At 68.1% G+C, this 55,875-nt stretch carries 55 protein-coding genes and 1 pseudogene (1 of these 56 cut by a window edge); 20 read left to right on the top strand and 36 right to left on the bottom strand.

Going from position 1 to position 55,875, the window contains the following annotated elements; genetic code table 11:
* From ACFQ9K_RS07420 to speD, 3 genes are all read left to right on the top strand, one after another.
* Nucleotides 1–184, top strand: the 3' portion of a protein-coding gene (locus tag ACFQ9K_RS07420) for a DEAD/DEAH box helicase (protein ID WP_378715056.1). Its footprint begins 2,315 nt before the window's first position; the window shows 184 of its 2,499 coding nt (coding positions 2,316–2,499); the start codon falls outside the window, past its left edge; its stop codon occupies nt 182–184.
* 171 nt (nt 185–355) lie between these two features.
* Nucleotides 356–1,456, top strand: coding sequence for a type III PLP-dependent enzyme (locus ACFQ9K_RS07415; RefSeq protein ID WP_378715058.1), 1,101 nt, complete (start codon nt 356–358; stop codon nt 1,454–1,456).
* Between the two features lie 8 nt (nt 1,457–1,464).
* The gene (gene speD / locus ACFQ9K_RS07410; protein ID WP_378715060.1) at nt 1,465–2,709 is read left to right on the top strand and encodes an adenosylmethionine decarboxylase; all 1,245 of its coding nucleotides are present in this window, start codon (nt 1,465–1,467) and stop codon (nt 2,707–2,709) included.
* Between the two features lie 57 nt (nt 2,710–2,766).
* Here the strand turns inward: speD and ACFQ9K_RS07405 are convergent, their stop codons facing one another.
* The 5 genes from ACFQ9K_RS07405 to ACFQ9K_RS07385 form a co-directional block, all read right to left on the bottom strand.
* Nucleotides 2,767–2,967, bottom strand: a complete 201-nt coding sequence (locus ACFQ9K_RS07405; protein WP_378715062.1) for a 4-oxalocrotonate tautomerase family protein — start codon at nt 2,965–2,967, stop codon at nt 2,767–2,769.
* Entirely contained in the window at nt 2,967–3,701 is a 735-nt protein-coding gene (locus ACFQ9K_RS07400) for an SDR family NAD(P)-dependent oxidoreductase (RefSeq protein ID WP_378715063.1), read from the bottom strand. The genes ACFQ9K_RS07405 and ACFQ9K_RS07400 overlap by 1 nt, the downstream gene beginning before the upstream one ends.
* Before the next feature lie 75 nt (nt 3,702–3,776).
* Complete coding sequence (locus ACFQ9K_RS07395; RefSeq protein ID WP_378715064.1) at nt 3,777–4,325, bottom strand: TetR family transcriptional regulator C-terminal domain-containing protein; 549 nt, start codon at nt 4,323–4,325, stop codon at nt 3,777–3,779.
* A 93-nt stretch (nt 4,326–4,418) separates the two neighbouring features.
* Nucleotides 4,419–4,856, bottom strand: a complete 438-nt coding sequence (locus ACFQ9K_RS07390) for a gamma-glutamylcyclotransferase family protein (RefSeq protein WP_378715066.1) — start codon at nt 4,854–4,856, stop codon at nt 4,419–4,421.
* An 81-nt stretch (nt 4,857–4,937) separates the two neighbouring features.
* Nucleotides 4,938–5,846, bottom strand: coding sequence for a hydrogen peroxide-inducible genes activator (locus ACFQ9K_RS07385; protein WP_378715068.1), 909 nt, complete (start codon nt 5,844–5,846; stop codon nt 4,938–4,940).
* 125 nt (nt 5,847–5,971) lie between these two features.
* Between ACFQ9K_RS07385 and ACFQ9K_RS07380 the strand changes: the two genes are divergently transcribed.
* From ACFQ9K_RS07380 to ACFQ9K_RS07370, 3 genes are all read left to right on the top strand, one after another.
* Nucleotides 5,972–6,559 carry a peroxiredoxin gene (locus ACFQ9K_RS07380; protein WP_014986752.1) on the top strand — a complete coding sequence of 196 codons (588 nt, stop codon included), beginning with the start codon at nt 5,972–5,974 and terminating at the stop codon, nt 6,557–6,559.
* 84 nt (nt 6,560–6,643) lie between these two features.
* Nucleotides 6,644–7,183: a carboxymuconolactone decarboxylase family protein gene (locus ACFQ9K_RS07375; protein WP_378715069.1), complete on the top strand. Its 540-nt coding sequence runs from the start codon at nt 6,644–6,646 to the stop codon at nt 7,181–7,183.
* A gap of 151 nt (nt 7,184–7,334) precedes the next feature.
* On the top strand, nt 7,335–8,009 hold the full coding sequence (locus tag ACFQ9K_RS07370) for a PhzF family phenazine biosynthesis protein (RefSeq protein WP_378715071.1): 675 nt from the start codon (nt 7,335–7,337) through the stop codon (nt 8,007–8,009).
* 31 nt (nt 8,010–8,040) lie between these two features.
* On the opposite strand, the gene ACFQ9K_RS07365 is transcribed toward ACFQ9K_RS07370, so the two are convergent.
* The 4 genes from ACFQ9K_RS07365 to ACFQ9K_RS07350 form a co-directional block, all read right to left on the bottom strand.
* Nucleotides 8,041–8,769, bottom strand: a complete 729-nt coding sequence (locus tag ACFQ9K_RS07365) for an anti-sigma factor domain-containing protein (protein WP_378715073.1) — start codon at nt 8,767–8,769, stop codon at nt 8,041–8,043.
* A complete protein-coding gene (gene sigK / locus ACFQ9K_RS07360; protein WP_378715075.1) occupies nt 8,762–9,442 on the bottom strand; it encodes an ECF RNA polymerase sigma factor SigK in 681 nt (226 codons plus the stop codon). Before sigK ends, ACFQ9K_RS07365 begins: the two co-directional genes overlap by 8 nt.
* A 68-nt stretch (nt 9,443–9,510) precedes the next feature.
* Entirely contained in the window at nt 9,511–10,221 is a 711-nt protein-coding gene (locus ACFQ9K_RS07355) for a DUF5134 domain-containing protein (protein ID WP_378715077.1), read from the bottom strand.
* 95 nt (nt 10,222–10,316) lie between these two features.
* Nucleotides 10,317–11,354: an AraC family transcriptional regulator ligand-binding domain-containing protein gene (locus tag ACFQ9K_RS07350; protein ID WP_378715078.1), complete on the bottom strand. Its 1,038-nt coding sequence runs from the start codon at nt 11,352–11,354 to the stop codon at nt 10,317–10,319.
* Nucleotides 11,355–11,571: 217 nt separating this feature from the next.
* Here ACFQ9K_RS07350 and ACFQ9K_RS07345 point away from each other — a divergent pair, with 217 nt between their 5' ends.
* Nucleotides 11,572–12,300, top strand: a complete 729-nt coding sequence (locus tag ACFQ9K_RS07345; RefSeq protein WP_378982902.1) for an SDR family NAD(P)-dependent oxidoreductase — start codon at nt 11,572–11,574, stop codon at nt 12,298–12,300.
* On the opposite strand, the gene ACFQ9K_RS07340 is transcribed toward ACFQ9K_RS07345, so the two are convergent.
* Nucleotides 12,301–13,932 (bottom strand): acyl-CoA synthetase, encoded by a 1,632-nt coding sequence (locus ACFQ9K_RS07340; RefSeq protein ID WP_378727072.1) that lies wholly within the window; start codon nt 13,930–13,932, stop codon nt 12,301–12,303.
* A 128-nt stretch (nt 13,933–14,060) separates the two neighbouring features.
* On the opposite strand from ACFQ9K_RS07340, the gene ACFQ9K_RS07335 reads away from it, so the two are divergent.
* Nucleotides 14,061–14,585, top strand: a complete 525-nt coding sequence (locus ACFQ9K_RS07335; protein ID WP_378727074.1) for a GNAT family N-acetyltransferase — start codon at nt 14,061–14,063, stop codon at nt 14,583–14,585.
* 88 nt (nt 14,586–14,673) lie between these two features.
* Here ACFQ9K_RS07335 and ACFQ9K_RS07330 read toward each other — a convergent pair whose 3' ends face one another.
* Entirely contained in the window at nt 14,674–15,897 is a 1,224-nt protein-coding gene (locus ACFQ9K_RS07330; RefSeq protein ID WP_378982899.1) for an aspartate aminotransferase family protein, read from the bottom strand.
* A gap of 209 nt (nt 15,898–16,106) precedes the next feature.
* On the bottom strand, nt 16,107–16,733 hold the full coding sequence (locus ACFQ9K_RS07325; RefSeq protein WP_378726053.1) for a Pr6Pr family membrane protein: 627 nt from the start codon (nt 16,731–16,733) through the stop codon (nt 16,107–16,109).
* 127 nt (nt 16,734–16,860) lie between these two features.
* On the opposite strand from ACFQ9K_RS07325, the gene hrpA reads away from it, so the two are divergent.
* Nucleotides 16,861–21,219, top strand: a complete 4,359-nt coding sequence (hrpA, locus tag ACFQ9K_RS07320) for an ATP-dependent RNA helicase HrpA (RefSeq protein ID WP_378726051.1) — start codon at nt 16,861–16,863, stop codon at nt 21,217–21,219.
* Nucleotides 21,220–21,302: 83 nt separating this feature from the next.
* On the opposite strand, the gene nrdR is transcribed toward hrpA, so the two are convergent.
* The 3 genes from nrdR to ACFQ9K_RS07305 all read right to left on the bottom strand — a co-directional run bounded on the left by nrdR (nt 21,303) and on the right by ACFQ9K_RS07305 (nt 24,008).
* Nucleotides 21,303–21,773 carry a transcriptional regulator NrdR gene (gene nrdR / locus ACFQ9K_RS07315; RefSeq protein ID WP_378726049.1) on the bottom strand — a complete coding sequence of 157 codons (471 nt, stop codon included), beginning with the start codon at nt 21,771–21,773 and terminating at the stop codon, nt 21,303–21,305.
* Between the two features lie 229 nt (nt 21,774–22,002).
* On the bottom strand, nt 22,003–23,259 hold the full coding sequence (locus ACFQ9K_RS07310; protein ID WP_378726046.1) for a hypothetical protein: 1,257 nt from the start codon (nt 23,257–23,259) through the stop codon (nt 22,003–22,005).
* Between the two features lie 206 nt (nt 23,260–23,465).
* Nucleotides 23,466–24,008, bottom strand: a complete 543-nt coding sequence (locus ACFQ9K_RS07305) for a hypothetical protein (protein WP_378726044.1) — start codon at nt 24,006–24,008, stop codon at nt 23,466–23,468.
* A 317-nt stretch (nt 24,009–24,325) separates the two neighbouring features.
* Here ACFQ9K_RS07305 and lexA point away from each other — a divergent pair, with 317 nt between their 5' ends.
* The 4 genes from lexA (at nt 24,326) to ACFQ9K_RS07285 (ending at nt 28,464) form a co-directional block, all read left to right on the top strand.
* Nucleotides 24,326–25,057 carry a transcriptional repressor LexA gene (gene lexA / locus ACFQ9K_RS07300; protein ID WP_378726042.1) on the top strand — a complete coding sequence of 244 codons (732 nt, stop codon included), beginning with the start codon at nt 24,326–24,328 and terminating at the stop codon, nt 25,055–25,057.
* Between the two features lie 123 nt (nt 25,058–25,180).
* Complete coding sequence (locus ACFQ9K_RS07295) at nt 25,181–27,220, top strand: ArnT family glycosyltransferase (RefSeq protein WP_378727193.1); 2,040 nt, start codon at nt 25,181–25,183, stop codon at nt 27,218–27,220.
* 198 nt (nt 27,221–27,418) lie between these two features.
* Nucleotides 27,419–27,868, top strand: coding sequence for a pyridoxamine 5'-phosphate oxidase family protein (locus ACFQ9K_RS07290; protein ID WP_378982895.1), 450 nt, complete (start codon nt 27,419–27,421; stop codon nt 27,866–27,868).
* A gap of 197 nt (nt 27,869–28,065) precedes the next feature.
* Nucleotides 28,066–28,464, top strand: a complete 399-nt coding sequence (locus ACFQ9K_RS07285) for a YybH family protein (protein ID WP_378719159.1) — start codon at nt 28,066–28,068, stop codon at nt 28,462–28,464.
* A 3-nt stretch (nt 28,465–28,467) separates the two neighbouring features.
* On the opposite strand, the gene ACFQ9K_RS07280 is transcribed toward ACFQ9K_RS07285, so the two are convergent.
* From ACFQ9K_RS07280 to ACFQ9K_RS07200, 17 genes are all read right to left on the bottom strand, one after another.
* Nucleotides 28,468–29,208 (bottom strand): DUF6390 family protein, encoded by a 741-nt coding sequence (locus ACFQ9K_RS07280; protein WP_378719172.1) that lies wholly within the window; start codon nt 29,206–29,208, stop codon nt 28,468–28,470.
* Between the two features lie 147 nt (nt 29,209–29,355).
* Nucleotides 29,356–30,435, bottom strand: coding sequence for a hydrogenase expression/formation protein HypE (hypE, locus tag ACFQ9K_RS07275; RefSeq protein WP_378719157.1), 1,080 nt, complete (start codon nt 30,433–30,435; stop codon nt 29,356–29,358).
* Nucleotides 30,428–31,540 carry a hydrogenase formation protein HypD gene (gene hypD, locus ACFQ9K_RS07270; protein WP_378719155.1) on the bottom strand — a complete coding sequence of 371 codons (1,113 nt, stop codon included), beginning with the start codon at nt 31,538–31,540 and terminating at the stop codon, nt 30,428–30,430. Before hypD ends, hypE begins: the two co-directional genes overlap by 8 nt.
* Entirely contained in the window at nt 31,537–31,863 is a 327-nt protein-coding gene (locus ACFQ9K_RS07265; RefSeq protein ID WP_378719153.1) for a HypC/HybG/HupF family hydrogenase formation chaperone, read from the bottom strand. The genes hypD and ACFQ9K_RS07265 overlap by 4 nt, the downstream gene beginning before the upstream one ends.
* Before the next feature lie 16 nt (nt 31,864–31,879).
* Entirely contained in the window at nt 31,880–34,405 is a 2,526-nt protein-coding gene (locus tag ACFQ9K_RS07260) for a carbamoyltransferase HypF (RefSeq protein WP_378719151.1), read from the bottom strand.
* Nucleotides 34,402–34,644, bottom strand: coding sequence for a HypC/HybG/HupF family hydrogenase formation chaperone (locus ACFQ9K_RS07255; protein ID WP_378719148.1), 243 nt, complete (start codon nt 34,642–34,644; stop codon nt 34,402–34,404). Before ACFQ9K_RS07255 ends, ACFQ9K_RS07260 begins: the two co-directional genes overlap by 4 nt.
* A 3-nt stretch (nt 34,645–34,647) precedes the next feature.
* Nucleotides 34,648–35,217: a hydrogenase maturation protease gene (locus tag ACFQ9K_RS07250; protein WP_378719146.1), complete on the bottom strand. Its 570-nt coding sequence runs from the start codon at nt 35,215–35,217 to the stop codon at nt 34,648–34,650.
* A 96-nt stretch (nt 35,218–35,313) separates the two neighbouring features.
* Nucleotides 35,314–35,433: a DUF6893 family small protein gene (locus ACFQ9K_RS07245; protein WP_378719143.1), complete on the bottom strand. Its 120-nt coding sequence runs from the start codon at nt 35,431–35,433 to the stop codon at nt 35,314–35,316.
* A 13-nt stretch (nt 35,434–35,446) separates the two neighbouring features.
* Nucleotides 35,447–36,772, bottom strand: coding sequence for a hypothetical protein (locus tag ACFQ9K_RS07240; RefSeq protein WP_378719141.1), 1,326 nt, complete (start codon nt 36,770–36,772; stop codon nt 35,447–35,449).
* Nucleotides 36,769–37,440: a DUF6084 family protein gene (locus tag ACFQ9K_RS07235; RefSeq protein WP_378719139.1), complete on the bottom strand. Its 672-nt coding sequence runs from the start codon at nt 37,438–37,440 to the stop codon at nt 36,769–36,771. The genes ACFQ9K_RS07240 and ACFQ9K_RS07235 overlap by 4 nt, the downstream gene beginning before the upstream one ends.
* Nucleotides 37,437–38,081, bottom strand: coding sequence for a DUF5947 family protein (locus tag ACFQ9K_RS07230; protein WP_378719137.1), 645 nt, complete (start codon nt 38,079–38,081; stop codon nt 37,437–37,439). The genes ACFQ9K_RS07235 and ACFQ9K_RS07230 overlap by 4 nt, the downstream gene beginning before the upstream one ends.
* On the bottom strand, nt 38,078–39,016 hold the full coding sequence (locus tag ACFQ9K_RS07225; RefSeq protein WP_378719135.1) for a NifU family protein: 939 nt from the start codon (nt 39,014–39,016) through the stop codon (nt 38,078–38,080). The genes ACFQ9K_RS07230 and ACFQ9K_RS07225 overlap by 4 nt, the downstream gene beginning before the upstream one ends.
* 28 nt (nt 39,017–39,044) lie before the next feature.
* Nucleotides 39,045–40,841: a nickel-dependent hydrogenase large subunit gene (locus tag ACFQ9K_RS07220; RefSeq protein WP_378719133.1), complete on the bottom strand. Its 1,797-nt coding sequence runs from the start codon at nt 40,839–40,841 to the stop codon at nt 39,045–39,047.
* A gap of 11 nt (nt 40,842–40,852) precedes the next feature.
* Nucleotides 40,853–41,908, bottom strand: coding sequence for a hydrogenase expression protein HypE (locus tag ACFQ9K_RS07215; protein ID WP_378719132.1), 1,056 nt, complete (start codon nt 41,906–41,908; stop codon nt 40,853–40,855).
* An 86-nt stretch (nt 41,909–41,994) separates the two neighbouring features.
* The gene (gene hypB / locus ACFQ9K_RS07210) at nt 41,995–42,837 is read right to left on the bottom strand and encodes a hydrogenase nickel incorporation protein HypB (protein WP_378719130.1); all 843 of its coding nucleotides are present in this window, start codon (nt 42,835–42,837) and stop codon (nt 41,995–41,997) included.
* Complete coding sequence (locus ACFQ9K_RS07205; protein ID WP_378719128.1) at nt 42,795–43,169, bottom strand: hydrogenase maturation nickel metallochaperone HypA; 375 nt, start codon at nt 43,167–43,169, stop codon at nt 42,795–42,797. The genes hypB and ACFQ9K_RS07205 overlap by 43 nt, the downstream gene beginning before the upstream one ends.
* 71 nt (nt 43,170–43,240) lie before the next feature.
* Nucleotides 43,241–43,888: a TetR/AcrR family transcriptional regulator C-terminal domain-containing protein gene (locus ACFQ9K_RS07200; protein WP_378719127.1), complete on the bottom strand. Its 648-nt coding sequence runs from the start codon at nt 43,886–43,888 to the stop codon at nt 43,241–43,243.
* Between the two features lie 93 nt (nt 43,889–43,981).
* Here ACFQ9K_RS07200 and ACFQ9K_RS07195 point away from each other — a divergent pair, with 93 nt between their 5' ends.
* A complete protein-coding gene (locus ACFQ9K_RS07195) occupies nt 43,982–45,460 on the top strand; it encodes an FAD-dependent monooxygenase (protein WP_378719126.1) in 1,479 nt (492 codons plus the stop codon).
* 409 nt (nt 45,461–45,869) lie between these two features.
* On the opposite strand, the gene ACFQ9K_RS07190 is transcribed toward ACFQ9K_RS07195, so the two are convergent.
* Together ACFQ9K_RS07190 and ACFQ9K_RS07185 are read right to left on the bottom strand one after the other, a co-directional pair.
* Nucleotides 45,870–46,052: a YegP family protein gene (locus ACFQ9K_RS07190; protein WP_378719124.1), complete on the bottom strand. Its 183-nt coding sequence runs from the start codon at nt 46,050–46,052 to the stop codon at nt 45,870–45,872.
* 113 nt (nt 46,053–46,165) lie between these two features.
* Nucleotides 46,166–46,537, bottom strand: a complete 372-nt coding sequence (locus ACFQ9K_RS07185) for an ArsR/SmtB family transcription factor (protein ID WP_378719122.1) — start codon at nt 46,535–46,537, stop codon at nt 46,166–46,168.
* Between the two features lie 121 nt (nt 46,538–46,658).
* Between ACFQ9K_RS07185 and ACFQ9K_RS07180 the strand changes: the two are divergent.
* The 5 genes and pseudogenes from ACFQ9K_RS07180 to ACFQ9K_RS07160 form a co-directional block, all read left to right on the top strand.
* Nucleotides 46,659–47,327, top strand: a pseudogene (locus tag ACFQ9K_RS07180) (energy-coupling factor ABC transporter permease); the annotation flags it as partial.
* A gap of 27 nt (nt 47,328–47,354) precedes the next feature.
* Nucleotides 47,355–47,696: a PDGLE domain-containing protein gene (locus ACFQ9K_RS07175; RefSeq protein ID WP_378719169.1), complete on the top strand. Its 342-nt coding sequence runs from the start codon at nt 47,355–47,357 to the stop codon at nt 47,694–47,696.
* Nucleotides 47,697–48,458, top strand: coding sequence for a cobalt ECF transporter T component CbiQ (gene cbiQ / locus ACFQ9K_RS07170; RefSeq protein WP_378719121.1), 762 nt, complete (start codon nt 47,697–47,699; stop codon nt 48,456–48,458).
* Entirely contained in the window at nt 48,443–49,174 is a 732-nt protein-coding gene (locus tag ACFQ9K_RS07165) for an energy-coupling factor ABC transporter ATP-binding protein (protein ID WP_378719119.1), read from the top strand. Before cbiQ ends, ACFQ9K_RS07165 begins: the two co-directional genes overlap by 16 nt.
* A gap of 43 nt (nt 49,175–49,217) precedes the next feature.
* Nucleotides 49,218–49,655 carry a GNAT family N-acetyltransferase gene (locus ACFQ9K_RS07160; RefSeq protein ID WP_378719117.1) on the top strand — a complete coding sequence of 146 codons (438 nt, stop codon included), beginning with the start codon at nt 49,218–49,220 and terminating at the stop codon, nt 49,653–49,655.
* 60 nt (nt 49,656–49,715) lie between these two features.
* Here ACFQ9K_RS07160 and ACFQ9K_RS07155 read toward each other — a convergent pair whose 3' ends face one another.
* Nucleotides 49,716–50,861 (bottom strand): acyl-CoA dehydrogenase family protein, encoded by a 1,146-nt coding sequence (locus ACFQ9K_RS07155; protein ID WP_378719115.1) that lies wholly within the window; start codon nt 50,859–50,861, stop codon nt 49,716–49,718.
* A gap of 256 nt (nt 50,862–51,117) precedes the next feature.
* Between ACFQ9K_RS07155 and ACFQ9K_RS07150 the strand changes: the two genes are divergently transcribed.
* Complete coding sequence (locus ACFQ9K_RS07150) at nt 51,118–53,109, top strand: ArnT family glycosyltransferase (RefSeq protein ID WP_378719113.1); 1,992 nt, start codon at nt 51,118–51,120, stop codon at nt 53,107–53,109.
* Nucleotides 53,110–53,128: 19 nt separating this feature from the next.
* Here ACFQ9K_RS07150 and ACFQ9K_RS07145 read toward each other — a convergent pair whose 3' ends face one another.
* On the bottom strand, nt 53,129–54,034 hold the full coding sequence (locus tag ACFQ9K_RS07145; RefSeq protein ID WP_378719112.1) for a lysophospholipid acyltransferase family protein: 906 nt from the start codon (nt 54,032–54,034) through the stop codon (nt 53,129–53,131).
* Nucleotides 54,035–55,875 lie beyond the last annotated feature (1,841 nt).

Genomic DNA, 55,875 nt, shown 5'->3' with positions numbered 1-55,875 from the left:
CCAGGACGCGCGCGGACCGCAACTGTTCCAGATCGAACGAAGACCCGGTTTCTGGCAGGTGCGTCAGGTCCTCGACGACCCGGCGGGCGACCACGGCTGGTCGATCGTCGGCGTGGTGGACCTGGCCGAGTCCGATGCCGCCGGTGAGGTCGTGTTCGACGAAATCACGGTGTCCGCGGGCTGACCGCACCGCCCGGCCCACCCGAATCACTACGGAATCCATACAGGTCAGCGGCTATCTCCGGCCCGTTAGCGGGTGCTTCGCTGGAGTGCCACCGACCCGAGGTTTGACGGATTCGTTTCTGGGTAGGGCCCGCTGATACTCTCTCCGCTGCTGCCAAGCGAAAGATCAACTATGCCCGAATCACCGTTTCTTGTCATCTATCCCGAGCGAGTGCGTGCGAACTTCCACGCGCTCCATGCCGCCATGCCCGCGGCAAGGATTCGCTTCGCGGTCAAGGCAAGTCCGGTGCCGGAGATCATCCGGGCGCTCGACGAGGAAGGCGCCGAGTTCGATGTCGCCAGCATCGGCGAGATCGAGCTGTGCCTGGCGCTCGGGGTGGAAGCGGACACGCTCTGCTACGGCAACCCGATCAAGAAGGCCGCCGACATCGCCCGCGCCTACGCGCTCGGCGTGCGCCGGTACGCCTTCGACACCGAGGACGACCTGCTGCGCATCGTGGAGCACGCGCCGGGCTCGGAGGTCGAATGCCGGTTCCTCGCTTCGGCTCCCGAGTCGCGCACCCCGTTCGGCACCAAGTTCGGCTGCACGCCGGGCGAGGCGTTCCGGCTGCTGGTGCGGGCGCGTGACCTCGGGTTGATCGTCGGCGGGCCGTACTTCCACGTCGGGTCCCAGCAGCTCGATCCGGACGCCTGGCGGATCGGCATCGAGCAGGCGGGCCGGATCGTGGAGGCGTTGGCGGACAAGGATATTCACGTCCCTTCGGTGAATATCGGTGGCGGACTGCCGATCGCGTACGCCGATCCGGCGCCCGCCCTCGCCGAGATCGCGGCGGTGATCAACGCCGCCGCGACCGAATTCCTGCCCGGGACCGCCGGATTGGTGGTCGAACCCGGCCGCGCGCTGGTCGGTTCCGCGGGCATCATCCACGCCGAAGTCATCGGCGTGCGCATTGCGCCGGACGCCCGGCGCTGGGTGTATCTCGACATCGGCCGCTACAACGGTATGGCCGAGACCGAGAACGAGTACATCGCCTATCGATTCGTCACGGATCGGGACGGTGACCCTGTCGACGAGGCAGTGGTGGCTGGTCCGACCTGCGACGGAGACGATGTACTGTATCAACGCACGCGAGTCCTCCTACCGACCACGTTGCGAGCCGGTGATCGCATCCAGATCCTCGACACCGGCGCCTATACCGCGAGTTATTCGTCGGTGTCCTTCAATGGTTTTCCGCCCTTGACCGTTCATGTCTCGGGCGCTGAGCGAGAGTGAGTTTGCCCATGACGGCGGATTTCACCGGCTGGCACGTGCTGGCCGAGTTCGGTGGTGTCGACGCGACCCTCTGCGACGACCTCGAACGACTCGAATCGGCGTTGCGTGAGTCTTTGATCGCGGCGGGCGTCACCATCTGCGATGTCGTACACAAGAAGTTCGATCCGCAGGGGGTGACTGTCCTCGCGCTGTTGTCGGAGTCTCACGCCTCGATTCACACCTATCCGGAGTCCGGCGACATCTTTGTCGACGTCTTCACCTGCGGCAGTATCGGCGCAGGCGCGTCGAAAGCCGTCGAACTGCTACGAGACAAGTTGTCGCCCAAGGATGTTCAAATGCAGGTCATCCGCCGCGGCCACGGCGCGCAGTATTCACCCACCCCGTCGGCCTCGCCGACCGCCGACCTGCAGCGAATCGAAGAACCCGTAGGCGCGGGCCTGACCCGCATCTGGGACCTGCACGAGGTCATCGTGGACACCCATACTCCGTTCCAGCACATGGTGATCGCGCGCACCGAGCAGGGCATCAGCCTGTTCTCCGACGACGATCGCCAGTCCACGGAGTTCTCCCAGGTGACCTACCACGAGGCGATGATGGTCCCCGCCTTCGCGCTGGCCGAGAAGCTGGAGAAGGTGCTCATCATCGGTTCCGGTGAGGGCGTGGCCAGCCAGATGTCGGTCGAGGCCGGCGCGTCGCTGGTCGATCACGTCGACATCGACCAGCTCGAGGTCGAGCTGTGCGCCGAGCACCTGCCCTACGGCTACACCACCGACGAGCTGACCGCGGCGGTCAAGGGTGAGGGCCCGATCAAGGTGCACTACGCCGACGGCTGGGACTTCCTGGCCGAGGCCGCCGAGGCGGGCACCCGCTACGACGTCATCGTGATCGACCTGCCCGACGAGCGGGTCGAAGACGCGCAGCACAACCGCCTCTACGAGTCGGAGTTCCTGTCCCGATGTCGGGCGCTGCTCGCCCCCGGTGGCGTGCTGAGCGCCCAGGCCGGCTGCGCGACCATGTGGCGCAACGAGACGTTGAAGCGGTCCTGGAATCGCTTCCACGAGCAGTTCGACACCGTCGTGCAGTACGGCAGCGACGAGCACGAGTGGACGTTCCTGTTCGGACGCAACGAGCGGATGGACGACCCGGTGCAGACCATGACCGACCGTCTGGCCACGCTGCCCTACCGTCCGGAAACCGTCGACGCGCGGGCACTCGTCCGTGGCGCGATCGAACCGTACGCCCTGCGCGTATAGCACCAACCACACCGGCCCCCAGGCGCTTTCGCCCGGGGGCCGGTGTGCTTCGCGGGATCAGGGTTGCTTGCGGTACTGCTCGACGTCGAGTCCGCCGACGCCCCAGTTGGCGAGATCGACCTCGTCGATGACCACGTAGGTGGTGGCCGGGTCTTTGCCGAGGACCTCCTGGAGCAGGTCGGTAACGCCTTTGATCAGGCGCGCCTTCTGTTGCCTGGTGACGCCCTCGTCGGTGACCTTGATGTTGACGTAAGGCATCAGGCGGCCCGCCCCGAGATGAACCCGCCGTCGACGGGCAAGATGTGACCGGTGGTGAACTCGGCGTCCGCGAGATACAGGACGGCGGCGGTGGTTTCGGACACCTCGCCGATCCGGTTCAGCAAAGCCATTCGGCCGGAAGCGGTTTCGTCGCCGTCGCCGAACAGCGGCGTGCGGATGATGCCGGGGGCCACGGCGTTGACCCGGATGCCGTCGGCCGCGAGTTCCGCGGCGAGGCTGGTGGTCAGCGCGTGCACGCCGCCCTTGCTGACCAGCGCCGCGGAGGCAGGCAGCCCCGCCAGCGCGTGGTTGATGAGCACCGTGCCGATGTTCACGATGCTGCCGCCGGTGCCCTGCCGCGTCAGCTGCCGTACCACGGCCTGCGTGGTGAAGTAGGTGCCCTTGAGATTGCCGTTCAGGTAGCTGTCGAGGTCCGCCTCGGTGACGTCCACGAACGGCTTGCTGCCGAAGATTCCCGCGTTGTTCACCAGCACGTCCACCCCACCGAACCGCGCGACCGCCGCCTTGACCAGCTCGGAACCCGTTGCGGGAGCGCCGATATCGCCCGCGAACGCAGCGACCCGCGCGGGCGCGTCGAGTCGCGCGGCCACGTCGGCCAGCTTGTCCGCGTCGCGGCCGTTGAGCACCACGTTGTCCCCCCGCTGCACGAACGCGCGGGCGATATCCTGCCCGATCCCGCTGGAGGATCCGGTCACGATCACCGTCTTCGGCATATACTTCTCCTTCTATTGATACGACCGGTCGTCTTGGAATGGTCAAGCAAAGACGACCCGATAGGAATGCCCAGTTCAGGGCAGGAAGTAGTCCCCCAGTAGACGATCCAAACACTTGTTCAGTGGCGTCAGGGTCCGATCGATCTTCATCCGGATCACCGCCCCCTCCCACGACTCGAGCAGCAGGTCCGCCAGGTCGGTCGCGTCGATATCACCGCGAATCATCCCGAGCCCCTGCGCTTCTCGCAGTTGCTCGGCCACCCGGTCCCGCCATGCGCCCCACGCGCTGGACAGCGACTCGCGCAGCAGCTCACTGCCTTCCAGCTCGCCACCCAGATTCGCGATCAAGCATCCGCCGGTGAATTCGGCCTGGACGAACTCGTCCATCAGCCGCCCGAAGAACGCCCGCAACCCGCTCACCGGATCCGGCGCCGCGCCGAACGCCTCGGTCAAATTGCGCTGCACGCACAGCGAATGATGCTCGATCACCGCCCGCCCGAAGCTTTCCTTGCTGTCGAAGTAGTTGTAGAACGACCCCTTGGGCACCCCCACCTTGTCCAGCACCTGCTTGATGCCGGTCCCGTGATACCCACTGGACAGAAACCCCGCAGCCCCCTCCTCCACCAGAAGCTGCCGAGTGTCCCCACTCCGTCGCGGTCGCGCCATAACGCCAATATACGACCGGTCGTCTACAAACGCCAATCCACCCCGGCCCGGCTAGAAACCACGCCGCCATTCGGCGCACTGGGTGACGAAGTCAGGCAGGTGGGTGGCGGTGAAATGTTCCGGGCACCAGTCGTCCTGTGCGACAGCGGCTGTCCAGACGTAGGTCGAGACCCGATCCGCGGCGGCCGCCAAGGAGATTGCGCGGAGATCGTATTGATCGTCCTCGAAGGCGTCGAGGATCTCCCACTCCGCCGCGGTGAGCCCGCTCAGAACGAGTCCGCGGGCACGCGCGTTCAGTTGCGGAACGAGTCCTGGGTACAGGAGACCGGGTAGCGCCGCGACTCGCCAGCCCGATGCCGTAGCGGCGCGGCGTCGCGGCACGCGGTCGATCAGTACCTCGAGTACCTCCGGGAATTGCAGCGTGCCGTAGACGAACAACGAATACCCCTGCGCCGCACACTGTTCCCATCGCCTCGTCGGCGGTTTCATGCGCAGCTCCTCCCGATCCGCGGACACGCGCCGCACCATCATCGCAAGCCGAACGGCGAAACCACCTGGCCCCCAACTCCCTCACATCGGACGCTGGGTCCGAATGATCGCGGCGAGGTACTCGTAGTCTTCCGCACGGGCGGTCGAGGTGCGGTAGGCGAGGCCGATGGTCCGGCCGGGCGCAGGCGTGGCGAAGTGCGCGGTATCCAGTGTGCCCCGGGCGGTTTCGGACGCGACGGCCATCTCCGGGATGAGCGTCACCCCGAGACCGCCCGCGACGCACTGCACCACGGTGGCCAGCGAGGCAGCGCGGGTGTCGCCGACCGCGGCCGGGTGGATCTCGGCGGAGCGGCACAGATCCAGCGCCTGGTCGCGCAGGCAGTGCCCCTCGTCGAGCAGCAGCAGCGGTAGCGAGTCGAGGACGGACGGGGCGAGATCGGTGCGGCCGGCCAGCTCGTGCCCGCGCGGGGTCACCAGCACGAACTCCTCGGTGTAGAGCGGGATCTCGACCAGGCCGGGCACCTCGGTCGGCAACGCCAGCAGCGCCACATCGAGCACGCCGGTCCGCAGCCCGTCCAGCAGACGCGCGGTCTGATCCTCGATCACCTGCGGGTGAAGCGCGGGTAACTTCTTCTGCAATTCGGGAAGAAGACCCGGCAGCACATACGGAGCAACCGTCGGAATGATGCCCATCCGCAACGTGCCGCCGAGACCGTCACCGGTCGCCGACGCCACGAAACGGTCCGCCGCCTCGAGCGTCGCCATCGCCTTCGGCAGCAACCGCATCCCCGCCGCGGTGACGAGCACCCGGCGCGTGCTCCGCTCGATCAGTTGCAGTCCGAGCCCGTGTTCAAGTGCCGCGAGCGCCTGCGATAGCGTGGGCTGACTCACACTGAGCCGCGCTGCGGCAGTGCCGAAGTGGCGGTATTCCGCGACCGCTACGAACGCACGCAGCTGTGACAGGGTCGGCTGATAAGTCTGATCGGTCACGGCTATCAGTGTAGTGCGACTGATCACCTTTACCTTTCAGCAGCCCTTCGGCAAGATCGCAAGTGAGCTTTTCTGCTTTTCTGCACAGTGCTAGCAAACCCATCACAGAACTGAGGAGATTAGGCATGGCCTTGCTGACCATCGGCGACCAATTCCCGGCATACAACCTCACCGCTGTCATCGGTGGTGATCTGTCGAAGGTCGACGCTCAGCAGCCTGACGACTACTTCACCACGATCACCAGCGACGATCACGCGGGCAAGTGGCGGATCGTCTTCTTCTGGCCGAAGGACTTCACCTTCGTGTGCCCGACGGAGATCGCCGCGTTCGGCAAGCTCAACGAGGAATTCGCGGATCGTGACGCGCAGGTGCTCGGCGCCTCGGTCGACAACGAGTTCGTGCACTTCCAGTGGCGCGCCCAGCACGAGGACCTGAAGACCCTGCCGTTCCCCATCCTGTCCGACCTCAAGCGCGAATTGGCCACCGCCACCGGCGTTCTCAACGCCGACGGCGTCGCCGACCGCGCGACCTTCATCGTCGACCCGAATAACGAGGTGCAGTTCGTCTCGGTCACCGCGGGTTCGGTCGGCCGCAATGTCGACGAGGTGCTGCGGGTGCTCGACGCGCTGCAGTCCGACGAGCTGTGCGCCTGCAACTGGAAGAAGGGTGACCCGACCATCAACGCGGGCGAACTGCTCGCCGCGAGCGTCTGAACCCGGAAGCACTGCGCCACTAGATGATCGACCCTGAATTGACTGTTCCCCGCGTCGGCGGGGATGACCCGAGGATAGAGATACATGAGCATTGAGAACCTGAAGAACTCCCTTCCCGAGTACGCCAAGGACCTCAAGCTCAATCTGTCATCGCTCGCGCGCACCACCGTGCTGAACGAACAGCAGCTGTGGGGCACCCTGCTGGCGACGGCGGCCGCGACCCGGTCGGCGACCACGCTGCGCGAGATCGCCGAGGAGGCTGCGGACGTGCTGTCCGAGCAGGCGTACAACGCCGCACTCGGCGCCGCCTCGATCATGGGCATGAACAATGTGTTCTACCGGGGCAAGGCGTTTCTCGGCGGGCGCTACGACGACCTGCGGGCCGGTCTGCGCATGCAGATCATCGGCACCCCGGGGGTCGACAAGGCCGATTTCGAGCTGTGGTCGTTCGCGGTGTCCTCGATCAACGGCTGCGAGCACTGCCTGGAGGCGCACGAGCACACGCTGCGCGAAGCGGGCGTGTCCCGTGAGGTGATCTTCGAGTCGCTGCGCGCGGCCGCGATCGTCGCCGGCGTCGGCCAGGCCGTGCAGTCCACCGAGGCGCTGGCCGCCGCCGCGGTCTGAGCAAACCCGAGCAGAGGCCGTCGCCGGTTCGTCCAACGGACCGGCGGCGGCCTTTGCGGTACCCCGCCCACCAGCGGTTACGCCGCGATCCCCGCGGAGTGTGGGCTACGCGACAGCCTCGTGTCGGACCCGGCTAGTACGCTCGGCAACCATGGGTACACAGGTTGACGTGGTGCGGGTATTCACCGATCCCGCCGGACGTTTCGGCAACGAACTGGGCATCGCGCGGGCCGCGGATGTCCCCGAAACCGAGCACCAAGCACTCGCGGCGAAGGCCGGATACAGCGAGACCGTCGTGGTCGAGGACCCGATCGACGGGGTCGCGCGGGTACGGATCTACACCCCTGCCGTCGAACTGCCGTTCGCCGGGCACCCGTCGGTCGGCACCGCGTGGTGGTTCGCCGAACAGGGCATCCCGGTGCGCAGGCTGACCGTGCCGGCCGGGCCGGTCGCCGTCGAGCTGGCCGAGGGTCTCACCTGGATCACCGCCCGCGGCGAATGGGCGCCCGACTTCACCTTCCACCAGCTCGAAAGCCTGGAGGAACTGGCCGCCCTGCGCCCGGACGACGTCACCGGCGGCCCGCACTACTTCTGGGCCTGGACCGATCAGAACCGCGGCACCCTGCGTTCGCGAATGTTCGCCCCCACGTTGGGCATCGCCGAAGACGAGGCGACCGGCGCGGCGGCCGTCGCCATCACCGCGCTGCTGCGCCGCGGCCTGGTCATCACCCAGGGCGAGGGCTCCCAACTCTTCACCGCCTGGGACTCCGACGGCTGGGTCCGGCTCGGCGGCCGCGTGGTCGCCGACCAGCCGGTGGAGATCTGAGTTCACCGCACCGCCGGTCGCGGTCCGGCGCTCAGGGCAGGAGGACGCCGGCGATCGGTTCGGTCGTCGGCGCCGCGGATCCGCCGGATGGCTCGACCGTGACCGCCAGCGTCTCCCCCGACTCGAACGACATCACGAACGGCCTTGCCACCGAGGGCAATTCGGTGAACACCCCGGCCGACTGCGGCACCGGCTCGGTGCCGGCGGGCACCAGCCAGGCCTGATACACCCGCCCGGACGGCGGCGGGGGTACGCCGTCGAACGCCATCGTCGCCAGCCGCTGCTGCGCCGAGAACTCCACCACCACGCTGCCGCCGCCGACGACCGGCTTGGACAACGTCCGCGCGTCCGGTTGCCGGTGCACCTGCTCGGCCCCCGGCACCGAGGAGGGCTGGGTACCGATCCGGTCAGCGACCAAACCACCGCCGATCACCAGGCAGGCCGCCGCGGCCACCGGCACCACCCACCGCAGCCGCCGCGGCCACGCGGACGGCACACGATCACGACCGTCGTCGGGCAGCGCGGCCAGAATCCGCGCCTCCAGCTCCGGCGGCGGCGCCTGCGCGTCCAGCTCCGTCACCCGGGCCATCACCTCGTGCATCCGCTCGACGGTCTCCGAGAATGCTTGCCGCACAGCCGGATCGGCCTTCGCCAACCGCTCCTCGATATGCCGGCGTTCGATGTCCCCCACGGCGTCGAGCGCGCACGGGTACGCCAGGTCGAGCAGTTCCGCGTCGGATCGCGGGAGTTGGTCAGCCATCGGCGCCTTCCACGGACAAGCACTTCTCCAGTCTCTTCAGCCCATCGCGGATGCGGGTCTTGACGGTCGGCAGCGGCACCGATAGATGGTCTGCGACTTCACGGTACGTCCGCCCGCTGTAGTAGGCGAGTGCGATCGCCTCGCGCTGGGTGGACGTGAGCGCGCCCAGGCAGCCGAGGACCTCCCGCTCCTCCATCCGCTGGGTCACCGATTCGGCGACGACGTCGTGATCGCGGCCGCCGTGCGAGTGGGCGTAGGCCAGGTCGCGGACCGCGGACGCGGCCTCCGCGCGTACCCGGTCGACCGCGCGGCGGTGCGCGAGCATCATCAGCCAGCCGATCGGGCTGGCCAGCGCGGCGTCGTACTGGTCGGCGGTCGACCAGACCTGGAGGTACACCTCCTGGGTGACCTCCTCCGCGGCGGCGTGGCTGCGCAGGATCCGGATGGCGAGCCCGAATACCCGCGAACTGGTGAGGCGATAGAACTCGGTGAACGCGGCACGGTCCGCGGCGCCGGTTTCCGCGAGCAGGACGACGAGCCGGCGGGCGGCGAGGGCGGAGCGGTGTCGATCGAGTTCGCTGGGCAGCGGGCACCGGCGTAAGAGGTCATCGTCCGCCCTGTCGATCGCCGGCTCGCCGGGCCGATGGGCTATCGCGAAACCGTGATCCGTCATCGCCGAATACCTGCGTGCATGACAGGGGTTCGGTATGCGCTACCTCATGGATTGGTCTACGGCACCGGTCAACTCGAAACTGCCGCGATCAACATGTACGCGGTACCCAGGTCCATCACCACGTGCGGCACCATCGCCGTGCGGTGCCGCGGCCAGGTGAGTGCCGCGACACACCCATTGGAGCGCAAGAGAATACCCAGGTAGCCCGGCGTGTCGACGAAGGAGCGCCCGACCGCGAGCGCGACCACCGCGGCATCCACGGCGAACAGCGCGGCGAGCCCGAGCGCCGGAATCGGGGCCGGGCCGCCGGAATGACCGGACATCGCGTGCCCGGACATCGCGTACAGCATGGCCGCGGCGGTTACCGCGTGGTAGCCCAGCGGCACCAGCCGCTCCGCCGACGGCCGATCGGGCGCGCTGCGCCACTCCAGGATTCGACTCATCAGCAAGGCCGCGAAGACCACGACCATCGCGGTGAGCACGCCGCGCACGGCCAGCGGGCTCGCGGCCGCCGGAAAGATCAGCATCGCGAGCATCACCAAACACATGATCAGGTGCGCGGCGTCGGATTCGTGATACCCGGCGACCGGCCGCAGCCTATCGGAAGTCGAATCTCCTTGCTGCCGAGTCCGATCCACCGAACCGGAACCTATCGATTCGGCGCCGCGCACCCCTCGAGCGGGCACCGCCAGTCGCCCGAGCACGATCGCCCCCGCGATCAGGAACGCCGCCACCGCCGACCACCGCAATGCGGGGTACTCCTGCACGAACTGCGCCACCCCCCACCACCTCTCCTCGCGGCGACCGTGGACCTGCCCGTTCTATGCTCGCACCCGATAACGGCGGGGGTGCCCTTTTCGCCGGGCCCGCACGCTCAGTGCGGCACCGTCTGCCGGTAGCGATCGACGGCCGAGCGGGCGAATCGCCCTGGCGACACGCCGCGCCACTGCTTGAACGCGTTCGAAAAGCTCGGCGCGCCCGAATATCCCATGCGGTAGGCGACATCCTCGACGGTGAGTCCGGTGGCGAGCAGTTCCTCCGCGAGGGTGCCGAAGGTCTCCGCGCAGAGCTGGCGGTAGGACGTGCCCTCCTCGGCCAGCCGGCGGCGCATGGTGCGCAGGCTCATGTGCAACCCGGCCGCGACGTCTTCCTGACTGAGCCTGCCGTTCATCTGATGCATCAGCATCGCCCGCACCGAGCCGGCCACGCCTTGGCGCAGGCCGCGCCGTTGCAGCAGATCGTCGCACTGCTCCTCGAACAGCTGCGCGGTCAGCGGACTCGCCTGCGGCATCGGCTCGTCGATGCCGGTGGCGTCGAAGATCGCGGTCTGCAACTCCGCGGAATCGCTGCTCGGGATCTCGAACTGGTCGAAAATCGGTACCAGCCTGGGCAACAGCCCGCCGGCCACCTCGACGCGCACCACCGGCGGCGGCACGCCGAACACCAGGAACCAGTTCGTCAGCAACGCGGAGACATCGCGTTCGGCGAGAAAGCCGCGCAGGTCTTCGGGCAGCTCGCGGTCGTCGCCGTAGAGCCAGATCTCCTCGCCCCGATAGACGTGCCAGGCGCGGGAGAACGAGGTCATCAGGCTGAAGTAGCGCATGGCGACATCGATTGCCTGCCGCATCGTCGGGCTGCTGAGCACGGCCAGCGCGAACACGCCCAGGGTGGTGATGTGCGTGCGCGAGCCGGCCTCCAGGCCCAAGCCCGGCTTGTCGTCGAGCAGTGTGACGAGGTTGCGGACGATGCCGAGTTCCTGCGCGGCGGTGATCTCCGCCCCGGGGGTCTTCAGCACGCGTGGGTCCAGCTCTGTGCCACGCAGGCACTGGGTTTGCGTGAGCCCGTGATCCTCTCCCAGCTCGACAAGGATCACCGCGTGTGTCACCGACCGCCGCCACTCCCATGAGGCCACGCGTCCATCGTTGCTTGCTATGGCCGATATGCGCAAGGTTTCTGGCCGGAGATCGTAAGTTCCGCTCTCCCAACGGGTTCGGCGGGCGGATAAAACCGTCCGACCGGTTCTATATGCACGGCTTGGCCGGATTGCGCAAAGTCATGACCCGATATCGCATGGAGAGCCGTCCAGCGACAATCTAGCGTTTGAACGAGACAAAGGCAGGCGAAAACATATGGCTCGGAAGGCACTCGCTGGCAAACGGGTCGCGATCACCGGGGGTGCGCACGGCATCGGACGCGAGACCGCGCTGGCGTTCCTGGCGGAGGGGGCCGATGTCGTCCTCGGCGACGTGGACGTGGGCGCGGTCCGCACGGCCGCCGACCAACTCACCAGATCCCCCGGCGGCACGGTGATCGGGCTGGCGCTCGACGTCACCGACGGCGCGCGCTTCGGCAGCTTTCTGACCTGCGCCGAGCGCAGACTCGGCGGCCTGGATGTGGTGGTGAACGCCGCCGATGTCCTGCCGTCGGGCCCGTTCCTCGCGGAATCGGAGGCCGAGCCGGATCTCCGGATCGACGTCAATCTGCGGGCCGTGATCATCGGAACCCGGGTGGCCACGCAACGATTCGTCAGCCAGGGACACGGGCAGGTCGTGAACATCGGCACCGCCGCCGGGGTGCCCGCGGCGCTCGGCGCGGCGGTGTACTGCGCGACCGAACACGGCGTGGCCGGCCTGGGTACCGCGCTCGACCGGGAACGGTCGGGCACGCGGGTGATCGTGAGCACCGTGGCGCCGGGCTCGCGCGCGGATCAGGAGACCATCGTCGACGCGGTCGTCGATTGCGTCATGCACCGGCGCGGCGGCCTGATCAGCGTGGCGCCGCCCGGCGGCCTGCAGGCGGCGCTGCGGCCGCCGGGCGGGTTCCTGCGGCACCTGTTCGCTCGCAACGGGCAGCGCTGATCACAGCTCGCGCAGCACGCGTTTGAGCACCTTCCCGGTCGGGTTGCGCGGCAGTTCATCGATGAACAACACATCGCGCGGCACCTTGAACCGCGCCAGATGCGCCTTGACGTGCTCACGCACCTCCTCCTCGGCGAGCGAATGTCCTTCCCGCACAACGACCACCGCGCGCAGCCGCTGCCCGTAGCGCTCATCGGGCACGCCGAAGGCGCTCACCTCCTCGACCGCCGGATGCGCGGCGAGCAGTTCCTCGACCTCGCCGGGGAAGACGTTCTCGCCGCCGGAGACGATCATGTCGTCGTCGCGTCCGTCGATGAAAAGCCTTCCCGCACTGTCGAAGTGACCGACGTCGCCGGTCGACATCAGATCGCCGACGCGGACCTTGTCGCCGCCGCCGGTATAGCCCTCGAACTGGAAGTTGTTGCCGACGAAGATCCGTCCGGTCCGGCCCGCGGGCAGCTCCGCCCCGTTCTCGTCGAGGATCTTCACCGTCGCGCTCGGCACCGGACCACCCACGCAGCCCGGCTCGACGGCCAGGTCGGCGGGGGTGGCGATGGTCGCGTAGGCCACCTCGGTGGAGCCGTAGAGGTTGTAGACCACGGGACCGAACGCCTCGGTCACCCTGGTGCACAGCTCGGCCCCGAGCTGCGATCCGGCGACGAAGATGATCCGCAGCGCGGAGAAGTCATGTCCCGCACGGGCTTGCGGCCCCAGATCGAGCATCCGCCGCAACATCACCGGCACCGCGACCAAGGCGGTGACCCGATTGCGATCCAGGCTGTCCAGCACGGCCTGCGGGTCGAAGCGGCGGCGGATCACCAGCGTCGAACCGAAGCCCAGTGCGATGAACACATGCGCGAAGCCGAGCGTATGGAACAGCGGCGCCGGGCATTCGGTGATCTCGCGGGCCCGGAACGGCACCTTGTCGAGGATCGCGCCGAGCGGCGCCAGTGAGGTCGGCTCGCGCCGGGGCGCGCCCTTCGGGGTGCCGGTCGTGCCGCTGGTCAGCAGGACCACCTTCGCGGTGGTGGTGGCCCGCCGCGGGGTCGTGCGGGCCGCGCCGGCGATCAGATTGTCCAGCGTGTCGACACCGGGCTGCTCGGCCCAGGCGCGATAGCGGCCGCGCGGCGGGGTGAGGTCGCCGAGCACGTCGGCGTACTCCTCGTCGAACACCAGCAGATCGGCCCCCTCCCTGGCCACCACCTCGCGCAGTTGCGGGCCGGCGAAATCGGTGTTGAGCAGCACGATTCGCGCCCCGCACTTGGCCGCGCCGAAGACCGCGTAGTGGAAGCCGCGATGATTGCGGGCCAGGATCGCCACGACCTCGCCGTCGCGCAGGCCGCGCGCCCGCCAGGCGTTCGCCAGCGCGCTGGTGCGGTCGTCCAGCTCGCGGAAGGTGAGCGAGCCCAGTTCGTCGATGATCGCCGTGCGGTCACGGTAGCGCTGGGCGGCGAGCGCGGTGATCGCGCCGAGCATGCCGAATCGATAGGCCGCCGCGCCGATCTTGACCAGCCGGTCCGGCCGCTCCGGGGTCACCAGCCCCGCGCGCACCGCCAGTGCGGCGTAATAGGTTTCGTCGGCGGCGCGGCGAGCGGCGCCCGCCGCCAGCGTGGTGACCCTGGCGAGCTTCATGATTCATACCCCCTGGCCGGACAGCGGTGTCCGCCGAGCAAGTGCGGGCAAGTGCCCTCTCAGTAAAGCCTGTTCGATCGGGGTCCGTCGAGTGCGCGCGCTGCCGTGGCGGGATGCATCATGGACCAATGCTGAGAAATACCGACCAGTCCGCTACCGCGGACGCCCCGGTCACCGGCTCGCACTCGGCGCTGGACCTGCGCATCGTCGTCGACGACCTCTCCGGACCGGAGATCGCCGCCCTGCTCGCCGAACACGTCGCCGAACTGGCCACGCACTCCCCCGCCGACAGCATGCACGCGCTCGACCTCGACGCGCTGCGCCGTCCGGAGATCACTTTCTGGAGCGGGTGGGACGGGGACACCCTGGCCGGCTGCGCCGCGCTCAAGCGGCTCGACGACGAGCACGCCGAAATCAAGTCCATGCGCACCGCCCCGACGCACAAACGCCGCGGCGTCGCCTCGATCCTGTTGCGCCACTTGCTCACCGAGGCGACCGCACGCGGCTACCGCCGGGTCAGCCTGGAAACCGGAACCCCCGACTTCTTCATCCCCGCCCAAAAGCTCTACGCCGCAAACGGTTTCGAGCCCTGCGCCCCCTTCGCCGACTACACCCCCGACCCATACAGCCACTTCATGACGCGCACCCTCTAACCCCGAACGCCCCGCCGCACCACTTCTGATTTCCCGCACCGAAATTCGCATGCGATTCCAGGTGCGGGAAATCAAGAGCCGTGCGGGATCAGCCGAGCGCGCGGGTGAAGCCTTCGACCAGTTCGTCGACCTGCTCGTCGGTCATCACGAAGGACGGGGAGATCTGCATCGCGCCCTGGCCTGCGGCGCGACTCGAAACACCGTGGGCGCGCAGGGTTTTCACCATCGGCAGGCCCTCGGCGGGATCGACCAGCTGAACCGCGGCGACCGCGCCGAGGCCGCTGCGCACCTCGGCGACGCGCGGGTGCTCGGCCAGCGGGGCGAGCTTGGCGTGCAGGGTGGCTTCCAGCCGCGCCGACTCGTCCAGCAGGTTCTCCCGCTCGACGATGTCGAGGTTGGCCAGCGCGGCCGCGGCGGCGCCCGCGTGCCCGCCGTAGGTGTAGCCGTGCCGCCACCAGACGCCGCCGGCGAAGAACGGTTCGGCGATGTGCGGCGCGATGAACACCGCACCCATCGGCACGTAACCGGAGGTGAGGCCCTTGGCCGTGGTCATAAGGTCCGGCGCCAGGTCGAAGCGGGACGAGGCGAACCACGAACCGCCGATCCGGCCGAAGCCGGTGACGACCTCGTCGACCACGAACAGGATCTCGTGCTCGCGGCAGATGCGGCGCACCTCGGCGAGGTAGCCCTCGGGCGGCAGGTAGATGCCGCCCGCGCCGATGATCGGCTCGCAGAAGAAGGCGGCGATGCGGTCGGCGCCGACCTCCTCGATCAGGGCGAGCAGCGACTTGGGGTCGTCCCATTCGATGGTGCGCGCGTCGGCCATGAACTCGCCGTAGCCCTCGCGGTTGACCGGGATCCCGGCCAGCGCGGTGCCCGCGACGTGCATGCCGTGGTAGGCCTTCTGCCGGCCGACCACGATGGTCTTGTCCGGCTTGCCGAGCTCGTGCCAGTAGCGGCGGGCCAGCTTGGCGGCGGTGTCCACCGAGTCCGAGCCGCCGGAGGTGAAGAAGATCTTGCTGCCCGGCACCGGCGCCATCGCCGATAGTCGCTCGGCGAGCTGCTGGGTGGCCGGTCCGGCAAAGTCGCCGAAGTTGGAGTAGTGCGCGATCCGGCGCAGCTGCGCGGCGACCGCGTCGGCGATCTCGCCGCGGCCGTGGCCGACGTTGGTGAACCAGAGCCCGGCCGTCGCGTCCAGGTAGCGGTTGTCGTCGGCATCGTAGATGTAGGCGCCCTCGCCCCGGGCGACGACGAACGCGCCGTCCCGCTCGACCGCACCCATGTCGGCAAATCCATGCCATAGCGAGTTCATGTGTCCACCTTTACCGGAGGAAGGTGTCGCCCTCCGAATCGCGCCGACGGGTTGTCTGCTCACCGATCCCCGCAAAACCCACTTCACCAGGCCGAATGCCCTCGTGGCCGATGACCCGTATGGCCATCACCACGTCTCCGCGAGCAACGAACGGGACCTGGCCGCGGCAAACATCGAGACGCGCCTCGGCGAGGTCCCGTTCGGCGACCTCATGGCGTGCGGCGGCGGGCCAGGCCACCGACGGCGGCTATGGCCACGGCCAGCAGGGTGAAGACGGCGGTGAGGACGATCAAGCCGATGGCCAGCGAGACGTAACCCTGCTGCCGCGGATCCAGGAACGGATACGGATACCAGTCGACGATCGGGCCGCGCACGAGGCTGTAGATGCCGTAGATCAGCGGATAGATCAGCCACAGCCCGACCAGGCGTGGCGAGAGGGCCAGCCGCTGCCGGGCGGGCACCAGCACCCAGTCCGCGACCAGCACGATCGGCAGCACCCGGTGCAGGATGTCGTTGATCCAGCGATCGGTGAGCATCACATCGATGTGGGCCAGCAGCACGGCGTAGACCACGCCGGTGATGAGCAGATACAGCGCGCTCGCGCCGCGCACCACTTCCCAGCGACGGCTGTCCGGGTCGCGCAGACCGCCGATCAGCAGTACCAGCACGGCGAACACGTTCGATTGAATGGTGAAGTAGCTGAAGTAGTTTCCCGTGGAGAACGCCGTCTCGTGCAGATTGCGCAGCGGTATCCACGCCAGCGCCACGACGCCGAGCACGCCGAAGGCGATCCGCAGACCGCGATACACCCAAGCCGTGCCCGAATCGGCGTCCATCGCCCGATCCTCGCATATCAACCCCGGTTAACCCGGGAAATCCGGACAGTCCGCACACTGCCCGCAACCCGGTCTGGTCGCCTGACGGAAATTCCGGTTGCCGCCCTTCGCTACGCTTATGAGTGCAATGACCAGGACAGCTGACACCGGACCCCGCGAGCTCCGCACCCGCCTGGCGAATCTCTCCCTCCGCGACGAATACCGGCTGCGCCGCCGGCTCGATCGGGCGCGTGGTGGCGACCTCGGCGAGGTCGAGGCGGAGATCGCCGCGGCCGAGCTCCGCATCGACGCGCGCCGGGCCGCCGTGCCGGAGATCCGCTACCCCGAGCAGCTGCCGGTCACCCAGCGCCGCGAGGACATCGCCGCCGCCATCGCCGAGCATCAGGTGGTGATCGTGGCCGGCGAGACCGGCTCCGGCAAGACCACCCAGATCCCGAAGATCTGCCTGGAACTCGGGCGCGGCATCCGCGGCACCATCGGCCACACCCAGCCGCGCCGCCTGGCCGCGCGCACCGTGGCCGAGCGGATCGCCGAGGAACTCGGCACCGAGCTGGGCGACATCGTCGGCTACACGGTCCGGTTCACCGATCACGCCTCCGACCGCACGCTGATCAAGCTGATGACCGACGGCATCCTGCTCGCCGAGATCCAGCGTGACCGGCTGCTGCGCCGCTACGACACGATCATCATCGACGAGGCGCACGAACGCAGCCTCAATATCGACTTCCTGCTCGGCTATCTCAAACAGCTGCTGCCGCGCCGGCCCGACCTCAAGGTGATCATCACCTCGGCGACCATCGACCCGGAGCTGTTCGCCCGCCACTTCGCCGACGAGAACGGCACTCCCGCACCGATTGTCGAGGTGTCCGGCCGGTCCTATCCGGTGGAGTTGCGCTACCGGCCGCTGGCACTGGAACTACCCGGCGCCGACGACGAAGACGACGAGGACACCCGGGTGGTCGACCGCGACCCGGTGGACGCCATCGGCGACGCGGTCGCCGAGCTGTTCGACGAGGGCGACGGGGACGTGCTCGTGTTCCTGTCCGGCGAACGCGAAATCCGCGACACCGCCGATGCTCTGCGCGATCTGAAGCTGCCGCGCACCGAGATCGTGCCGCTCTACGCGCGGCTGTCCACCGCCGAGCAGCACCGGGTGTTCGCCCCGCACACCGGCCGGCGGGTGGTGCTGGCCACCAACGTCGCGGAGACCTCGCTGACCGTGCCGGGCATCCGGTACGTGGTCGACCCTGGGACAGCACGCATTTCGCGCTATTCGATGCGCACCAAGGTGCAGCGGCTGCCGATCGAACCGGTCTCCCAGGCCTCGGCGCGGCAGCGCGCCGGACGTTGTGGCCGGGTGGCCGACGGCATCTGCATCCGGCTCTACTCCGAGGACGACTTCGACTCCCGGCCCGCGTTCACCGAACCGGAGATCCTGCGCACCAACCTGGCCGCCGTCATCTTGCAGATGACCTCGCTCGGGCTGGGCGATATCGAGAACTTCCCGTTCGTGGAGGCGCCGGACAAACGGGCGATCCGCGACGGCATCGCGCTGCTGGAAGAGCTCGGCGCGCTGGGCCGCCGGACGGGCGACGCCCCCGAATCCGACGCCGGGCTCACGCTCACCCCGATCGGGCGCGACATGGCGCAGCTTCCGGTCGATCCGCGGATGGCCCGCATGCTGGTCGAGGCGCACGGCAGCGGAAACCTGGCCGAGGTGCTGATCATCGTCGCGGCGCTGTCGATTCAGGACGTGCGCGAACGGCCCGCCGACAACCAGCAGGCCGCCGACACCAAGCACGCCCGGTTCATCGTCGAGGGTTCGGACTTCCTGGCCTACCTGCGGCTGTGGGAGTACCTGAACGAGCAGCGGAAGTCGTTGTCGTCCAACCAGTTCCGCCGGATGTGCCGCGAGGAATTCCTGCACTACCTGCGCATCCGGGAATGGCAGGACCTGCACGGCCAGCTGCGCACCATCACCAGGGGACTCGGCTGGTCGGCGGATGGCGGACCGGATCGCGCCGACGAGGCGGACGACTCGGCGCGCACCTCGGAGCGGCCGGGCCGCGGTTCGCGCCGGGGCCGGGGACGCGGCACCAACGCGCCGGCCGGACAGCCGGGTTCACGGCAAGCCGCCGACGATGGTTCGCGCCGTGCACAAGCCCGAGGCGTGAGCGACGACGACCGATCTCTCGGGCAGCGCGGCGCGCAGGCGAATCCCGAAGGAGGTTCGCGCCGTGCGCAGTCGAGGGACAAGGCCTCGACGTTGTCCGCCGAAGCTAGCCAAGCTGGCGACGGCACCCGAGGCGGAGCTTCGGCAGGAAGAACCGACCGGCAGGAAGCCAACGCGGCGCGCGGCGACCGGGCGGGCGGCTCGAAGCGCGGCCGTGGGCAGGCAGCGGGCGGCTCGGCGCTCGAATCCGACGACCTGCCTTGGGATTCCGTCGGCATTCACCAGGCGCTCCTGGCCGGCATGCTCTCCCATATCGGGCTGCGCGAGGCGGAGTCGCGGGAGTTCCTCGGTGCCCGCAACGCGAAGTTCATGATCTTCCCCGGTTCGTCGCTGGCGAAGAAGCCGCCGCGCTGGGTGATGGCCGCCGAGCTGGTCGAGACCTCGCGGCTGTGGGGGCGGATCGCGGCGAAGGTGGAGCCGGAGTGGGCCGAGCGGCTCGCCGGCGATCTGGTGAAACGCACCTACTCCGAACCCCATTGGTCGGCGAAGCGCGGCGCGGCGAGCGCCTACGAGCGGGTCACCCTGTACGGCATCCCGCTGGTGACCGGCAGGCAGGTGGACTACGGCCGGATCGATCCCGAGCTGTCGCGCGAACTGTTCATCAGACACGCGCTGGTGCAGGGCGAATGGCAGACCCGCCACGACTTCTTCCACCGCAACCGCGAATTGATCGACGACGTGGCCGATCTGGAGCACCGCGCCCGCCGCCGCGACATCCTGGTCGACGACGAGGTGCTGTTCGAGTTCTACGACCAGCGCCTGCCCGCCGACATCGTGTCCGTGCGGCATTTCGACAGCTGGTGGAAGGGCGCGCGCCGCAAGGACCCGGCCCTGCTGGACTTCTCCACCTCGACGGTGGTCAACGCGGGCACCGCGGCGCTGGATCCGGCCGCCTTCCCCGACGCCTGGCGGCAGGGCGAGCTCAGCTTCCCGCTCACCTATCAATTCGAGCCTGGCAACGAGGAAGACGGCGTCACCGTCCGCATCCCGGTCGAGCAGCTGGCCCACGTGCGGGCCGTCGGCTTCGACTGGCTGGTGCCGGGCATGCGCGACGAGCTGGCCGCGGCGTTGATCAAGACATTGCCGAAGGCGTTGCGGCGCAGCGTCGTTCCCGCCCCGGACTTCGCGGCGGCCGCGCTGGCCGCGCTCACCCCGCGCGCCGAGCCGTTGCGGATCGGGCTGGCCAGGGAACTGTCCCGGCTGGGTTCGATCACCATCGACCCGACCGACCTGGACACCGCCGCGCTACCGGATCACCTGCGGATGACCTTCGCCGCCGTCGACACCGCGGGCCAGGTACTGGCCAGGGGCAAGAGCCTCCCGACGCTGAAAACCCAACTGGCCGAACAGGTTGCCGCGTCGGTCGCGCGCGCCACCGCGAGTGCCGAGCGAGCGCCGGCCGTGGCCTGGACCTCGGAGTCGCTCGGCACGGTGGAGCCGACGGTCCGCCGCGAGGTCGCCGGACAGACCGTCACCGGTTATCCCGCACTCGTCCCCGAGGGCGACGGCGTGGCCGTCCGAGTGCTCAGTTCCCCTGCCGCACAGGCCGCCGCGATGCGGGCGGGCACCCGCACCCTCGTGCTGAACGCGCTGCCTACCTCGGTCCGCGCGGTCACGTCGAGCCTGCGCCCCACCGATCGCCTTGCGCTGACCCAGAATCCGTACGGCTCACTGGACGCGCTGATCGAGGACTGCCGCGCCGCGGCCGCCGACGAGCTCATCGCCGCCGCGGGCGGCCCGGTGCACAACCCGGACGACTTCGCCGCGCTGGTCGCCAGGATCCGCCCCGATTTCGTCTCCGCGGTGGCTCAGCTGGTCCGGCTTGTGGTGCCGATTCTCGCCGAGGCGCACCGGGTCTCGGCCGCGCTGGCCGAAACCTCCGAACGCGACATCGCCGAGGACGTGCGCGATCAACTGGACAACCTCGTCTTCCGCGGCTTCGTCTCCGAATGGGGCAGCACCCGCCTGCGCGAACTCCCCCGCTACCTCCAGGCCGCCGTGGTCCGGCTGGCGGCGCTGCCCGCCTCCGCCGTCCGCGACCGGCAGGGCATGATCGAACTCGACCGCGTCCTCACCGCCTACGACCGGCTGGTCAACTCGCTGCCGGAGAACCGTCGCCAGGCCCCGGCGGTCACCGAGATCTGGTGGATGATCGAGGAATTCCGGATCAGCCTGTTCGCCCAGAAGCTAGGCACCCCATACCCCGTGTCCGCCAAGCGAATCGAGCGCGCGATCGCGGCGATCCGCAGGTAGCCACCCGCACCACTGCTGATGTCCCGCACCTGAATTTGCCTGCAATTCCAGGTGCGACACCGCAGAAGTGGTGCGGCGGTGGGCTATTCGACCGGGACCGCCGCCGCCTCGCGCGCGCTGCGCATCTCCTGGATCTCGCGTTCGAAATCCGCCGCGGAGGTGAACGACCGGTAGACGGAGGCGAACCGGAGGTAGGCGACCTCGTCGAGATCGCGCAGTGGGCCGAGGATGGCCAGGCCGACCTCGTGGCTGGGCACCTCGGGAGAACCCTTGGCGCGCACCGCGTCTTCCACCTTCTGCGCGAGCAGGTTCAGTGCGTCGTCGTCGACCTCGCGGCCCTGACAGGCGCGGCGCACGCCGCGGATGACCTTTTCCCGGCTGAACGGCTCGGTGACGCCGCTGCGTTTGACCACGGACAGGATCGCGGTTTCCACCGTGCTGAACCGCCGCCCACAGTGCGGGCACGCGCGGCGGCGGCGGATGGCCGCACCTTCGTCGGCCTCGCGCGAGTCCACCACCCGGGAGTCGGGGTGTCGGCAGTACGGGCAATGCATCCGGGGGATCCTTCGTCGATGCGCGCGCTCGCGGCCGGCCCGGCAACCGATCGGGGTGACCGTCCCGGCGAGCACGTGTACAGGGGCCTAGACCCCGACACCAGGTAAACCTCAGGCGATATGCGGAATACCTGCATAGCACTTCGAGGATACCCGTCCGGGTACTCCGGTTGTCCCACTCACCCTTTACCGGGCGGCGATACCCCCGCAATCGCCGCCTGCGGCCGGGCTATTCGACGACCTGCCACTGCGCGGTCAGGTCCGCGATGAGCTCGGGCAGGCGCGGGATCAGGCGGCCACGGGCGAGTTTGTTCCAGAACGACTCGCCGAGCACGGCGGGCGCGAGCGCGGGATTCAGCTCCATATCGATATGGCGCGGGACCAGGTCGCCGGTGATGTAGGTCCAGCGGGTGTCGCGGTCGGCCCAGTTGAAGCCGGGCAGCGGGGTGCGCAGGGCAAGAGTGCGGCCGCCGAGGTCGGCGCGGACCGTCGACGGGGCGAACACGCCAGGGGCGCGGACGCCGGGCACGGCGGGTTTGCCTGCGATGGTGCTCACATAGGTGAGGACGCGGCCGATCGGAGCGCGCCCGGACGAGGTCGCGTCCCACTGGTCGGCGATCACCCGGTTCTGCTCGCGGTCGGTCATCCGGATCAGCGCGTCGATATTGCCCGCGCGGGTGCCCGCGGCGATCGACTGCCACGCGGTGTGGATGTCGGCGTCGAGCACGCCCGCGTCGTACAGCTCATCGATGCCGCGCATACCCAGCGCGACGTACGCCTCGTGCATCGGGACCAGGTCGGTGAAGATGTGCTTCTGCATGATCATCAGCCGGGTCTGGTACCAGGCGAGGTCCTCGGCGGTGAGCCGCGAGCCCTCGGCGGCCAGCAGGCGGATGTCGGCGGGCAGTTCGCGCACCAGTTCCGGCGGGGTGCCGCGCAACAGGTCGGCCACCGCGTCGCCGAGTTGATGGATGCCCGGCACGTCGAGCACCACGCCGACGTCGCTCATGTCGAAGAATCCGGAGGCGAACGAGCCGCCCGCGATGCCGGCCAGCCCGGCCCAGTAGAACTCCGGGTGCTGGGTGGTGAGTCGCAGGTAGTTGACGTACACCTGGTTGAACGTGCGCTCGTTGGCATGCACGCCGCGCACCGGATCCCAGGCCGCGAGGTCGATGCCCGCGTTGCGAGTCGCGACCACCAGCCAGTACTGATGCAGCAGGGTGGCGTAGCGGCGGGGTGGCACCCCGTCGGCGCGGGCCTCGCCGAGGGCCGCGGCCAGGGTCGATTCGTCCAGCGGGAGAGCCGGATTCAGGCCGCCGCCACCCGCACCGTCACCGTTGACGGACGGCAGGTCCAGATACTCCGCGTAGGCGGGCGCCGCCTGAGCGGCCGGGATCGAAGCGAACCCGAAAACCAGGCACAGGGCGAGCCCGACGATTCGGGCGAGCGATCGGATAGGGCGTGCGGCGGTGCCGAGGTGCGTCATTGCTAGCTGTCCCGAACTCGTCGATGGGCCAAGGCCATGTCTGGCAAAGGCCCTTGCCAGATCATGTTTTCAGCACACTAGCAACATGTTCTAGTCAGCGATCAACAAATTCGGCCACTTCGCGACCGGGGCGGCACAGTCGGCCGCCAAGCCCGCTACTCGGCAGGATTCATGGGGCAAACGGAGTTCACGAGCGGACCCGGCGATCAGCGCGGCGCGATATCACCTTGCGGCAGCACACTTCCGGGCACGGCGTCCACCGGCGCCGACCGGCCGTCCACCACCGCGGGCACCGTGCTCGTCGAGGTGTCGCCACCCCAGTCCCCCGCCCGCAGATGCGCCAGCGTGATGAGCGCGACCACCACGAACGCGCTCAGCAGCGCGGCCACCGCCAGCACGGCGAAACCGACCTGCGCCTGCTCGACCAGCTCACCCGGATGCACACCGCTGGGCTTGCGGACGGTCGAAGTGCGTGTGCCACGGTCGTATACGACCACCCCGCCGCCGGGCCGCGCGTGGCGTGGACGGCGGTCGACAACGGATCGGTGGGTGGCATCCAGGGTCCGCGTGCGCAAGGTGCCCCGATGCACCCGCGGGACGGTTTCGAAGGCGAGATCTATCTCCGCCGCGCCGATCTCGCGCGGGTCGACCACGCGAGTATCGATCGCACGGGCGTCGTCGACCCGGGGCGCGAGCGCCTTCCCGGTCGCGCCGATCTCCGTGTTGATGTCGCTGATCGCAGTGCTCATCGGACAAACCTCCGTGGTGGGTGCTCCGTCTGTGTTCGAGCTGGGGTGTTCGAGCCGGGCGGACCGGTCGGGCTGGTCGGTGCCGCTGTTCAGTGCCGCTTTTCGATGCATTGTTCGCTCAGGTGTTCGAAGAACTGATGTTCGATTTCTACCACGTGCCACCGACAATGTCAGTAGGAAACGCCCGACACTCTCGAACAGATGTTTGAAACATCGGCCCGACCGGACTAGATTCGAAAGACGAAATTCAGGACAGGCCATGCAGAGATATGCCGGGCGGCGGATCAGCCCGGACACAGCAAGGAAGGGCGGTTGCGGTGAGGCACACAGACGACACGGACATAGAGAGCGAAGGCGGCGTCGACACGGCGGTTACCGAAGCGGATCTCACCGTGCGTCAACGCAAAGTGCTGGACGTGATCCGCACTTCGGTGAGCGAGCGCGGGTACCCGCCGAGCATCCGGGAGATCGGCGACGCCGTCGGCCTGACGTCCACCTCCTCGGTAGCGCATCAGCTGCGCGCGCTGGAGCGCAAGGGCTTTCTGCGGCGCGACCCGAATCGTCCACGCGCCGTGGACGTTCGCGGCCTCGACGAGGTGGGCCGCGCGGTCACCAGCCTGCACGCCGCCGCGGTCGACGAATCCGACGGCGCCGCAGCCGATCCGGGCCGGCCGACGCCGACCTTCGTGCCGGTCCTCGGCCGGATCGCCGCCGGTGGCCCGATCCTGGCCGAGCAGGCGGTGGAGGACGTGTTCCCGCTGCCGCGGGAGCTGGTCGGCGAGGGCTCGCTGTTCCTGCTGAAGGTCGTCGGTCAGTCGATGATCGACGCGGCGATCTGCGACGGCGACTGGGTGGTGGTGCGGCAGCAGAACGTCGCCGACAACGGGGACATCGTCGCCGCCATGATCGACGGCGAGGCCACGGTGAAGACGTTCAAGCGCACCGGCAAGGACGTCTGGCTGATGCCGCACAACCCGGTGTTCGAACCGATTCCCGGCAATGACGCGCAGGTACTCGGCAAGGTCGTCACGGTGATCCGCAAGGTCTAGCCGAGCTCGACAGGCGAACGGCCGCACGGTGATCCGTGCGGCCGTTCGCGCGTCCGCGGCGTTCACAGCACATTGCCAGCGAGCGCCCAGCGCCTTCACCGCTGCGCCGGTCATGCTCCTGCGGTGACCACGATCAGCGCCGACCCGGCCCTGCCCGATGCGACCGACACCGCGGACCCGCCCGAGCCGGACGGCCTGCCGCCGGCCCACCGCTGGGAACGGGCGGGACTCGCCGCGCTCCTGATCGGCACCGGCGTCGCCTATCTATGGCACATCACCGTCAACGGCATGGGCAACAACTTCTACGCCGCCGCCACGTGGGCGGGCTCGCGCGACGGGAAGGCGCTGCTGTTCGGCTCGCTCGATCCCGGCAACTTCATCACCGTCGACAAGCCGCCGGTCTCCCAGTGGGTCATGGGGCTGTCCGGTCAGCTGTTCGGCTTCAGCAGCGCGAGCATGCTGATCCCGCAGGCGTTGATGGCGGTCGCCGCCGTCGCGTTGACCTATGCCGCGCTCACGCGCGCGACCGGCAGTCGCGGCGCCGGGCTGCTCGCCGGGGCGGTGCTGGCGGTTACCCCGGTGGTGGCGTTGATGTTCCGGTTCAACAATCCCGACGCGGTGATGGTGCTGCTCATGACCGCCGGGGCATACTGCACGATTCGAGCGCTGACGCACGCGAGTCCGCGCTGGTTGATGGCGGCCGGGGTGGCGCTCGGCTTCGCGTTCCTGGCCAAGATGCTCGAGGGGTTGATGGTGCTGCCCGCGTTGGGCATCGCCTATCTCATCGTCGCGCCGACATCCCTGCGGAATCGCTTGTGGCACTTGGCCGGTGCCGCCGTCGCGTTGGTCGTCTCGTCGGGTTGGTATGTACTGCTCACCATGCTGTGGCCCGCGTCCTCGCGACCATATCTGGCCGGTTCGACGAACAACACTTTTATGGATCTCGTGCTGGGCTACAACGGTTTCGCGCGATTCCTCGGGCAGAATCACCGAGGCGGCGGCAACCGGTTCGCATTGCCGCCCGGCTATGAGATGCCGCACGACCTCGGGGGCGGCGGATTCGGTGGGTTCGGTGGATCGGGGCCGTGGAAGCTGTTCACCGGCGAGATCGGCTTCGAGATCTCCTGGCTGCTGCCCGCGGCGTTGCTGGCGTTCGCGGTGGTGCTGATATCGCGGTGGCGCGCACCGCGTACTGATCGAATACGCGGCGCGGCATTGGTTTTCGGTCTGTGGCTGATCATCGACGGGATCGCGTTCACCACGATGAAGGGCGGCATGCACGCCTACTACACGCTGGCCATCGGACCGGCGGTGGCGGCCACGTTCGCCCTCGGCGTGCACGAGGTATGGCGCCGGCGTGCCGAGACGTTCGGCCGAATCGGCTCCGCCGCAATGATTCTCGCTACCGGCGTCTGGGCCTTCGTACTGCTGACCCGAAACGCCGACTGGCTGCCGTGGTTGCGCTGGACCTTGCTCGCGGTGTCGGCGCTCGCCGCTCTCGGGCTGCTGGCCACCGCGTTCCCCACCGGGTCCCCGCGCGTGCGCGCCCGCGCCGCCTCGGTGCTGGTGATCGCGGGCCTGCTGGCCGGACTCGGCGGAACCACCGCCTACGCGGCCGCCACGCTGCCCAGAGAACACACCGGCGGCAGTCCGTCCGTAGGCCCGGCGAAACCCGAAAAGCCCGGCCCCGCAAACCAAATGCGCCGCGCCGTCACCGCGTTCCTCGACGGCTCGACCGAACCCAGAGTCGTCGAACTGCTCCGCAACACGACAACCACCTGGTCCGCCGCCGTCGACCGCTCCGCCACCGCCGCGGGTCTGGAACTCGACAGCCGCACCGCCGTCATCGCCATCGGCGGCTTCACCTCCGACGACCCGGTCCCCACCCTCCCCGACTTCGAACACCTGGTCGCCACCCACCAGGTGACCTACTATCTCGCCCAGGAAGTGCAACTCCCGGACTCCTGGAAAGTCCCCGACCAACCGGGCATCATCCCCGACCCCGGACAACAGACCGCCGCACCGGGCCGGCCACCGACCGAGCCCGGCCTGTGGCGCCCCTCCGGCAACAAGGAGATCGCCGACTGGGTCGCCGCCCACTACACCCCGGTCCACATCGGCAACGTCGCGGTGTACGACCTCACCACCCCCACCCACCCGTGACCACACTTACAATCAGTACTGCCTGAGCCATTGCGGGCGCGGTTCGCCGGAGTAAGCACGGATCTCCGCACGCTGATGCCCACGGTGTCACCCGTGGCGGTGTCCCTGGACGTGCCGGCGCGCACTCGCACGCCGCCGCCGCACCGCCCGTTGATCAGCGACCGGAATTCTGTCGGTGGGCGGTGCGATAGTGGATCCGTGGCAAGTTGGCGCGATTTCGAGGACGAGGCTCCGAAGCTGGCGGCGGCGGTGAAGCGGCGGTTCGAGCTACACGAGAGTCATGTGCTGGCAACGATCCGGCGCGACGGATCACCGCGGGTCAGCGGTTCGGAGGTCGCGTTCCACGGCGCCGACCTGGTCTTCGGATCCATGCCCAACGCACGGAAGGTACGAGACCTCCAGCGGGACGGCCGCTGTGCGATTCACGCGCATCCGGCCGACGGCGACGCCAAGGTATCCGGCGTCGCCGTGGAACTGACCGACCCGGCCGAGCGCGCGGCGGCCGGCGCCGACCCCACCGGCGAAGACCACGCCTTCCGGCTCGACCTCACCGCCGCCGTCCTCACCACCGTGGACCAGGAACAACAACTACTGGTCGTCGAGGTATGGCACCCCGGCCGAGGCGTCCACACCACCAAACGTCACTGACCAAACGGGACCCGGTGGCGGCGCCATGCCAGAAAGCCACCATAATGTCCCGCCCGGCGACAGTGTTCACGGTCAACGGGACGTGGTCGCGGAAAGGTGTGAGTGGAGGCTCCACCGTGTCCCGTTGGTGGGTGCGTGACTGACGCCAATGGAATGGCTGTGGTGTGGATCTCGGGGCGTGGATACGCTGGGTGAACATGACGACTGATCACGATGCGGGGCCTACGCACGCCGACCTGACCGAGCACGTCGCACGCTGGGTCGAGTTGTTCAATGCGCGGGACATCGCCGCACTCGACGGGCTCTACGATCCCGACGCTGTCGTGGTCCCCCAGCCCGGGCATCCGGTCGCCGGCGACGCCCGATCCGCCGCCCTGGCCGACTTCATGGGCTTGGGCGTACCCATGAAAGCCGCACTGCGCCAGGCGTATATCGCGAACGATATCGCGCTGCTCGTGATCGAATGGTCGTTGACCGGCGCTGGCCCCGACGGACGCGAGATCGATATGGGCGGCACCGCGACCGATGTCGTCCGGCGCGGCGCCGACGGGCAGTGGCGCTTCGTCATCGACAATCCCTCGGGTACCGCGACCTGACGATCAGTGCCGTCCGGCTAACCGCGCGTTGGTCACCTGAAGCTGGCGGGCGGTGCTCGCCTCGAGGTTGCGGAGCCGGCCGGGGTCAAGGCGGCCGCACAGGCGACCCCAGTGCACGGCGACTCGGTCGCCGCGGGTCACGTCGGGGACGGCCGAGTAGCCGTCGGTCCAGATTCCGGCGTGCCGGGGTCTGGGTTCCGACAGGCTCAATGCGCTTCCGTCCCAGACCAATTCGCGGCGACTGAGCGTGATGCCGGTTTCCGCGCAGTCGAGTACGGTGCCCCAGGAGATGCGGCAGCCGTCGAGCACCCGGACCGGGTGGTCGCTCTTCCCCTTGCCGAGCAGGCGGGTCCAGGGGTATACGCCGAATACGTGGAAGCAGTGGTTGGCGGCCGCTTCGCCGGCGAGGTCAGCGGTCAGATGGGTCCAGTAGTGACCGGCCAACGGCCCGATGAGGGCGAGCAGCTCGGCGGTGAAGGCTTCGGGGTCGAGGTCCGCGCCGATACCGCCGCCCAGCCAATACGATTCGACCAGGCGGTGGTCGAGTGGGTCGGCGATGCCGGTCAGTCTGGACATCACCTGTAGGTAGGGCCACGCACCGGAAAACTGCTTGGCCACCGCACGCACATCGGCCTCGGTCCCGGCGCGTAGCGCGACGGCCTCCGCCGGTCCGCAGAACCCGAGTCGATTCGGCGCGTAGGCGTACCTGGCGAAGATCTCCGTGCCACGCTCAACCCGCTCGATAGCGGACTCCTCTCACGATCCGTTCGATTCCCTGCTGTCTCAACAGGTCCGGAGGCACCTCCCCTGCGGGGTGGTCGTCAGCGCGAGCGCCGCCGAGACAACACTCGCCCCGGCTGTCGCTGCCACGCGCGGGTAAACGACCCTGGCTCAACAGATTCGGGGCAACTGCTCCCCCGCCGGGAGATCGACCACGCGGGTGCCGCCCAGTGCGGTCCGCGCGACCACCATGCCGGGGTGTTCCTCGACGCAGACGCCGATGGCCGCGGCGCGGGAGCCGAGCGGATGCTCGCGCATCGCGGCCAGCACCATGTCCGCGTCCTCCGGTGCGACGAAGGCGACCAGCTTGCCCTCGTTGGCGACGTACATCGGGTCGAGCCCGAGCAAACCGCACGCGTCGCGTACGGCGGCGGGCACCGGCAGCCTCCGTTCATCCAGTGACACACCGACCTTCGCGGCGCGCGCGATCTCGTTGAGCGTGGCCGACACGCCACCCCGGGTCGGGTCACGCAGGACGTGCAGGTCCGCGCCCGTGGCGAGCATCGCGGCGACCAGGCCGTTGAGCGGCGCGGTGTCGCTGCACACGGTGGTGCCGAATTCGAGCCCTTCGCGACAGCTCATCACCGCGATGCCGTGCACCCCGATGTCGCCGCTGACGATCACCACGTCACCGGGCCGCGCCCGCTGCGGCCGGATGTCGACGCCGTCGTCCACGAGCCCGATGCCGGCCGTATTGATGAAAATGCCGTCACCGTGCCCGGAGTCGACCACCTTGGTGTCGCCGGTGACCAGGGTGACCCCGGCCGCGAGCGCCGCCGTGCCGACTGCCTTGGCGACCTGGGCGATCTCGGCGAGCGCGGTGCCCTCCTCCAGGATGAACGCGGTGGACAGCACCATCGGGCGCGCGCCGGACATCGCGAGGTCGTTGACCGTGCCGTTGACCGCGAGGTCACCGATCGAGCCGCCGGGGAAGATCAGCGGCTTCACCACGAACGAGTCGGTGGAGAACGCGAGCCGCACACCGCCGAGGGTGACCACCGCGGAGTCGCCGAGCCCCGCGTCCGCGGCCGCACCGAAGGCGGGCAGGAAGAGGTGTTCGATCAGCTCGCCCGACATCGCGCCGCCACCGCCGTGCCCCATCACGATGTTGGGCGAATCCCGCAGCGGCATCGGGCAGACCCAGCTCTCCATGTCTATGGTCGCCCCCGCGACGACCGTTTCGTCAGGCATGAGCCACCTCCGCGGGCAGATCCAGACGCCGGTACAGGTAGTAGGCCGCGCACGCGCCCTCGGACGAGACCATGGTGGCGCCCAGCGGGTTTCGCGGCGTGCACTGCTTGCCGAACGCGGCGCACTCGTGCGGTTTGATCAGGCCCTGCAGCACCTCGCCGGAGCGGCAGATCGACGACTCGTCGGTGTGCATGTCGCTGACGGCGTACCGCAGCTCGGCGTCATAGTCCTGATAACGCTCGGACAACTTCCATCCGCTGCGCGGAATCATGCCGATGCCGCGCCAGGCCCGGTCGGTCACGTCGAACACGTCGCGCAGCATGGCCCGCGCGGCCGGGTTGCCCGCCGTCCGCACCGCGCGCGGATAGGCGTTCTCCAGCTCGTATCTGCCTGCCTCGAGCTGGATCACCGTGCGGCGGATGCCCTCCAGGATGTCGAGCGGCTCGAAACCGGTAACCACCATCGGCACTTTGTATTTCGCGGCCAGCGGCGGGTACTCCTCGGTGCCCATCACGCTGCACACATGCCCGGCCGCGAGGAACGCCTGCACCCGGCAGCTCGGCGACTCCATGATCGCGGCGATCGCCGGCGGCACCAGCACGTGTGAGACGAGCAGCGAGAAGTTCTCGATGCCAAGGCGTTTGGCTTGGTACACGGTCATCGCGTTGGCCGGCGCGGTGGTCTCGAAGCCGATGCCGAAGAACACCACCTGACGGTCGGGGTTGTCCCTGGCGATGTTCAGCGCGTCCAGCGGCGAGTAGACCACGCGCACGTCGCCGCCCTCGCTCTTCACGTGGAACAGGTCCTTCGAACTGCCCGGCACGCGCAGCATGTCGCCGAACGAGCAGAAGATCACGCCGGGGCGGGCGGCGATCGCCAGCGCCTTGTCGATCACCTCCAGCGGGGTGACGCACACCGGGCAGCCGGGGCCGTGGATCATCTCGATCTCGTTCGGCAGCAGCTGGTCGATGCCGTGCCGGATGATCGAATGCGTCTGCCCGCCACAGACTTCCATGATCGCCCAGCGCCGCGTGGTCACCGCGCGAATCTTGTCGAGCAGCTTCGCGGCCAGATCCGGATTGCTGAACTCGTCGAGATACTTCATGACGTCACCTCTGTCTCTGGTTGGGCTGGTGCGGCGGTCGGATCGGCGAGGCCCGCCTGTTTCGCCGCGAGCGCGAAGCCGTCGCCGAATTCCTCGTTGAGCACGCCGAGACGTTCGAACTCGGCCAGCGTCGCCAGCGCCGATTCCTCGTCCAGGCGCTGGATGGCGAAGCCGACGTGGACCACCACGTAATCGCCGACCGCGGCGTCCGGGATGTATTCCAGGCACACGTCTTTGTGCACGCCGCCGAAGTCGACCACCGACATCAGGGTGCCGTCGCGTTCCTGCAGGTCGAGCACTTTTCCTGGTACGGCCAGGCACATAGTCGCACTCCTTTCCTCATCCCGCGCCGACCGCGAGTAGTTGCCCGAACGCCAGGCCGCCGTCGTTGGGCGGCAGCCTGCGCTGGGAGATGACCGCAAAGCCGTTGTCCTGCAACAGTCCGCGGGTGCGGGCGAGCAGCAGGGCATTCTGGAAGACGCCGCCGGAGAGGGCGACCGGGGTCGACGGGGTCGAATAGGCCACCGCCAGTTCGAGAATCAGGTGCGCCACCGCGTCGTGGAAGCGGGCGCCGATCACGGCGGCCGGAATGCCCTGTGCCGCATCCGCTACCACCGCGGCCAGGACCGGAGCCGGGTCGAGCAGCGCGGGCTCGTCGGTGGATATCTCGAATCGATACCCGGCATCGTCCGACACCCCCCGCGCCAACCCTTCGAGTTCGATCGCCGCCTGCGCCTCGTAATCCACCACGTGCCGGACCCCGGCCAGTGACGACACCGCGTCGAACAATCGGCCCATGCTGGAGGTCGGCACGCACCCGAGGCCGGTCTCGAATTGATGTCTCAGCACGCCACGTTCGCCGGCCGGGCAGGCTCGCACCGACGGAATCGACGCCGACCATTCGATGCCCGCCGCCCACAGGTGAGCCAGCGCCATCCGGTACGGGCGGTGCACGCTCACGTCGCCACCCGCCAGCGGCGCGTACTTCAGGTGGGCCAGTCGCCGGAATCCCTTGTAGCCGGCCGCGAGCACCTCACCGCCCCACACCGCGCCATCCGGCCCGAACCCGGTGCCGTCGAACGCGATCCCGAGAACCGTTGCCGCCGCGCCCAATCCGTGCTCCCCCATGACGGATGCGATATGCGCGTGATGGTGCTGCACCAGCCGCACCGGGCGGTCCCCCGCATGCCGCCGCGCCCACGCGGTGGACCGGTAGCCGGGGTGCGCGTCGGCGACGATCTGGATCGGCTCGACGCCGGTCAGCTGTTCGAGGTGATGTTCAGCGTCATCGAACGCACGCAGCGTGGCGAGGTCGTCCATGTCCCCGATGTGCTGGCTCAGCCACGCATACCGCCCATCCGCCACCGCGCACGTGTTCTTCAAATCGGCACCCACCGCCAGCGTCGGCGGCATCGGAATCGGCAGCGCCAGCGGCAACGGCGCATAGCCCCGCGAGCGGCGCACGGGCAGCTCGATCCCGTCCACCAGCCGGACCACCGAGTCGTCGCACGGGACGAGAATGCGCCGATTGTGCGACAGCCAGCCGTCCGCAAGACCGGTAAGCCGGGCCCGCGCATCCTCGTCGTCATAGCAAATCGGTTCCCCACCAAGGTTTCCCGAAGTCATGACCAGCACCCGCGGCCCCGGCGGATCCCCGGGCAGCCCGAACAGCAGCAGGTGCAACGGCGCGTAAGCAATCATCACCCCCAGATCAGGGTTGCCCGGCGCCACAGACGCCGCCGGAGCCACCTCGTTGACCGCGTCCGGGCGGCCGGCGCTGCCGATCCGGATATCGGGCCGACCGGGCACAGGCCGGTCGGCCTCGGCCACGCCGACGGACACAGCCGATTCCAGCCGTGCCGACTGCTCGATGGATTCGGCACCTGGCCGCACCGGCGGGGGCGCCGTCGCACCGAGTTCCGTCGGCACCCGGCCTGCCGTGGAGCGGGCGTCTACCGCCCGCCGGGCACCTGCCGCCCGCGAATCATCTACCGCCGGAGCGGAGCTCAAGCCCCCACAGCGAGCCAGCAGCACGATCGGCCGCGCCGGGCTCGTGAGCAGGGCGGCAGCCGCGGCGTCGACCTCGACAATCGCGCGGGCGGTGTCCAAGTCCGGCACCATGATGGCGAATGGCTTGTCGCCGCGGCACTTTCGCCTGCGTAGTTCGGCGACCGCGGATTCGTTGGTGGCGTCGCAGGCGAGGTGGTAGCCGCCGATGCCTTTGACGGCGAGGATGCCGCCGTCGCGCAACAGGTGTCGAGCGGCGGTCAGCGGGTCGCCGGGGGCGGTGTAGGCAAGCGTGGGGCCACAGTCGGGGCAGGCGATGGGCTGGGCGTGGAAGCGGCGGTTGGCGGGGTCGGCGTATTCGGCGGCGCAGCGGGCGCACATCGGGAAGTCGGCCATCGAGGTGTGCGGGCGGTCGTAGGGCAGGCTCGCGATGATGGTGAAGCGGGGGCCGCAGTTGGTGCAGTTGATGAACGGGTGGCGGTAGCGGCGGTCGGCCGGATCGGCGAGTTCGCGGGCGCACTCCGCGCAGAGGGCGACGTCCGGCGAGGCCAGGGTGCGGCCCACACCGTCGCGGGTGGTGTCGGCGATGTGGAAGCCGGTGCCGCCGCGCAGCGGAATGGTCTCCTGCTCGACCGATTCGACCACGGCCAGCGGCGGCGGGTGCACCCGCACCCGGCGCACGAACTCGTCCAGATCAGCTGGTGCGCCCTCGATTTCGACCAGCACGCCGGAGCTGTCGTTCGAAACCCGCCCGGACAACGCCAGTTCCGCGGCGGTGGTGTAGACGAAGGGCCGGAAGCCGACCCCCTGCACCACGCCGCGCACCACCACCTTGCGCCGCGACCGGTGCGCGGTCATGGTTCGTCACCGCTCCCGAGCAGGCGCAACCCGGACAGCGCCGCCGCCGCGCCCGCCTCGTCGGTCTTCTCCACCACGAAGCCCATATGGATGATCACCCAGTCGGCGGGCCGCACCGGATCGCCGTCCAACAGCCCGATATTCACCTTCCGCTGCTCACCCTGGACATCGACCAGCGCGATCTGATCGTGGTATCCGTCGAGGATCTCGACGACCTGGCCGGGAATGCCGAGGCACATGGCTCATTTCTCCTCTCGACCGGCCGATGGCCGGTCAGTGCGCGACGACACCGCGGATTCGGTGGTCGAGTCCGGCGACAAACCCGCGAGGACCTCGACGACCGCCGAGATCGCCGTATCCACCGCGGCGGCAACGGGTGCGGACAGGCCCATGCCCGCTTCGACGTTCTCGACCTGGCAACCGACCACGTACGTCGGCGGCAGCGTGCCGCCCAGAGCCCGAACACCGGCGAACACCGCTTCCGGATTCATCGCGTGCGCATCGAGATTCGCGGCGCCGGCGCCCTCCGGCTCGGCCTGGAATACCCGGACACTGCCCGGCGCACCGCGATTCGGCACCGCGTCGATCAGCACCAGCGCGTCCCACCCGTCGAGCAGGTCATACGCCAGATGCATCCCGCGAATCCCGTAATCGACCACACGCACGGCGGGATCGGGGTGGTGGGGCAACCGCCGCACCACCTCCGGCCCGAATCCGTCGTCGCCGAGGAAAATATTGCCGATCCCCGCGACCAGCACCGTCGTCGTCAGATCACCCCTGATCCTCGGTCGGCGCGGTCGCCCCGCCGACATCCGCGCCGCCGACTTCGCCGGTGGCGATCTCGTCCGGAGCGGTCGCGCGACCCCCGTACGGTGAAATCGGCGTCGGTCATGACGTTGTCCTCGGCACTACATATGCCGAATCTTCAGGTACCGCCGCAAATCCGGTATCGAGCGAATGCCGATGTACGCGGCGCCGACGACGACCACCGCGACGACTGCGGTCGCGATGATTCCGACGATCTCCATATCGGGCCTCCTTCTACTTTTCTGGGCTGGCGAGTGGTTCGATTTCATCCGGCGCGAAATACAGGTAGCGCCCGTACCATTCGTGCAGATCCGCCGCCGGGTCGTCCTCGATGACGACCCCGACGTGCGCGTGGCCGTCCACGTCCTCGTGCACCGAGGTGACGCGGGCGAGCTTGCCGTCGAAGAACAGGTCCTGCGCATCGGCCCGCCGAGAGGGATGCAACCGCACCAGGCTGCCCTTGCGCACCCGCACCCCGGCGATCGACACCGCATCGGACTCCGGTCGAACGGCGTTGTCGGCCAGCGGATCCCACCAGTCGACGCCCTCGGGAATCTCCGGAATCAGCCGGGCCTGACCGAGATACGGATCGCGCAGCACGCCGTGCAGCTGCTGCATCGACTCCGGTGTCATGGCGTCGCAGCGGTCGATGATCTGGGCCGCCCGCGCATCGGTGGCACGGGCCTGCGCCTTCTCCTCGTCGGTCATGGTCATCACCCGCAGCGTGAGGATCTCGTCGATCTCGGTGGAGTCGAACAGCGGACCCTCGCTCTGCTCGGCGATCTCCGGGTGGTCGTAGAGGATGATCGGCGAGATCAGCAGCAGGCTGTGGTCGCCCGGCGGTCCGGCGAGCACCGGAAAGCAACGGTCGCGCCCACAGCGGGCGGCGGCCGCGGCCGCGTCGTCCGGCGGTTCGAGCAACGAAATGAACTGCCCGCCGGTGACTTCGGCGATGATGTGGGCGCCGATCAGCGAGCGGGCGATGGCATCGCGCTGGTCCGTCGCGGGCGGGCCGATATTGCGGAGCAGCACCGAGAGCCGCGTATAGCCGGCGTCCCGGTCGACGGAGAGTTCGAGTTCCGCGTCGAGGGCGAGGCGGGTACGCACCAATCGGCCGGCCAGCCTGCCCTTCGAGTTCGTGATGTCTTCGATGTCGGTGCCGCCACTCACCCGCACCGGCCACGTCCCCGCGACGAGCGGCAGCGGGCCGACCACGACTTCGCGTTCGGCGGCCTCGTCCCAGGCGATCCAGGACTGGGCATCGACGGTCAGCTCCGGGGTCCGCACCCCGTCTCGGTCCTCGACCGCGCGCCGCTGCAATTGCAGGAACCGGACCGCCAGGGTGATCGCCGTGTCGGGGAGCGCGTCGATCAGGCACTGTGCCGAGATACTCGATTCCTCGCCGCACCCGGCCGCGGCGGCGCCCTGCGGGCCGAGCACGCCGAACTGCCAGCGCGACTGGTTCTTTCGCGAACTCGCCCGATAGGGATAGAGCAGGTAGCCCTCGTACAGCACCGCGTCGGCGACGGCGCGGGCCCTGGCTCTGGTCTCGTCGGTCATGGCTGTGCCTCGCCACCGTTGGACGTCTGCTCGGTACATCGCGCCAGCAGCTGGGACACCGCGTCGTCGAAACCGAGCATGCCGTGTCCGGACTTGTACGCGGCCAGCGCATCCAGGGTCTCCCTGCGCAAGCGCACCCAGCCGGTGTTCGGATAGTGCGCGGCCATCACGTCGTGCCACACCGAGACCGGCATGTCGAACTTGTCCTCGCGATCCCACGGAATCTGCTGAATGCCGAAACCCGTTGTCCTGCGCAGAAATACCGTTCCGCTGAACAGAAAGAGCAACGGCACGCTGCCTTCTCGCAGCGCGTGCAGATACTTGGACCCGGTCACCTCGAAGTCGTAGGTGACCGGCATCGGCAGATCCACCTCGGACCCGCCGTGGAACCCGCGAATCATGGTGGCGCAGTGCATCCAGAGAAAGGTCCGCTGGGTGTCCCGCCAGCGCTCCCGCGGACCGAACAGGTCGGCCAGGCCCGCGCCCTCCTCCTCGGTGTAGCGGCGGCGATGCGGTTCGATGCGCACCTGCGCGCGCAACGCGATGGCGTGCACGGGTTCCTCGGCGAGCGAGGCGATGCCGATGCGCGCGGTCAGATTCGGGCTCACGGCAAAGGGTTCCGGCTTGACGTCGAGCACCGCGAAGGTCATCGAGTTGACCGGGCTCATCGCGCACCGCCCGGAGGCGCGGGCCGCGCCCGCGCCGACACCGCGGCGAAGAACCGATCGAGGTAGTCGCGCACGTCCCGGCCACCGTCGAAGCCCTGCCACAGCGTGCGCATGCGGCCGACGAACTCGTAACAGGCGTCGATCGGCAGCAGCAGACACGTCGCGTCACCGGTGCCGCGTTCGGGCACCCGGATGAGCAGCGCCTCGACATCCGCTGCCAGCACGGACAATTCGGGATGCCGGTCCAGCACCGCCTGCCATTCGGCCAGCGGCAGTTCGGATTCGGTCGCACCGGCCGGTCCCGGATAGAACGCGACGGTCCGGTCCAGCGCGGAGTTGTGGAAGAAGAACGCGAGTCCCACCGGGATCTCCAGCGCGTCCCACTCCCCCTGGCTGATGTCGAAGCCGGGGAACCGCAGGTAGCGGTCCGGCACCGCGCGATAGCGCAGCCGGGCGCCCTGATCGGTGAAGAGCAGATAGCACCCGCGACAGGTGCACATCAGTTGCCGGCCTTCGACATTCACCACGTGCTGGTGCTCGTCGGTGATCGGCTCGGCGCACATCTCGCACCGCTCCCCGGCCGGGGTCGCCGGTGGGCGAGCGGCGGTGATGCGCTGCAGGACACGAAACGGTGAGCTCATCCGCGCACCCCCAGCGGCACGGCCACCGACAGCTCCCCGGCCCGCACCAGCACGGGCAGCGGCTCGAGATGTCCGTCGCCGTCCACCCGCGCACCGGCCCGCACGGCATCGAAATGCGCGAGACAGTGCGGACAGCGCAGCACCGCGTCGCCGACCGGATAGCCGACCCGCCGATGCAGCGCGGCACCCGCCATGGAGTGGTCGCAGCTCGGGCAGTGATCCCGGTAGACGAACAGGTTGTCGCCCACCCGGCAGGCCAGCACGACCAGGCCGGCGATCGCGAACCCGCCCACCTCGCCGGGTCGAAGTTCCCCGAGTTCCGGTACGGGAACCCAGTTTCCGGCGGGGCGGTCGGACTGCTGAGCACCGGCGTGCACCCGGGAGAACAACGAGTCGGCCGAGATCACGCCCGATGCGGCCGGCGGCTGCGCCACTTCGATGGACACGATCTCGGGCGCGGCCGCGCGCACCGCGTCCTCGACCGCCAATTCCAAGGTCACCGATGACGACGGGCAGGTCTTGCAGCTGCCAGACAGCTCGAGCCGGACCACCCCGTCCTCGACGCCGAGCAGGGCCACGTCGCCGCCGTGCGACCCGAGGTAGGGCCGCACGGTATCGAGCGCCGTCCGGATCCGGGTGTGCACGTCGTGCGGGTGCAGTCCGTGCACGAGGAGCAGGCTGGCGACCAGATCGTCGCGCACGAGCCGCTCGATCGCGCCGGTGTCGTCGCCGAGCAGCCGCAGCACGCGCCGCAACCCCGCGCCGTACAGATCCGCGACCTCGCGCACCAGATTCTCCGCCCGCTCACGCGCCATGGCACCACCGGCCGAACTCGCGTCCAGCAGGGTCTCGATCCGTTCACCCGCTGTCCGCCAACGGGTTTCGTCATCGAGCGCGGTGTCTGGTTGGTCTCCCGGACGATCGTCCACGGTCATCTCTTCCGACCCTCCGCTCGACCGGGCCTCACTCCGCGGTCAGCGTTTGCGTCGGTGAGTGCAGTTTCTCCAGCGTCTTGCCGTCGCCGAGGTACATGTGCACGCCGCAGGGCAGGCAGGGATCGAAGCTGCGCACGGTGCGCATGATGTCGATGCCCTTGAAGTGCTCGCGGTCGTTCTCCTCGAAGATCGGCTGGCCCTGCACCGCGTCCTCGTACGGGCCCGGCGTGCCGTAGCTGTCGCGCGGATTGGCGTTCCACGGCGTCGGCGGGTACGGGTGGTAGTTCGCGATCTTGCCGTCCCGGATCACCATGTGGTGCGACAGCACGCCGCGCACCGCCTCGGTGAAGCCGCAGCCGATGCCCTCGTCGGGCACCTCGAACTTCTCCCAGGTCTTGGTGTGGCCGGCCCGGATCTCCGCGAGCGCCTTCTCCGCGAAGTGCAGTGCGCACGCGGCGGCATAGGCCTGGAAGTAGGTGCGGGCCCGGTTGCGTTCGATCGTGTTGCTGCCGTGCACGGGGATGTGCCATTCGAAGCTGACCGGCCCCTTCAGCGCGGTCTTCGGCAGGTTGATCTGCACGCTGTGCCCGGTCGACTTCACATAACCGATGTCGACCAGCCCGGCCAGCGCGGTCGGCCACAGCCGGGCGAGCGGCCCGCCGCCGGTGTCGAGCGCGAGATGGTCCGTGCCGTCGTACCAGCGCGGCGACATGACCCAGCTGTACTTGTCGTCCATGTCGCGCTTCTGCGGCCTGGGGTTCGTGTGCTGGTTCCAGGGATGCCTGCGGTCCACCGGATTGCCCAGCGGATCGGCCTTGACGAACATCTCCTGATCGGTCCAGTCGTCGTAATACGAACTGCCCAAAAGGATTCGGATGCCGAGGTTGATGTCGACCAGCGACGTGGTGACCAGTCTGCCGTCGACGACGACACCAGGGGTGACGAACATCTTGCGGCCCCACTCGGCCATGTCCTTATAGGCGAAGTTGCACACGTCGGGGTCCTGGAACGAGCCCCAGCAGCCGAGCAGGGTGCGGCGCAGGCCGACCTGTTCGTACCCGGGCAGCGCCTCGTAGAAGAAGTCGAACAGGTCGTCGTGCATCGGCACGACCTTCTTCATGAACTCGACATAGCGCATCAGCCGGGACATGTAGTCGGTCATCAGCTGGATCGTCGCGACCGTGCCGACGCCACCGGGATACAGCGTGGACGGATGCACGTGCCTGCCTTCCATCAGGCAGAACATCTCGCGCGTATACCGGCTGACCTGCAACGCTTCTCGATAGAACTCGCCGGTGAACGGGTTGAGCGCCCGCATGATGTCGGCGATGGTCCGGTAGCCGTGGTCGTTGGAGTGCGGCGAGAGGGTCTGCTCGGCCATGGCCAGCACGCCGGGATTGGTCTCGGCGACCATGCGCTCGCAGAAGTCCACGCCGACCAGGTTCTCCTGGAAGATGTTGTGGTCGAACATGTACTCGGCGGCCTCGCCGAGATTGACGATCCACTCGCCCAGGGCCGGCGGCTTCACCCCGTACGCCATGTTCTGGCAATAGCAGGAGCACGTCGCGTGGTTGTCACCGCAGATGCCGCAGATGCGACTGGTGATGAAGTGCGCGTCGCGCGGATCCTTGCCCTTCATGAAGATCGAGTAGCCGCGGAAGATCGACGAAGTGCTGTGGCACTCGACGACTTCCCGGTTCTCGAAGTCGATCTTGGTATAGATACCCAGGCTGCCGACGATGCGCGTGATCGGATCCCAGGCCATCTCGACGAGGCTGTTGGGTTCGATCTTCTTGTGCGACGGCTCGGGAACGATGGCAGTCATCGAAGATCCTCCTACCAGGTGCGAGTCGCGCCAGTGGTCAGCTTCTCGCCCTTGTGCCGCCAGCGCGGCTCTTGGTCGACCGTGCGGCCGGTGATGTGTCGGAGGCTGCGGATCACCGATCCGTAGAGTCCGGATGCGGCGGAGGAGAGCTTCCCGCCGGGTGGTTCGTCCATGAACGGCATGAACTTGTCCGGGAAGCCGGGCATGGTGCAGCCGATGCAGATGCCGCCCACATTCGGGCAACCGCCGACGCCGTTGATCCAACCGCGCTTGGGCACATTGCATTTGACGACCGGGCCCCAACAGCCCAGTTTGACAATGCATTTCGGCGAGCCGTACTCGGTCGCGAAATCGCCCTGCTCGTAATAGCCTGCGCGGTCGCAACCTTCGTGCACGGTCGCGCCGAACAGCCACTTGGGGCGTAGCGCCTCGTCGAGCGGGATCATCGGCGCCTGGCCGGTGGCCATGTAGAGCAGGTAGGTGAGCGTCTCGGACAGGTTGTCCGGCTGAATCGGGCAGCCGGGCACGCACACGATCGGGATGCCTGCCTTGCTCTGCCAATCCCAGCCGAGATAATCGGGCACGCCCATGGCACCGGTGGGGTTGCCCGCCATCGCGTGGATGCCGCCGTAGGTGGCGCAGGTGCCGACCGCGACGACCGCGGTCGCCTTGGGCGCCAAGCGATCCAGCCACTCGCTGGTGGTCATCGGCTGGCCCGTCGCGGGGTTATTGCCGAAACCACACCAGTACCCTTCGTCGTGCAAATTTTCGTTGGGTATCGAACCCTCTACGACCAGCACAAAGGGTTCCAGTTCGCCTCTATCGGCTTTGAAAAACCACTCCAGGAAGTCGTCGGCCCCACCGTTCGGGCCGCACTCGAAATCGATCAGCGGCCAATGCACCGCGATTTTGGGGAGCCCGGGTAGGGCGCCAAGGGCGATCTCTTCGATACTTGGCTGGGTGGCGGCGGTTAGTGCTACCGAGTCTCCATCGCAACTCAGACCCGCGTTGATCCAGAGCACATGGATCAGAGTCTCTTCGGCACGCACTGCTTCTTGAGTTGGCATCTAGCTGCCACCTTCCACAGCGGATCATCGGATTCGCGGTCTCTCTAGGCTTGAAGACACATCAACCGAATGTGATCCTGATCACGTTATATTAATCCCGGCTTGACAACATCCTCAAGACCGCTCGATTTCAGAGGACGGTGTTGCTCCAAAAGCCAGGAGTACCAGCGATCCATGCCGTGACCTGTGGTAACCGACAGCGGCAGGATCTCGACACCCGGATGCACCGCCCTGGCAAACTCGCCGCACTTGTCCAGATCGAAGTCGACATAAGGCAGCAGATCGATCTTGTTGATCAGCACCAACTCGGCCGCGGCGAACATGTGCGGATACTTCAACGGTTTGTCCGTGCCCTCGGTCACCGAGATAACCACGACCTTGCTGCGTTCCCCGAGATCGAACAGCGCCGGGCAGACCAGATTCCCGACGTTTTCGATGAACAACACGGTGCCGCGCGCGGGATCAAGGGTTTCCAGCGCCTGGCGCAACATCTGCGCGTCCAGGTGGCAACCGGCGCCGGTGTTGATCTGCACGACCGCGCAGCCGGTCGCCTGGATGCGCTCGGCGTCCAGCAGGGTCGCCTGATCGCCCTCGATCACCGCCACCGGCAGGTCGCCGAGCTCGCGGATGGTCCGCTCGAGCAGGGTGGTCTTGCCCGCGCCCGGCGAGCTCATCATGTTCATCGCGAGGATGTCGCGCTCGGCCAGCCACTCCCGATTATGTTGTGCCAGTTCGTCGTTCTTGGCGAGCACCTTCAGTTCCAGGCTGACCGTCTCGGTGCGGGGCAGGTGTACGTGATCGGCGCCGGGGCCGTGGTGATGATCATGGCCGGGCTCGTGGTCGTGCCCATGATCGCCGTGCTGGTGGTGTTCGTGCGGGACACGGATCACGGCTGCCGCGTCGTCGCCACATCCACAGGTTGCGCACATGCTTCGCTCACTTCCATCGACCGGATGCGGAGCTCGCGTCCGGAAAGGATCTCGACGTCAGCGCTCCCGCATCGACACAGCACAATCGGATCGGCCAAGCCGAATTCGGCGCCGCACGACCGGCACTCGCCGGTGCCGAGTATTTGCTCGATGACGAGTCGCGCCCCCTCCGCGACCGTCCCCTCGGCGGCGAGTTCGAAACAGAATTGCATCGCGTCGGGTACTACCGCACATAACGCGCCGACCTCGACGGTGACGCTGTGTACGGTCCGGCCTGCCGCGTGCTCACACACAGCATCGATGACGCTCTGGGTGATGGCCATTTCGTGCATCGCGGTTCTCGGATCATCGAGTAGGAACCCCTTTCGAGGCTACCTCCGCGCCCGCGGCCCCCGGGGCCGAATCAGTTCGCTCGTTCGGTTCGGGTGGCCACGATTCCGGCGAGAATGACGCACAGGCCGTGGTCGAACTCGGCATCGAAGTCCGCCGTGAAAAGGTCGCCCACCATTGCGGCGGTCAGCGGGAAACGGCCAGCGTCGAGGACCGTTTCGATTCGGTCGGGCCGGTAGGGATTGCTGTCGTACTCCGCGCCACCGCGGGCCTGCTCCTCGATCACGAAGCCGACCGTGTAATGCAGCAGGATCGGAAATACGCGGGCCGCCTCGGGCAGGGTGAAGCCGGCGTCCTCGAGCGTGCGTAACGTCAATTCCACTGTGCGCCACATTGCTTCGTCGTCGACGTAGGTGCCGGCCAGGACGTTCGCGCCGTCGCGATAGCGCAGCATCGAACGGCGCAGCCGGGCGGCGAGCGCGATCGTCCAGTCCTGCCAGGTCTCGTCGCGCCGCGGCGCCTCGACGCCGTCGATGGCGTCGACGAAGACGGTGCGGGCCATCGCGTCGAGCAGTTCACGCTTGTTCTTGACGTGCCAGTAGAGCGCGGGGGCTTGCACGTCGAGCGCGGCGGCGACCTTGCGCATGGTCAGGCCGTCGAGGCCGACCTCGTCGAGCAGGTCGAGCGCCGCCTGGGCGATGACCTGGGTATCGAGCTTCACTCGCCGCCTCCTGTCGGGGATCTCTTGACAGTTTAACAACGTTCACTTCTACTTAACATCGTTAAGTGGTTTAACATTGTCAAGGAGAGCGTCATGGAGACCACCGAGGTTGTCATCGCAGGTGGCGGGCCTACCGGGCTGATGCTGGCCGCTGAACTGCGGCTCGCCGGAGTCGACGTTGTGCTGCTCGACGGACTGCCTGCGCGCACCGGCGAATCGCGCGCGGGCGGCATCCACGCCCGCACCATGGAGATCTTCGACCAGCGTGGACTACTCGACGATCTGCTAGCGCAGGGGCGAGCGCTACCCGGCGGGCATTTCGGTGCGTTGCACCTGGATTTCGGTGACTTCCACACTCGATACCCGTTCATGCTGGCCGTGCTGCAGTCGGTGGTCGAGCGCGAACTCGACCGGCGCGCAACCGAATTGGGTGCGCCAGTGCGATGGGGATCGCCGGTGACCGGGTTCCGGCAGGACGCGGCGGGGATCGACGTCGAGGTCGGCGGACCGGACCGGACCCACACGATTCGCGCCGCCTACCTGGTGGGGTGCGACGGCGGGCGCAGTGCGGTGCGCAAACTCGCCGGCATCGCCTTCCCCGGAACCGAGGCGACCGCGACCGGGATGCTGGCCGACGTCGAACTGGCCACTCCGCCGGAGACCCAGTTCTTCGGCCGGCGGCGTGGCGCCGGCGACTACTCGGTCGTGCAGTTCGAACCCGGCTGGTATCGACTGGTCGTACAGCGGCACGACCTGGTCATGCCGCGCGGATCGACGCTGACGTTCGAGGAGTTCCGGGCCAACTACGCCGAGATCGCGGGCACCGATTTCGGCATGCACAGCCCGCGCTGGGTGACGCACTACGGGGACGCGGCGCGGCAGGCCGAGCACTACCGGAACGGCCGGGTGTTTCTCGCCGGAGACGCCGCGCACATCCACTACCCCGCGGGCGGGCAGGGGCAGAATCTGTCCGTGCAGGACGCGGTCAATCTCGGCTGGAAGTTGGCAATCGCCTTGCGCACCAATTCATCCGAGGTGCTCGATACCTACGAGTCCGAACGGCATCCGGTCGGTACGCGGGTGCTGAACAACACGCGAGCGCAGACAGCGTTGCAGCGACCCGGTGCGCACATGGAGGCGCTGCGCGAGGTCATGGGCGATCTGATCGAGATGGACGCGGTGCGGCGGCGACTCGGGCTGATGATCACCGGTCTGGATATCCGCTATGACACCAAGGGCGATCACCCGCTGGCCGGACGGCGGGTGCCCGACGGAGATCTCAGCACCGACGAGGGCGACACCCGGGTCTTCGAACTGCTTCGACTGGCCCATCCGATTCTGTTGCGCCTCAACGGAAACCAAGTTCCGTTGCCCAGCGGATGGCAGGACCGCATCGATGTGATCGACGCCCGCAGCCGCGACGACCACTGGGCCGTGCCCGCCGTAGGCGACATCGCGGTCCCCGCCGCCATCCTCATCCGCCCCGACGGTTACACCGCCTGGGTCACCGACGAGCCCGGCGACGAAGGCCTGACCGAGGCACTGACCACCTGGTTCGGCCCGGCATCCTGACCTGACTCACCGATGTCGGGTTGGTGGCGTCCTCGGGCGAGCATGCGGCGGAGGTTGTCCGCGGCCGTCGCCCACCGATGTGGAGCTCGCGCGGCTGCTGGTGATGTTGCAGCAACAGCTGCGGATTGGGACGACCGTCAGCATTGGACACGGTCGCGACGCGAACTCGGTCGCTGCGGCGCAGGCTTTTGCTTCGGCGTGGCGCGAGCGTGGGCACCGCGTGTCGGCGGTGGTGGACCGGCGGGAGGACACGGCCTCGTGACTGCGGCGGGCGCGGCGGCGCACGGCCGGGGAGCCCGACGCGTGGGTGATCGCCGACCCCGAAGTCCTGGACGGACCGCAGGGCGCGACCGGCGAGGGTGGGAGCTGGGCAATGTCCGGCAACGAGGTAGTCCTCGGCGCCGGCCGGCTATCCGGTCTGGTCGACGATCGTCGCCACGGCGGCATTCTTCTGCACCGACTCGATGCCGTTCTTGGCCGCGGCCTTGCTCTCATACGCCTGGCTCGCGGCGATGACCTCACCGTTCGGCGCTTTGAGCCGCCACCGGGTCTTCGCGGCCTTGTCCGTGTACAGCTCGAATTTCGCGGCCATCACTAACCTCGTCCTTCGTTCGACCGGATAACACCTGTCGCGATAGGAGTAACCCGTTCTGGCGCGGCTCAATCGTGCGGCGATCGATCAGCAACATCGGCCGGGCCGGACGGTCAGGTGCTGCCGACCGCCTCGTGTCCCCTCGATTCCTCGGCGTGGGTGGCGCCGATCCAGTGCAGCAGGTCGTGGATCGTGTCGTCGGCGAGGCGATAGCGGACGATGCGGCCGTGCTTCGAGCTGGCCACCCACCCCTGATGCCGGAGCAGGCGCAGCGCGTGCGAGACGGCGGTCCCGGACATGCCGACCGCCGCCGCGAGGTCGCTGACGCTGATGTCGGGCGCGTGGTGCAGGCACACCAGAAGCCGGAGCCGGTTGGCGTCGGAGAGCAGTTCGAACCGACCGGCCCAGTGCTCGATGCCGCCGATGTCCAAACCCGACGCGGCCCGGCCTGCGTGATCGGGATCCAGCGGAATGCTCACTGCCACACGTCCACTCTGCCGTTCCCGGGCGATAACGACCAGCCCTTGCCGATATCAGAACATCTGTTCAACTGATCAGGTATCGCGCGTATCGTCTTCAGGAGTGAGCAGCAGCACCACCCAGGCCATGCACATGAGCGACGGCATCGTGAACGCGCCGACCTCGTTGATCTTCGCGGTGATCGCGGTCGCGGGCCTGGGGTTCGCGGGCTGGCGGGCGCGCGCCGAACTGGACGAGCGGGCCGCGCCGATGGCCGGACTGGTGGCCGCGTTCATCTTCGCGGTGCAGATGGTGAACTTTCCGATCATGCCGGGGGTGAGCGGGCACCTGCTGGGCGGTGCGCTCGCCGCGATCCTGGTCGGGCCGTATGTCGGCGCGTTGTGCGTGGCGATCGTGCTTGTCGTGCAGGCGCTTCTGTTCGCCGACGGCGGGTTGACCGCGCTGGGGACGAACATCACCAACATGTCGTTGATCGGCGTGACCATCGGCTACACGGTCGCTCGCCTTGTCCTGCCGGTGCTTTCGCGGCGACGGGCCGACGCGGGGATCGGGATCGTCGGATTCGTCGCCGCCTTCGTCGGGACTGTCGGCGCCGCACTCGGTTTCGTGATCGAGTACGCGATCGGCGGCGCGGCGGGTTCGACGGTCGGCGCGGTCGCGGGGTACATGCTGGTCACGCACGCGTTGATCGGTGTCGGCGAAGGGATCATCACCGCGATCACGCTCATCGCCGTGGTCAATGCGCGCCCGGATCTCGTCTATCTACTGCGGGTCACCGGTCAGCGCCGGACGGCCGCGGCACCGCTGCGCCCCAGATTGTCGATGACCGGGTTCTTGTTCGCCTTCGCCGCGGTGGCCGTGCTCGTCGCGGGACTGCTGTCGTACGTGGCGAGTTCGCAGCCGGACGGGCTCGACGCCACCACGCAGCGCGGCTGCACGACGGTTCAGGTGGACGGCGCCGAACAGCTCGCGGGCGATTGCATCGCCAAGAACGCCACGGAGCACCACCTCGCGAAATCGCCGCTGGCCGGGTACACCATCGACGGCGACGACACACTCACCGGCGTGGCAGGCGTTCTGGGGGTGGCCGCCGCGTTCGCGGTGCTGTTCGCGGTGGTGAACCTGATCCGAACGGGACGGCGCAAGCAGTCGGAGACGACCTAAGTGACCGTGACCACCCACCGGCTGTATCTGCCGGGAAACTCACCGGCGCATCGGGTTCCGGCCGAGGTGAAGATCGTCTGCGCGGTGCTCGCGGTCGGCGCCGTCGTGGCGACGCCGCGAGAGTTGTTCTGGCCGTTCGCCGGTTACGCGCTCGGGTTGGTCGCACTGTGGCGGTGGGCGGGCATTCCGCTGCGCTGGATCGGGCCGCGGCTGCTCATCGAGCTGCCGTTTGTGGTGCTGGCGGTGCTGCTGCCGTTCGCGGCGGGCGCGCCGCGGACAACGATTCTCGGGCTGTCGCTGTCGACCACCGGGCTGTATGCGGCATGGGGCATTGTCGCGAAAGGGACGATCGGCGTGGGGGTTTCGTTGACCTTGGCGGCCACGACCAGCGTGCGCGAGCTGCCGGGCGGACTGACCAGACTGCGGGTTCCCGGCCTGATCGTCACGATTGTCGTGCTGATGCTGCGTTACGTGGACGTGCTGCTGGAGGAGGCGGCGCGGATGCGGCTGGCGCGGATCTCCCGTGGCGACGATCCGCGAACGCTGCGCCAGGTGGGCGCGACCGCGCGGGGAGCGGGCGCGCTGTTCCTGCGTTCCTACGAGCGCGGCGAGCGAGTTCATCTGGCGATGCTGTCGCGCGGGTTCGACGGCGCCGTACCGGATTTCGGCACGCTGCCCGCGACCCGTAAACAATGGTTGCTCGGCTGCGTACCCGCTGCCGCCGCCCTCGGCGTCTGCCTGACCGCATGGGTGCTCCGATGACCGATCTCGCCACGCCCGCGGTACGTTTGGTGGATCTGACCTTCGCCTACCCCGACGGAACCGGCGCGCTGCACGGCGTCGATCTCGACATCCACCCCGGTGAACGCGTCGCCGTCCTCGGTCCCAACGGCGCCGGGAAGTCCACCCTCATGCTGCATTTGAACGGGGTGCTCACCGCGGCATCCGGCGAGGTGCACATCGGCGGAACCCGGTTGGACCGCAGTACCGTTCGCGCCATCCGGCAACGGGTCGGCCTCGTCTTCCAAGACCCTGACGACCAGCTGTTCATGCCGACCGTCGAGCAGGACGTCGCCTTCGGACCGGCCAATTTCGGTGTCCGCGGCGATCGGCTCGCCGAGCACGTCCGCGCCGCGCTCGCCGCGGTCGGCATGTCCGACCGGGCCGACCGGTCCCCCACTCAACTGTCCGTCGGCGAACGCCGCCGCGCCGCGCTGGCCACCGTCCTGGCCTGCCGCCCAGAGGTACTCGTCCTGGACGAGCCGGCCGCCAACCTCGACCCGGTGGCGCGCCGCGAACTCGCCGACGTCCTGACCGCCCTTCCGACCACGATCCTGATGGTCACCCACGATCTGCCCTACGCCCAGCGCATCTGCGGCCGGGTCGTGATCCTCGACGCGGGCCGCATCGTCGCCGACGGGCCGACCGGTGAAATCCTGGACGACACAGCGCTTCTCGCCGAACACCGGTTGAGCTGACCGCGAGCGATCGGTCCTCCGGGCCGTCGATTACGTTGACCGCATGAGTGATATCCAGATCTCCACCGCACTCCAGGCCACGGCCGAGCTCGCGCACGAGCTGAACGCGCTGGTCCGCCAGCTGTCGAAGACGGCCGCGCCGCTCACCGTCGAAGCGCTCGCCGACCTCATCGAATCCGACTCCGCGACACTGCTGATCGCCGAATCCGACGCGGGCGTCGTCGGCACGCTCACGCTGATCACCTATGCCATTCCGACCGGCATCCGCGCCCGAATCGAAGACGTGGTCGTCGACGAATCCGCCCGCGGCAAGGGCGTCGCGCTCGAACTCACCAACACCGCGGTCGAACTCGCGCGCAAGGCCGGTGCGCGCACGGTCGATCTGACGTCGCGACCGTCGCGCGAGGCGGCGAACCGTCTCTACCAGCGAGCGGGATTCACGCCCCGCGACTCCCTCACCTACCGGCTGCCCCTCGGATGAGCAGAGGTCGCGCGGGCCGTGGCCGGCCGCACGCCACCTCGTCCTCGAAACGGCTTGCGGTCAGGACAGTTTCAGCGAACGCCCGATGATTTCCTTCATGATCTCGGTGGTGCCGCCGTAGATCGTCTGGACGCGAGCGTCCATGTACGCCTTGGCGATCGGGTATTCCTTCATGTAGCCGTAGCCGCCGTGCAGCTGGAGGCAGCGATCGATGAGCTCGACCTGCTCCTCGGTGCTCCACCACTTGGCCATGGCGGCGTCCTCGACGGAGAGCTTGCCGCGGTTGAGGTCCTCGATGAAGCGGTCGACCAGGACGCGGACGGCGGTGGTCTTGGTGGCGAGTTCGGCGAGCACGAAGCGGGTGTTCTGGAAGGTGCCGATCGGCTTGCCGAACGCCTTGCGGTCGCGCACGTACTGGACCGTCATGTCCAGGCATGCCTCCATGGCCGCGGCGGCCATCACGGCGATGGACAGGCGCTCCTGCGGGAGGTTCTGCATCAGGTGGATGAAGCCCGATCCCTCCTGGCCGAGCAGGTTGGCGGCGGGCACCCGGACGTCGGTGAAGCTGAGTTCGGCGGTGTCCTGCGCCTTGAGGCCGAGCTTGTCCAGGTTGCGGCCGCGCTCGAAGCCGGGCATGCCGCGCTCGACGACGAGCAGGCTGAAGCCCATCGCACCCTTGTCGGGGTCGGTCTGCGCGACCACGATGACGATGTCGGAGTTGATGCCGTTGGTGATGAAGGTCTTGGAGCCGTTGAGCACCCAGTCGTCACCGTCGCGGACCGCGCGGGTCTTGATGCCCTGGAGGTCGGAGCCGGTGCCGGGCTCGGTCATGGCGATCGCGGTGATGATCTCGCCGGAACAGAAGCCGGGCAGCCAGCGCCGCTTCTGCTCCTCGTTGGCCAGCTCGGACAGGTACGGGGCGATCACATCGTTGTGCAGGGCGAACCCGAGTCCGGAGTACTGGCCGCGCACCGATTCCTCGGCCACGATCGCGTTGTAGCGGAAGTCCTTGACCCCGCCGCCGCCATACTCCTCCGGCATGGCCATACCGAGGAAGCCCTGCTTGCCCGCCTCCAGCCAGACCTCGCGGTCGACAATTCCCTGCTCTTCCCACTTCGCGTGGTTCGGCGCGACGTGCTGATCGAGAAACTTGCGGAACGACTCCCGGAACAGATCATGCTCGGGTTCGAACAGTGTGCGCTCCACACCAACCTCCTAGTGACCACACCGGCCGGTCCACACCGACCCGTCGTTGTCTCATACGGTACCCGGAATGAGAATCGCAGTTCACTTCTGGGGCGTAATCGTCTGCTAACCAGGCCCTGCGGCGGGTCGGGCGGAAGAAGACCGAGATTCTCGACAAACCGTTGCGGAGCCTGCCGTGTCCTCGACCACACAATTCCGACGCCGTGTTAACCCGCTGTCCAACTTTTGGTGAACATCAGCGTGCGACCGTTGGGCCATGGCGGCGACCCTCATCGCGACGGCTCCGACCGGTTCCGTTGCCCCCTCCCCCAGTCCGACAGCTCTGCCACCGGCGCGTCCGGCGGAACGCGCCGGGCTGGCCGTGCTGTTGCTCGGAACCGCGATCGCGTACCTGTGGCACATCACGGTGAACGGCATGGGCAACAACTTCTACGCGGGAGCGGCCTGGGCGGGGTCACGGGACTGGAAGGCGTTGCTGTTCGGGTCGCTGGATCCGAGCAACTTCATCACGGTGGACAAGCCGCCGGTCTCGCAGTGGGTGATGGGGCTGTCCGGGCAGCTGTTCGGGTTCAGCAGTGCGAGCATGCTGGTTCCGCAGGCGTTGATGGCGGTGGGGGCGGTGGGGTTGACGTATGCGGCGGTGACGCGCGCGACGCTCAGCCGGGGGGCCGGATTGCTGGCCGGGCTGGTGCTGGCGGTAACTCCGGTGGTGGCGTTGATGTTTCGGTTCAACAATCCGGATGCGGTGCTGGTGTTGCTGATGACGGCGGGGGCCTACTGCACGATCCGGGCGTTGGAGCGGGCGAATGGGCGCTGGCTGATGCTGGCGGGGGTGGCGCTGGGGTTCGCGTTCCTGGCGAAGTTGCTCGAAGGGTTGATGGTGTTGCCCGCGCTGGGGGTCGCCTATCTGATCGTTGCGCCGACTTCTCTGCGGAATCGGTTGTGGCACTTGGCCGGTGCGGCCGCTGCGCTGGTTGTGTCGGCGGGTTGGTATGTGCTGCTGACCATTCTGTGGCCGGAGTCGTCGCGGCCGTATCTGGCGGGGTCGGCGGATAACTCGTTCATGGATTCGGTGTTGGGGTACAACGGGTTCGGCCGGTTCCTCGGTAACACGCCGGCGACTGGTCAGATCGCGCTGCCGGACGGGTATCAGACACCGCCGGGATTGTTGCAGAGTTTCAACGATTTCGGTTCGCCGGGGCTCGGCCGATTGTTCGCCGGGGAGAGCGGGTTCGAGATCTCGTGGTTGATTCCGGCGGCTCTGGTGGCGTTCGCGGTGGTGTTGGTGTCGCGATGGGGTGCGCCGCGAACAGACCTGATACGCGGCGCGGCAATGGTTTTCGGGCTGTGGTTGATCACCATGGGTGGGGCGTTCAGTGCGATGAAGGCGATCGAGCATTCCTATTACACGCTGACCCTCGCGCCCGCCGCGGCCGGGATGGTCGCGGTGGGTGTGCACGAGCTGTGGCGGCGACGGGACGAGCTGTTCGGCAAGCTCGGGGCCGCCGCGTTGATCCTGAGCATGGGGTTGTGGGCTTTGGTTGTGCTGCACCGTAATTCGGACTGGCTGCCGTGGCTGCGCTGGACCGTCGCGGCGGTGGCGGTGGCCGCGGCGCTCGGCGTCCTGGTGACCGCGATCCCGGTTCCTGACGGGTGGCGGGCCGCGCGGACCAGGGCGACCGCGATTCTGCTGGTCGTCGGAGTGCTCGCCGGGCTCGGCGGATCGACGGCCTATGCGGCGGCCACGCTGCCGCAGGCGCATACCGGGCGCAGTCCCGTCGTCGGACCGGCCAAGCCCGTCGAAACCGGCATCGCCGCCCTGATCCATCGCCAGACCCAGAACTTCGCCGACGGCGGCGCCTTCACCAACCCGCAGCTCGTCACCATGCTGATGAGCAGCACCACCAGATGGTCTGCCGCGGTGGATCGCGGCTCGATCGCCGCCGCCCTCGAATTAGCCAGCCGCACACCGGTAATCGCCATCGGCGGGTTCGCGGCCGAAGACCCGGCACCAACGTTAGAGGAGTTCCAGCACATCGTGGCCGATCATGAGTTGACCTACTACCTGGTCCAGGAGATGCAACTCCCCGCCTCCTGGAAGGTCGGCGGCCGGCCCGCCGCGACCACCCCCGAAAAGCCCTGGCAGGTAACCGGAAAACCCGACATCGCCACCTGGGTCAGCCACCACTACACCGCCACCCACATCGGCAACATCGCCGTCTACGACCTCACCCCCCACCCCAACTAGCCCACTTCTCGCCGAGGGGTCAGCGGCGGAGGCGGTCGCGGAGGCGACCGGCGAGGGTGCGGCCGGGGTCGTGGGCGCGTTCGCTGAAGAGGAATTTCAGTTCCTCCTCCAGGGCCTTGCGGACTACTTCGCTCAATTCCTTTGCGGCCGTGGTGATGTCGTCAGTGTCGCGCCAGGGGGCCGGGTCGATGGGGGTGCCGGCGGAGAAGTAGAAGCGCTCGGGGCGGGGGAGGACGGTGGGGCCGAGGCCGCGGAGCAGCGGGGGTGTCAGTTCGGGGTTCATGCCGAGGGCCTGGACGGTCCAGCGCAGCGGGCGCAGCAGCGGGTGGTCGCCGTCGATCACGATGTCGTACGCGTCGTCGACGCCGATCATCGCGACCGGCACGATCGGCGCGCCCGCCGCGATCGCCATCCGCGCGAAACCGGTGCGACCCTCCCACTTGAGCAGGTACTTCTCGTTCTTGCGGCGCACCGCCTCCCGCCCGCCGCCGGGGAACACGATGACCGCCTCGCCGCGCTTCAGCAGGGCAAGGCAGTTACCGCGGGTGCCGCGGACCGCACCGTAGCGATGCAGGAAGTGCCGCACCCCGGGGACCGCGATCAGCACGTTCTCGGCGAGTCCGCGAATCAGCCTGCCGCGCCGGCGCAGCACCTCGGGCAGCAACAGCGGTGCGTCGATCCCGCCCATCAGGTTGTGGTTGCCGACGAGCAGCACGGGCCCCTCGGTCGGGATGTTGTCCAGCCCGTAGAACCGCGGACTCGTCCACGCCCGCAGCGGCGACAGCAGCGTCTCGATTACCCGAAGATCGCTGTCGGTCAGCGAAACCGCCAGCGGAGCCCCATCGCTGAGCGCGGGCGGGTCGAGCAACAGCGCACCGGACGCCGTGTCTGCGGAATCGGCCGAACCCGAACGGTCGTGCGACATACATCCCTCCTGATGTCGCCCCGAAGAATACCGTAACGAAATCCACTGTGCCGCATCAGATGTGAGCGCCAACACAGTCCGCCCGGTCTGCTATCGCCTCCCCGATCTTCCCCTACCCAAAAACCACCCCTCAACCAGCCTCATCCCATGCTTCCCCTGGCCCACAAATTTGCTGGCAATTTCACGCACTCCCCCACAACCCTTGCGCGCAGCGTGACTCATTCGCGTCAACCAAGGCAGCGCGACACAGATCACACCACCGTTCCCGCACCGCCCTATACCTCAATGGGCAAGCAAGCGCCCCGAACCGATCCAGCGCCGCCCGACTCGAGCACCGAAAGAGCGCAACGACCAGCCCCCACTTCCATCAAACACCTAACCGCTGACTAGAAACCAGACACCACCTGTCACACACCCCGCAACCTCCCGAACGAATCCCTCGCCCCCACCCCCGGATCAAGATCCACCCAACTCCCGCCCACCCACCCCGCCCAGCCACCGAGCGGGACCTAACGGCGACACAGCGCAAGTAACCCCTCAACCAAGTCCCACTCGACCCCCCACAAACTGATCGAACGGGACCTGACAACGGCAAAGTACGAGCACGCCCTCTACCGGGTCCCGTTCGACGACAGCAAGCACACCGAACGGGACACAGCTGCGACAAAGTGCGAGTACGCACTCAGCCAGGCCTCACCCGGCGACAGCGAAATGATCGCCCGGGACCTGGCAGCGGCAAAGCCCGAGTAATCCCTCAACCAGATCCCGTCGACGACAGCAAGCACACCGAACGGGACATAGCCGCGACAAAGTGCGAGTACGCGATCAACCAAGTCCCCCGCGACGACAGCAAACTCATCGAACGGGACCTAGCAGCGGCAAAGTACGAGTAAGCGCTCGACCATGTCCCGCACGGTGGCACATAGAACGCCGAGCGGGGCCCGGGCTGCGGCGGAGTATGAATCCGCACTCAGCCAAGTCCCTCGAAACTCTCCCGCTACTCGACGCCCACGCGCGTTCGGCAACAGTCACATACCACCCATCTCCGCACGCCCGAAGGCCGACCCGCGCCCACCACTACACACGACTGATCAACCGTGGGACCCCACAGCGCCGACCGCGTGTGACACCTTGGCCAACTCGCACCTGACGACAGCGAACCGACCGAGCGGGACCTAGCCTCGGCAAAACACGGGCGGGTAAGCCCTCTACCCGGTCCCGCCCGACAACAGCAAGCACACCAAACGGGACATAGCTGCGACAAAGTGCGAGTACGCACTCAGCCAGGCCCCGCCCGGCGACAGCGGACTGATTGGGCGGGACCTGGCAGCGGCAAAGTACGAGTACGCGCTCGACCATGTCCCGCACGGTCGCACATAGAACGCCGAGCGGGGCCAAGTCGCACCTGACGACAGCGAACTCATCGAACGGGACCTGGCAGCGGCAAAGTACGAGTACGCCCTCAACCAGATCCCGTCCGACGACAGCAAGTTCGCCGAACGGGACACGGCTGCGACAAAGTGCGAGTACGCACTCAGCCAAGTCCCACGCGACGTCCGCGAACACATCGAACGGGTCGTAGCCACAGCAAGCATGGACAGGCCCCCAAACCTGGTTCCGCTCAACGACAGCAAGTTCGCCGAACGGGACATGGGTGAGACAAAGTGCGAGTGCCCACTCAGCCAGGCCCCACGCGACAACAGCAAACTCATCGAACGGGACCTAGCAGCGGCAAAGTGCGAGTAAGCGCTCGACCATGTCCCGCACTGTGGCACATAGAACGCCGAGCGGGGCCTGACTGCGGCGGAGTATGAATCCGCACTCAGCCAAACACCTTCTCC

The organism is Nocardia sp. NPDC056564 (assembly GCF_042793755.1).
In the GTDB taxonomy this organism is placed as follows: Bacteria; Actinomycetota; Actinomycetes; order Mycobacteriales; family Mycobacteriaceae; genus Nocardia.
Note: the sequence above shows the minus strand (reverse complement) of the source record. Positions and strands in the feature narration are given on the sequence as shown.

Coding starts and splice junctions, on each gene's coding strand:
- ACFQ9K_RS07415 (WP_378715058.1), top strand. CDS start 356: ATGCCCGAATCACCGTTTCTTGTCATCTATCCCGAGCGAGTGCGTGCG.
- speD (WP_378715060.1), top strand. CDS start 1,465: ATGACGGCGGATTTCACCGGCTGGCACGTGCTGGCCGAGTTCGGTGGT.
- ACFQ9K_RS07405 (WP_378715062.1), bottom strand. CDS start 2,967: ATGCCTTACGTCAACATCAAGGTCACCGACGAGGGCGTCACCAGGCAA.
- ACFQ9K_RS07400 (WP_378715063.1), bottom strand. CDS start 3,701: ATGCCGAAGACGGTGATCGTGACCGGATCCTCCAGCGGGATCGGGCAG.
- ACFQ9K_RS07390 (WP_378715066.1), bottom strand. CDS start 4,856: ATGAAACCGCCGACGAGGCGATGGGAACAGTGTGCGGCGCAGGGGTAT.
- ACFQ9K_RS07380 (WP_014986752.1), top strand. CDS start 5,972: ATGGCCTTGCTGACCATCGGCGACCAATTCCCGGCATACAACCTCACC.
- ACFQ9K_RS07375 (WP_378715069.1), top strand. CDS start 6,644: ATGAGCATTGAGAACCTGAAGAACTCCCTTCCCGAGTACGCCAAGGAC.
- ACFQ9K_RS07370 (WP_378715071.1), top strand. CDS start 7,335: ATGGGTACACAGGTTGACGTGGTGCGGGTATTCACCGATCCCGCCGGA.
- ACFQ9K_RS07365 (WP_378715073.1), bottom strand. CDS start 8,769: ATGGCTGACCAACTCCCGCGATCCGACGCGGAACTGCTCGACCTGGCG.
- sigK (WP_378715075.1), bottom strand. CDS start 9,442: ATGACGGATCACGGTTTCGCGATAGCCCATCGGCCCGGCGAGCCGGCG.
- ACFQ9K_RS07345 (WP_378982902.1), top strand. CDS start 11,572: ATGGCTCGGAAGGCACTCGCTGGCAAACGGGTCGCGATCACCGGGGGT.
- ACFQ9K_RS07340 (WP_378727072.1), bottom strand. CDS start 13,932: ATGAAGCTCGCCAGGGTCACCACGCTGGCGGCGGGCGCCGCTCGCCGC.
- ACFQ9K_RS07335 (WP_378727074.1), top strand. CDS start 14,061: ATGCTGAGAAATACCGACCAGTCCGCTACCGCGGACGCCCCGGTCACC.
- ACFQ9K_RS07330 (WP_378982899.1), bottom strand. CDS start 15,897: ATGAACTCGCTATGGCATGGATTTGCCGACATGGGTGCGGTCGAGCGG.
- ACFQ9K_RS07325 (WP_378726053.1), bottom strand. CDS start 16,733: ATGGACGCCGATTCGGGCACGGCTTGGGTGTATCGCGGTCTGCGGATC.
- hrpA (WP_378726051.1), top strand. CDS start 16,861: ATGACCAGGACAGCTGACACCGGACCCCGCGAGCTCCGCACCCGCCTG.
- nrdR (WP_378726049.1), bottom strand. CDS start 21,773: ATGCATTGCCCGTACTGCCGACACCCCGACTCCCGGGTGGTGGACTCG.
- ACFQ9K_RS07310 (WP_378726046.1), bottom strand. CDS start 23,259: ATGACGCACCTCGGCACCGCCGCACGCCCTATCCGATCGCTCGCCCGA.
- ACFQ9K_RS07305 (WP_378726044.1), bottom strand. CDS start 24,008: ATGAGCACTGCGATCAGCGACATCAACACGGAGATCGGCGCGACCGGG.
- ACFQ9K_RS07285 (WP_378719159.1), top strand. CDS start 28,066: ATGACGACTGATCACGATGCGGGGCCTACGCACGCCGACCTGACCGAG.
- hypE (WP_378719157.1), bottom strand. CDS start 30,435: ATGCCTGACGAAACGGTCGTCGCGGGGGCGACCATAGACATGGAGAGC.
- hypD (WP_378719155.1), bottom strand. CDS start 31,540: ATGAAGTATCTCGACGAGTTCAGCAATCCGGATCTGGCCGCGAAGCTG.
- ACFQ9K_RS07265 (WP_378719153.1), bottom strand. CDS start 31,863: ATGTGCCTGGCCGTACCAGGAAAAGTGCTCGACCTGCAGGAACGCGAC.
- ACFQ9K_RS07260 (WP_378719151.1), bottom strand. CDS start 34,405: ATGACCGCGCACCGGTCGCGGCGCAAGGTGGTGGTGCGCGGCGTGGTG.
- ACFQ9K_RS07255 (WP_378719148.1), bottom strand. CDS start 34,644: ATGTGCCTCGGCATTCCCGGCCAGGTCGTCGAGATCCTCGACGGATAC.
- ACFQ9K_RS07250 (WP_378719146.1), bottom strand. CDS start 35,217: ATGTCGGCGGGGCGACCGCGCCGACCGAGGATCAGGGGTGATCTGACG.
- ACFQ9K_RS07245 (WP_378719143.1), bottom strand. CDS start 35,433: ATGGAGATCGTCGGAATCATCGCGACCGCAGTCGTCGCGGTGGTCGTC.
- ACFQ9K_RS07240 (WP_378719141.1), bottom strand. CDS start 36,772: ATGACCGACGAGACCAGAGCCAGGGCCCGCGCCGTCGCCGACGCGGTG.
- ACFQ9K_RS07235 (WP_378719139.1), bottom strand. CDS start 37,440: ATGAGCCCGGTCAACTCGATGACCTTCGCGGTGCTCGACGTCAAGCCG.
- ACFQ9K_RS07230 (WP_378719137.1), bottom strand. CDS start 38,081: ATGAGCTCACCGTTTCGTGTCCTGCAGCGCATCACCGCCGCTCGCCCA.
- ACFQ9K_RS07225 (WP_378719135.1), bottom strand. CDS start 39,016: ATGACCGTGGACGATCGTCCGGGAGACCAACCAGACACCGCGCTCGAT.
- ACFQ9K_RS07220 (WP_378719133.1), bottom strand. CDS start 40,841: ATGACTGCCATCGTTCCCGAGCCGTCGCACAAGAAGATCGAACCCAAC.
- ACFQ9K_RS07215 (WP_378719132.1), bottom strand. CDS start 41,908: ATGCCAACTCAAGAAGCAGTGCGTGCCGAAGAGACTCTGATCCATGTG.
- hypB (WP_378719130.1), bottom strand. CDS start 42,837: ATGTGCGCAACCTGTGGATGTGGCGACGACGCGGCAGCCGTGATCCGT.
- ACFQ9K_RS07205 (WP_378719128.1), bottom strand. CDS start 43,169: ATGCACGAAATGGCCATCACCCAGAGCGTCATCGATGCTGTGTGTGAG.
- ACFQ9K_RS07195 (WP_378719126.1), top strand. CDS start 43,982: ATGGAGACCACCGAGGTTGTCATCGCAGGTGGCGGGCCTACCGGGCTG.
- ACFQ9K_RS07190 (WP_378719124.1), bottom strand. CDS start 46,052: ATGGCCGCGAAATTCGAGCTGTACACGGACAAGGCCGCGAAGACCCGG.
- ACFQ9K_RS07175 (WP_378719169.1), top strand. CDS start 47,355: ATGACCGGGTTCTTGTTCGCCTTCGCCGCGGTGGCCGTGCTCGTCGCG.
- ACFQ9K_RS07165 (WP_378719119.1), top strand. CDS start 48,443: ATGGGTGCTCCGATGACCGATCTCGCCACGCCCGCGGTACGTTTGGTG.
- ACFQ9K_RS07160 (WP_378719117.1), top strand. CDS start 49,218: ATGAGTGATATCCAGATCTCCACCGCACTCCAGGCCACGGCCGAGCTC.
- ACFQ9K_RS07150 (WP_378719113.1), top strand. CDS start 51,118: ATGGCGGCGACCCTCATCGCGACGGCTCCGACCGGTTCCGTTGCCCCC.
- ACFQ9K_RS07145 (WP_378719112.1), bottom strand. CDS start 54,034: ATGTCGCACGACCGTTCGGGTTCGGCCGATTCCGCAGACACGGCGTCC.